Consider the following 41403-nt stretch of genomic DNA (forward strand, 5'->3'; position numbering starts at 1 on the left):
ATAACACTGTGCTGCGCTCAGACATGTCTCTATAACAAGCAGAATCAACACATTTAAATATAATCTGTTGCTCTGTACCGGCAGATTTTTCTTCCAGAAATATACTATGATTAAAATAAAAAGCATCACAGCTGTAGCCATTTCAAAATATGCATTATATATCACCTAAAATTCCTCCTTTCTTTAAGAGGAATTCTCTGATTTTGTCCTCGGGTACAAACTTCATAAGTTCTCTGCCCTGAATATAATCAACATCCATCTTTTTCACCATCTCAAATCCATCCGGATATCTGACACCATCCAGGCACACAATCCATCCCCTCTCCCTAAACATGCGAATTATATATATAAGCTGCGTACTCTTTTCATTACAATACATCGAAACAACCATATTGTTTATTTTAACGCAGTCAAACGGCATTTCCATGAGGTTTTTAAGATTGCATGCATTTGTGCCAAACTGGTCCCAGCAGACATGTAAACCTCTCTTTCTCAGGTATGCTATCCCTCTTGAAAGCACATCTTCCGGAACATCCTCATTGATAAACAGCTCAAAAATGATATTATCAGGATTTATGTTGTACTCGCTGATGTAACTCATATACTCATCACATATTGATTCACTGATAACATGGAACGATGCCATGTTTATCCTTACATGCTTAATTCCTCTCTCAAAAAGTTTTTCCTCACTTGAAAATTGGAGTATTTTTTTTAGGAACATTATATTTGTATCCCTGCTGCATCCTATTTCCCTTGAGACTTCCCACACTTCCTCAATGGAAAGCGTCCTGTCCCCAACTATGACAACAGGATTAATCTCGAGCTCATTTACATCTTTTTCTTTAATATCATATATCGGCATACATTCAAGTTCACACTCGTCAGATTCAATCATTGCCATGATGGTTCTTATATTTTCAAGCTCTCTCTCAATTCTTTCCCTTATATTTCCGCTGTAAGCAACAATCTCCCTGTCAAGAGAATCAGTCATTGCAATTTTTTTCATGCTCAGTATAATTCTCATAAACTCCGACAGTGTATATTCAGCTTCTGAATTACCTGCAATATAGAATTTATAATACATACTTATATTCTTATCATTTATCCTAAGCGTTTTGGGAAGATTTTTTCTGAATGAAACAAATAAGTTATTTGCTTCAGACTCTCTGTCTACCATGATAATATATTCCGAACTGTGTATATGATAGACATTGTGTCTTCCACCATATGCCCTGAGATAATTTCCAATAGCTGCATGTACCTGATTTATCTCGTCTTCCAAACAATAGTTTGACATATTCTCCATATTGCTTATGCAGATTGAAATACAATAATAACTTTTTTTGTATGTAACTTTTTCTTCTATTACTTTTTTAAATCCTGCCATTGAAAAGCATCCGCTGACACTCACAAGGTACATATCTATATTATGTATTATCAGATAATACATTATGACAAGCGCCGCCACACAGTAATATATCAGCATACGCTTTTTCTGTGGAACATAATACAATTCAACAAAACACACCATGACTATATTAGAAATCTGCATAAATATGTATTGTCTTTTTTCGATAATCTTTCTGTTTTTTCCAAGTACAAATGCACCTGCAAATATGTAAAACATTACAACTATTGGAAATATTTTTATCAGTCCACTGTTGTTAAGCATCTCACCGCTTTGTACCAAAAACAGATTGCCATTGTATGCCGAAATAGCAACAAAAACTACCATCGCAGCCGCCGGTATATACATTATAAAAGAATATTTGTTTTTGAGGAAACCAAGCCTTAATGTCTGTGCCAGATAATACATCCAAAACAGCACCGCCGATATAATTACTCCTATGTAAGATGACAATGTAAGAACACCGGCAACGGCATCCGGGAATTCTATAATCCCTAAATTCTCCATTCTGTTCATAATATCAAAGAAAATAACAACCAGAAGTATATGCAGAATACTTGAAAAGAAACTGTTTTTATACATAGGAAGCCAATTTTTATAATGATAAAAAAAGGTAACAAGTCCAATCAAAAATAATGCTACAACTTCATAAGCACATACATAATTCATCATCTCTTCCACAACTCTCCATTAAATAATGTATAACGGTCTTTTCCTGTTTTCTTTGACTGATATAATGCTGAATCCGCTTTTTTATACACAGTTTCAAAGTCAGTTCCGTCTACAGGTGCAACTGAAATCCCTATACTGCTTGTTATATTTACAACATTTGCACCATCCGTATAACTGCGTCTGTTTGCCTCCTTAATCTGCTCTGCTTTCTTTATGATATAATTTTTCAGGCTCTCCTCGTCAAACGCATCATAGCTTGAACAAACAGCAAATTCATCACCGCCAAGTCGTCCTATAAGCGCCTGATTCTTAAATACTTTTGTAAGCTCTGCTCCTGTATCGGCAATCGCCTTATCACCATATATGTGTCCTAATGTATCATTTACATTTTTAAAATTGTCTAAATCAACCATATAAAATATATAATATCTGTCAGCCTTATTTTCAGAAAGAAGATTACTCATCTTTTCTTCCATGGTCTTCTTATTTAATACTCCTGTCAGCATATCGTTTTCCGCACGCTGAACAAGATTTTTTTCCATAGTTATCTGCTTTGACGCATCCGTAAGTTTACCGGCAAAATATTTTGGCGAACCGTTTTCCTCTCTCTCCAAACAACCTGAGACTCTGTACCAGTCATACTCTCCGGTTTTGCCCTTTACTCTGACCTCCGAAGTAAAAAATGTTTCCTTACTCTCAAAGAACTTTCTTAGTTTTCTTCTGATAGACAAATCATCCGGATGTATATATTCATATACGTCATACACTGCCTCTCCCATAAGGGGTTTCATGTCTTTGTCAATGATATTCTCAAATTTATCTTTAAGTGCAAAGCGTTTTGGAGAAAACGTATATTCAAATATCATTGTCTTGTCTATCCTGCTTACAGCGTCATATGTTTCCTGTATCTTTATCAGCCTCTGTCTGCTCCTTGCTGCATATATAAGCATCACCATGATAATGAGCAGTTCAACACATAACATTCTAAGATAATTCATGCATTTGCTTGTAATCACTATGTCAGCTATTTTCTTGTTTCTTCCTTTAGATATATAAGCAAATGACCATCCGTTTACACTTACCGGAATCGTCGTAATCACATAATTCTTTTTGTTGTATCTGTATTGAAAATCTGTCTCAGAATTATCTTTTATCCTGTTTCTCACTTTCTGACTGTCATATCCGTCAAAAATTCTGCTGTCATTTAAATACGAAAAAAAGTTCGTATCAGCTTCAAGACCTATATCGCATATATCTCTCGTCGCCGAAATAATATCACCGCTCTCCGACAATATTAAAACATAGCCTTCTTTCGATAATCCTGAATTGTATAATTTGTTGCTCATGTTTTCAAGAAGCATTGAACCTACAAGCACTGACTGCACTGCTTTTCCTGACTTCACCGGTACAAAAAAGCATATTTCATCATTGCCAATATAGTTCAATGTAACCTCTGTCGCAACATTCGACACCCCTGAAAGTGCCTTCTCGTACCCTTCACTTCCAGCTATCTCCTTATAGACACAGTTGCCATAAAGTCTGACACCGTTTGTGCCCACAAGTGAAACATCATCAAAATATCTTTTAAGATTTTTGCATGCTGATGACATCTCACTTCTGTTACTTACGTCAGTATTTGAAAGCTTTCCTGCAAGCAACTCAAGTCCTGAAATCCTCTCTTTAATAATTTCCTCAAAATATGCTCTTCCCACACATGCACTGCTCTTAACTATTTTCTTGGCATTTTTTACATTATTTTCTTTTAATTCATTTCCGAAGCAATAGCTCATTGAAATACCACCTAAAACTGAGAGAACAAGCATAAGATAACATATTTTTCTAAAATTAAATCTTTTTTTTGTCTTCATAATCACGTGCCTCTTTTTTTTCTCTTATCCAAAATATAAAAAAATTTATTCTTCTCCTTAACACTACTCTTATAATATCACATTATTTGAAATATCGCAATTTAATATAAAACAGCTTACAACTTTTTCCATTTTATATTGACTTATTTTTTTTTCTGATTATTATTATAAGAAGGTTTAGTCAAGCACACCGGCTAAATTTATAAAAAACACAAACTTATGTGTGCAGAAATGAGGATTATTATGAATAAAAGAACCGTAAACATAAGCAGTCTTGTACTACTGCTCAGCCTGCTTTCACTTATCACGACAATGTGCCTTTACTACATTGTACCCATGCACTATGTATCTGTCATATTTGCTGCCGCAGCATCTGTACTTTTGGCGCATTTCTTTTTAGAGTCATCCCTGAATTATGACTACAATTTTTTACATGCAGCAAGCATGACTGTCACAACTCTCATTTTTGCAATAGTAATTTATCTTATACAGCCTAATGAATGGATAACTTTTGATTTTTGGCTTCCATGCCTTGTTCTTATAAACTGGCTTGTACCGTTTTTATATTGTACATTGCGTGACCTTTTTGACAGAGGTCCACGATTTGACGGTTACCATAAATTTTTCAACCGCATGTGCATCTTTTTCACTTTTATATACATTTTTGTGATAGTAAAACAATACTTTATTGCACCTATCGTTCCGCCTTATCACAAACTTGCCTTTGGCGCACACAATTTTGTGCCTTTTATGGCAACGGCAGATTATATAGAACAGACTTTAAAAGCGGGAAAGCCTCTTTATGATTTTATTTTATATGCAGCAGAGCTTATATGTCTCGGTATTCCTTTCGGATATATGATACGTGTTGCTCTCAGAAAATTAAATTTTGTTTTTAGAATAATCATATACATCCTTTTTCCTGCTGCCCTTGAATTTATACAATACTATACAAATCTTGGCCGTGCTGATATTGATGACTGCGTATTTTCAATCATCGGCATACTTATCGGAGTTATACTTTTCCACATTATGAATGCTGCTTTCCAGACAATTGCAGCCCGTGATTTTATGATAAGCAGGGCACAGCAGAAAAAATATCATTTCTAATAATTTCTTTAATATCAAAAACGGAGATTGCACTGACTTCGCAATCTCCATTTTTATTTAAAATTTTCTGTATTGATTTATATCTCTCACAAGAATTTTTATTCCCCGAATCGTATTATCAAAAACTCCGCCCTCGTAAAACGCCTGAAGTACCATTCCTACCGGTATTCCGATTATCAGACCGAGCATTCCTATAAGCCTGTAGAAAATAAACATTGATATGAGCGTAAGAAACGGGCTCATGCCGACACTGTCACCTATAAGTTTAGGCTCTAAAATTCTGTGGACAAACAGTGTTATAAAATATGCTCCGACCAAAATCAATGCAGATGAATAATTACCGGTTATCACACAATATACAGCCCATGGTGTAAGAACTGTTCCGGTACCTACAAAAGGCAGGAAGTCAAGAAACGCCGTGATAAACGCAATAAGTGCTGCATACTTTTGTCCCATAAGCAGGAATATAATAAACAATATGGCAAATATAACTATCATTATCTGAAAACATGCTTTCAAATATCCGCCAATTGCCTTGACAATAATGTCCTTTACCATCTGCCATCCTTTTTTTATTGAGTCCGGAGTATGTTTTTCTACAGCCTCCTTAATACTATCGTGGTCTGCCACAAAAAAATATGTCATCATCAGTGTCAATATCAGAAGCACAAAAAAGTCTATAAGTGAACTTGCCACATTTCCGACTGTTGATACCGGGCTTGATTTTAATGATTTAAGTGCCGTCAGTATATATTCGTTAAGCTGCATATTCCTCTTTCCAAACATACTCTGTATGTCAGCAGGAATTATATTAAATTTATCATGCAGACTGCTCATGGCACTTTGAAGATTATTAACTACCGACTGGTACAATTCCGGAAGTTCTCCTACAAGCGAACTCACCTGAACAACAGTAAAACAAATAATTCCATAAATTGCAGCGCATATAAGTGCAAGCACGACAACTATAACTATAACTGTACCGTGTTTTCGCATTATCTTTATCTTATTTTCCAAAAAACGTACCAGAGGATTTGCAAGCATCGCTATAAGCCACGCAACAATCAACGGCAGAAATAGTTTAAAAAGAGGTGGAACAATAAAAACCACCGCAAGCACCATACATAAGCACACTAAAAGATGAACACATATTTTTTTCCTCAATTTACTGTTATTTTCTTCCAATTTCTATACCCTGTCCTTTCCTGTTTTTAATCCGCAATTTTTTTGCCACAATGGTACTATATCATAAAAACACAATATTTATCAGAGAATATCAGAAGTTTCACAAAATCTTTATACAATATTTATGATATTTCTGTTATCCTATATAAGGATACTTATGCGTATCCAAAAATCTGCTACTGTTTACCCTGTCGTGAACGGCGGCAAAAATTTTATTAATCTATATGAAAGGATAAAGATTATGAAAAACAATCAAATTAACAAAATATTCTGCACGGCTCTTGCAGTCGGTATTGCACTTTCCGGTTTAAGCGACGTATCGCCGGTTTCTGCCAAAGAGAAGACTACCCTCGATAACATGTCTGTAGTATCAAGAGTAGTGTCAGGAAATAACGACGGACTTTTACGCTATTCATATGTTGATGAAAACGGTAATGCAATAGATTTTGATACCTCTTCCGCTTCTACATCTTCAAAAAGAAAAGAAGCAACTTCTGTTCCATCTTCATACGACCTTAGAAATTACAACCAGGTTACATCTGTCAGGGATCAGGGTATCACCGGAAGCTGTTGGGCATTTGCAGCACTTAAAGCTATGGAATCAAACTCCATCCTAAACGGATTGAATACAGTTGATACAGCCGATTACTCTGAAAGCCACCTCGCCTGGTATACATACAATCCAATTACAGATACAAACAGCAGCATGTACGGTGACGGCAACACTCTCACAGGTATAACTCCGCCATCTAACATTTTTTACCCATCAGGTGTTTCACAGACACTTAATGCATATGATGCCGGTGGAAGTGCCCTCTCTGCAATTTTCACACTGGCAACATGGTCAGGTGCAGAAACTGAAAGTGCCGCTCCGTTTACTGCTGATACTCTTTCCGATGAACAGCAGATGATAAACACAATGAAATCAAACGGAGAAAGCCTTAGATATAATTCATATGCACATCTTCAAAACGCAGACTGTCTTGACAACAGCAGCAGAGACACTATTAAAAAAGCTATTATGAATCAGGGTGCTTTAAATGTTTCTCTCTACTACGATTCTGTTGGATTTGAGACAGGAACAAATTCCGGAAAATCATACTATCAGACGAAACTTACAGGAAAGAAAGCTATTCAGGCTGCCAACCACTGCGTAACTCTTATCGGATGGGATGACAGTTATTCCAAAAATAACTTTAATGCAGGAAGCAGACCTTCTTCAAACGGTGCATGGCTTATAGCAAACAGCTATGGTTCAGATTACAATGACAACGGTTACTTCTGGGTTTCTTACGAAGAACCGTCATTATCAGATATTTACACAATGGCTGCTGAATCTACTGCAAACTATGAAAATATCTATCAGTATGACGGCAACGGCTGGTCTAACGGTACAGCTTTCCCAAGCAGTGATATTACCGGCGCAAATGTATTTACAAGCGGCTCATCATTTGAGGAAACTTTAAATGCAGTATCATTCTACACAATGACTGATAATCAGAAATATACTGTAAAAATTTATAAAAACCTTACTGGTGACACTCCTGATACTGGTACACTTGCAAGCTCATGCACAGTATCCGGAACAGCAGATTACAGCGGATACCACACAGTCAAGCTTCCTACAAGCTGCACACTTTCACCGGGAAGCAAGTTTGCCGTAACAATTACATATAAATATGATTCTTCATCAGGACACGAAGCATACATTCCTTATGAGGGAGAATCAGAATCATATGACGGCGTGCTTTATTCATATGGCAGCAAACAGGGACAGAGCTTTATTTATGCAAATGATGACAAAACATGGTATGACTGCACTACTATAGACAACAGAGTTATGAACAATCTGCCAATAAAAGCTTTTACATCAAACGGAATTGCAACCACAAATACAAAAGTTTCATTTTCTAAAAGCTTAGTCAAAATAGGTAAAGGTGAAACTTATACATTAAAAGCAAAACTTTCAAACAAAACAGACAGTTCGACAGTAACTTACAAGAGCAGCAATAATAAAGTTGTTTCAGTAAACCAGACTTCAGGCAAAATAAAAGGCGCTTCAAAGGGAAGTGCTAGAATAACTGCTATTTCTAATGACGGAAATATCGCAACATATACAGTTAATGTATACAATGCTCCAAAACGTATATCAAGCCGTCCTTATAAAAAGGCAACTATGCGCCGTGGTCATTCTCTTAAAATCAAAGTCAGATTTTCAAAAGGATGCTACAGTAGAAAAATAAAATACTACTCATCAAGAAAATCTGTTGCTACAGTAAATTCATCCGGAAAAGTTAAGGCAAAAAAACGTGGAAGAACAACAATTACATTAAAATCATTTAACGGAAAGAAAGCTCGTGTACGCATAACGGTACGCTAAAAGCTTACAATACATTTTATTACATTTGTTAAAATGTTACATATGTTAAAATGTAAATAGACAAAAAAGAATGAATAGATATTTTTTAACATCTATTCATTCTTTTTTATTTCTTCATTTTCTAATGCCTTTGCAAAAAAATCGGGACACATATTAAGAAGTGTCGTGCCGCTTTCATCCTTTCTAAAAAGGTCAAGTATCGGCTTCATGACACGTTCAAACTCATCCGGTTTTTTAGAAAGTTTAAGTATTTCTGCTGTATTCACCGCATCCGCAAGTGCCGTATGTGCAGCTCCCTTAAAATCATAATCAGCCGATGCCACAGCCTGTTTCAGTCTTATTTTCTTGTCTATCCCTAGAAGCCTGCTGTATTCCTCCTGAAAATCTATCCAGTTTTTTTCCATCTTTCTCAGTGTCTCAGAGTCGTATTCTTTAAATGAAGATTCAGTTTGAAACTGTCTTATGTCTGCGAGACTCCATGAATAAAATGTAACAGCTCCGCCGCCTATCCATTTTTCAAAATCACACATAGCTTCTTTAAATCTTGGCGCACCCTCCAATTTATCATCGGTTATACCTGTAAGTTTTATTATGTGCGGATCCATCTTTCCGTAGTCAGGCATTACATAGGTCTGATACCTGTCAACCTCATTAAAATCATCATCCATCTTTACCGCACCTATTTCAATCAGTTCATTTGAGAGCTTTTTATCTTCTCTGTACTGCTTTTTTATTTTATTCATCTCAAGGTCTATCATTATATGTTTCAATACTTCACCTCCTGTTTTTATCTATCTTAAATTTTTAGTCTTTAATTATGTTATATTAACTTTGCCTATATGTCAATGCTGCCAGAAAGTGCTCAAATTGACTTATTCCTAGTTTTATGATATAATTTCTCTTGTAGCATTTTGTTCAGATTGAATTATAAGCAATCTATTTTTGAAAGGTACAGGTGAAACATGAGTCAAGCAGATATTAAAAAAGTAAAATCTTCGGTTGATAAGAATGTCGGAAACAGAGTTAAAATCCGTGCAAACCGCGGAAGACACAAAATTGACATTACAGAGGGTGTTATCAGCGAGACTTATCCAAGCATCTTCCTTGTTGAAGTTGAAAACAAATTAGATGATACAGTTCAAACAGTTTCTTTCAGCTATACTGATGTTCTTACAAAAGATGTTCAGATGCAGCTTCTGTAAACTGTTGATGCACTTAGGATATAAAGGCTGTCCGATAAACGGACAGCTTTTTTGTTCTTGTTCAGTTTATATGCCTATTTATAATCTATATGTTTTATTTATAATCTATAATTTTATACTGTTATTTCTATCTTTGTACCAAATCCCTCTTCTGACGTTATGTTAAGAGTTCCGCCTAATTCTTTTATATTGTGGTTCATAACATCCATTCCGACACCTCTTCCGGAATAATCATTTGGTACATTTGTTGTGCTGACACCATTGATAAGCAGAAGATTCATTATATCCTGTCTTGAATATTCTTTTTTCTCGTCTTTTATAACCCCCGCTTTTCTTGCAGCACTCAACACTTTTTCAGAACTTATACCGGCACCGTCATCCTCTACCGTAATCTTTATATCATCACCTGTCTGCGAAAATTCGAGTTTAATAAGACCCATAGGAGATTTTCCGAATTTTTCCCTTGTTTCCAAATCTTATATCCCATGGTCGGCAGCATTGCGTATCAGGTGAATAAGTGCTGACGATATCTTGTCACGCTTTGTTTTATCTATCATGCATTCCTCTCCTTTTACAGAAAGCCTGATATTTTTATGTAATGTCTCTGCCATTTCATCAACAAGCAGTTCCATTTTTTTCGCAACAACCGAGAAATCTCCTTTTGTTAACTTATCAGTCACACATGATAATTCCTTTTGTACTTCACCAATCTCTTTAATAAAATCCTCATTTACCAAATCTCCGCTGTGCAATTTCTTAACGATTTTATCCAGTTCAGCTACCGCCAAACGCATTTTGGAAACCTCAGATTTTTTTATGACAATTACCCCGTTTTCGCTTTCCGTATCATTTTTATACGGCTCTGTTTTCGATGTTTCTGACGCTTTTTCGTCACCTTTTTTTTCTATAACTGCCGGCGTCGCATTACCCGGAATATAATAAATCTGTCTTGCTTTCTTTTGTGAATCTGATATATTGCTTTCTCTCATAAGATTGCTCTCGGCAAGTTTATACTGTTTTTTAAGTTTAACGATATAATCATCAATATCTTTTGCAATGTGCTCAGGAGGTTCTTTCATCACTTTTCCCGACGGTATCTTTGTAAGTTCCATTTCAACATAATTCATATATTCACAAAGTACATTATCAAATCTCTTTGTATCCTCAATAACCTTCGGACCGTTTCTAAAACAATACAATAAGTTTTCAAATTTCTTGCTTATGTATGCAATTCCGTCATAAAGCAGCATAGCAGCATCTGCTTTCAATGTATGTACGACGCGGAATACTTCCTGAATCAAATCCTGTCCATACTTTTCTTCATCATGATAATTAGAAAAGTCAGTTCTCAATTCACTTATCAGCCTAGAACTCTGCTCATAAAATATTCCCATCATAGAATCCATAACATTTCCTCCTGCCATATATCCCCGCTAATCTCCACATTGCAACTGCTTTTGAATTTTACAAAAGATGTCTATTATTGAAGGGTCAAATCGTTTTCCTGCCTCACTTCTCATAATAGAAAGGCTTTCTTCTCTCGTATATGCTCCTCTGTAGCTTCTGTCACTGTTTAATGCCATATAAGTATCTATCACTGCCACTATACGAGCTGAAAGAGGTATATCCATCCCCGAAAGTCCCTTAGGATATCCTGTTCCATCCCAGTTTTCATGGTGGTATTTAGCAATGTCTATTGCCATTTCAAGATACTCATTTTTATTCTTATCTTTGTTTATCTTTTTGAGGTAGTCTGCACCGGCTATAGTATGTTCCTTTATCTTTTCAAATTCGTCTGCCGTAAGTTCTGTCTTTTTGTTTGTGATTTCTTCACTTACAGACAACATTCCAATATCATAAAGTTTTGATGCTGATTCTATCTCATCGATAAATGCACTTGATATCAATTTATCAAACCTTGGTGAAAATTGTAAACTTATCGCAAGCATTCTGCAGTTTGTTGATATTCTGTCAGTACCTCTTTCATATATATCCGACTGCATATCTAACATATCAGCGATTGTATTTAAAATATTTTTCTGTTCTTCCGCACCTCTTGTCAACTGTTCATTTACTACCTGATGAAGTTTTCTGTTGTACGCTTCCATCTCCTGCTGAAGTTTGTAAATTTTCAAGTGCGTATTCAGTCTGAGCGTAACTTCTTCTTTTTCAAAAGGTTTCGCTATATAATCAACCGCTCCGAGTTTAAATCCTTTTATTTTATCCTCAACCGAATCAAGTGCAGAAATAAATATAATAGGAATGTCCCTCGTTTTTACGTCAGCTTTTAACATGGCACAAAATTCAAAACCATCTGTATCAGGCATTGAGATATCCAATAATATAAGTTGCGGAATCTTTCTTTCAATAGCCGTCTGTGCCTGCTTCACATTTGTAACAGGTCTTGGTATGCACCCCGTCACTTTTACCATTTCAGAAAGAATAACAAGATTAGTAGATACATCATCCACTATCAGTATATTTGGCTGCTCATTCACCTGCATGCTTACTGTCATGCCAAATCACCGCCTTTCTAACTGTAGTTTAAACTCCTCAATAGCTTTTTTTAATACTTCATAATCATCTAATGCCGCCTGATGGTCACCTTTTCTCACCGTCATCTGAAGTCTGAAAGCTTTTCTCTTTAAATTCATCGGATCATCTGCCACAAGCAGCTTTATCGTATCTGCAAAACTGTTTGCCCTGTTCCAATTTTCCATCTCTATACACAAAACAAGCTTCTCGCAATTTTCATCTATGGCTTTTATATTTTCCTCTGAGCCAAGTTTATAAAGATTATTTTCTTCCTCTTCTTCATCGAGCTGAAAACCTCCGCTGTAATTAAATGAATACTCCGTTTTTTCCTCAGCTTTTTCAGTCTTTTCTTCTGTTTTATTGTCTTCTTCTGATACTATCTTTTTAACTTTTATTGAAAATGAAAATGTACTTCCTTTTCCTTTCTCACTTTCAACATTGATGTCTCCACCCATCATTTCAACAAGATTTTTTACAATGCTGAGTCCTAAACCGGTTCCTCCAAACTTTCTTGTAATTGATGCATCTACCTGTGAAAAGCTTTTAAACAGCTTGTCTTTTTCCTCTTCTGAAATGCCTATTCCTGAATCTGTAACCATGAAAAACAGTTCAAGTTCCTCTTCTGTCTCAAAACTCTTTACAACATTCAGTGTGACCTGCCCCATTGAGGTAAATTTAATCGCATTGGATAACAGATTGTTTAATACCTGAGTTACACGAAGTTCATCACCGGTCATAAGTTCAGGAATATCTTCTCCGACATTGCAGATAAGCTTAAGCCCTTTTGACTCTGCCTGTGTCCTGTTTACTTTCACAATTTTGTCCATCATCTGATAAAAGTTAAATTCCGTATACTCTATAGTAAATTTGCCGGCCTGTATTTTAGAAAAGTCCAAAATGTTATTTATAATCTTTATCATATTGTTGCAGCATTGTATTATAAGCTCTATTGTCTCACGCTGCTCAGAATCAAGTCCGGTATCAAGGAGATTTTGTGCCAGTCCCAAAACACCGTTTACAGGTGTTCTAAGTTCATGGGTGACATTTGCAACCATTTCATTTCTCTCTTTGTGCGTCTCCTCAACTTCCATTTTAGCTGTTCTAAGCTCTTTCTTTGTCTCCTTCTGCTGTACAATGTCATGAATCCTGCAGAAACCATAACAGCCTGTGCTCTCCTGAAGCTGTGCAAGATACGCAACAACAGAGAAGCATGTCTCATTTGTTCTGTATGCAACTGTCTCAAAACTAATGCCGTATTTATGACCTATAAGGTCTATCTTACCATCTTTCAAAGACATGCATGTTCTAAAAATATCCTGCATATAAATTTTATCATCCATGGTACATCCGAGGTTTTTGCAGACGGCGTCGTTTTTTTCGCACACAAACCCGTCAGCATCAAAGAATAATATCATATCTTCGGCGTTAGTAAATAATGCCTTATATCTGCTTGTATAACAATTTTTTTCTTCCTTATCTTCTGTCACTTCCGGCACCTCCACCTTGAGCCGGCATCTGTATAAGATAAACCGGCTCGTCAAATAACACTTTTATTTATTTTTACTATTTTTTTGCGCCACAGCAATACTTGTACTTTTTGCCGCTTCCGCATGGACAAGGATCATTCCTTCCTACCTTTTTAGCCTTGACAACTGTTCCTGACTTTTTCTGCTTATGATAAAGTTCCTTACGCTTTTCAACAGAAAGAAGATTATTCCACTGTGGAAGCTCATAAAGCCACTCTGCTTTTGCTTCTACCATGTTGTAATAAAGTTTTTCAAGGTCAATATCAAGCTTTACAACTGTATCTGCAGTCATATCCTCTATAGGGTTTGGCTCTTTAAGGCTGTCATTTATTCCGTCAAGAAATCCAACCATATAATTAAGTTCCATGTTGTATTTGTCTGCAAGTTCTTTAACTGTTCCGCTAACTATATCTGATGGATTTGAAAGAAGGCTTTCATACACTGCTTTCTCTTCTTTGAAATATTTATCCCAAATTGCCTTTCCTGCTTTTGAATTAATCTCTACGCCATATGCGTACTCTCTCCAATCCTGTAATAATCCCATAATATTTCCTTTCCTATTCCTTGTGAATATTTTCACGAAAATTTCTTTTTATTTGAATATCGTCATCAATAACCGCCGGCATTCATCTTATGTTTTTTAGTATACCATAATTATGTATGTATGGTCAACGAAACCACGCTTATTTTTACATAGTAAAAGAGAGACTGCAAATATTGCAATCTCTCTTTTGGAGAAGGTATTTTTGTTACTTATGGGGTGTAGCAAAAACTATATAATGTATTGGGGTTTACAGTTGTAAGTATAGCAAGCCATAACAAATAAGTGTGCACAAACTTACTATTTTTTTTAATGTTTTTTTGTGCATTTTGCTTTTATTTTATCATTCCCCAAAAATTTGACTAAAGTATCAATTTTTTTAGCAATACAATTGTGCAATTTATCAATATATTTACCTTTAAAACTGACCCGGCTCTACATCAACTTCTTCTGAAACTACATTCTCTTTATCAAGTGAAACTGCCTCTCCATCTTTCTCAAATAAAGCTTCAAATTCTGCTCTGTCAATTCTTTCTTTTTCCATAAGAAGTTTTGCACATTTGTGAAGAATATCTATGTGTTCCTCAAGAATTGATTTTGCCTGTGTATATGCATCGTCAATTATTGCCTTAACCTCATTGTCAATTGTCTTAGCCACATCCTCGCTGTAGTCTCTGCTGGTTCTTCCAAAGTCTCTGCCGATGAACACTTCATCTTCGTCAGCATAATTTATCATTCCTAAGTTTTCTGAGAAACCATACTTTGTAACCATTGCTTTTGCTGTGTTTGTAGCCTGTTTTATATCCTGTGACGCTCCCGTTGTGATGTCATCAAATATGATAGACTCAGCAATTCTTCCTCCAAGACTTACAATTATATCCTGTTTCATCTTGCCTTTTGTCATAAATGTTTCATCACGATCTGGAAGAGGCATTGTATATCCTGCCGCACCTGACCCTGTCGGAATGATCGAAACCATGTGGACAGGTCCCACATCAGGAAGTACATGAAAAAGAATGGCATGACCTGCTTCATGGTATGCAGTTATCTTCTTGTCTTTCTCTGAAATAATCTTGCTCTTCTTTTCTTTTCCTATTCCGATTTTAATAAATGATTTGCTGATGTCCTCCTGTTCAATGAACTTTCTGCCCTCTTTTGCACATGCAATTGCAGATTCATTCAAGAGGTTTTCAAGGTCAGCTCCCGTAAATCCAACTGTTGTCTGTGCAATCTTTTTAAGGTCAACATCATCACCGAGAGGTTTGCCCTTTGCATGCACTTCAAGTATCTCCTCACGTCCTCTGACATCAGGACAGCCGACATTTACTTTTCTGTCAAATCTTCCCGGTCTCAAAATAGCCGGGTCAAGTATATCTACACGGTTTGTAGCCGCCATAACTATTATGCCTTCGTTTATACCGAAACCATCCATCTCGACAAGCATCTGGTTTAATGTCTGCTCACGTTCATCATGACCGCCTCCAAGACCTGAACCTCTTTTTCTTGCTACAGCATCTATCTCATCAATAAACACTATACAAGGCGCATTTTTCTTTGCTTCTGCAAACATATCTCTTACTCTCGATGCACCTACACCGACAAACATTTCAACAAAGTCCGAACCTGAAAGGCTGAAAAACGGAACACCTGCTTCACCTGCAACTGCCTTTGCGAGAAGTGTTTTACCTGTTCCCGGAGGGCCTACAAGAAGTATTCCCTTTGGAATACGTGCACCTACATCCGTATATCTTCCCGGATTTGCAAGGAAATCTACAATTTCCTCAAGTTCTTCTTTCTCTTCCTTGAGCCCTGCAACATCTTTAAATTTTTTTGCATGAGGGTCATCAGGGTCAATTCTCCTTGCTCTGCTCTTTCCGAAATTCATCATTTTGGCATTGCCGCCGCCTGAATTTGCAGACTGTGCTGACAGGAAAGAAAACAGGAAAAATATCGCCAAAAATCCAAGACCATATGGAAGTAATGTTGTTATAACCCATGATGTTTTCTTTACATCATTTAATCTGTATGATACATTTGCATCATCGAGTATCTTCTGAGCTTCTTTTACATCTGACACGTAAAAATCAACCACTTTTCCCGACTTCAGCTTTACGGTAACTTCACCTGTCGGTATCTCCTGGTTCTGATCAATTGAAACACTTGTAATATTGTTTTTACCAGCATCATTTTTCAAACTGCTGATACTGTAAGAATCACCGGAATTTCTCTCTATGTTTCCTGAAAAATATACTGCAACAAAAATAACTGCAAGCACAAGAACATAGAAGCCTATTCCACTCATCTTCATCTGTTTCTTCATGAATTGTCTCCTCTACCTTTTATTTTATTCCTCAATGAAATCCAATACACCTATATAAGGAAGATTTCTATATTTCTGAGCATAATCAAGTCCAAATCCAACCACGAATTTATCCGGAATCTCAAATCCCGTATAGTCCACATGAACATCTGTCTCTCGTCTGTCAGGCTTATCAAGCAATGTACAAAGTTTAAGGCTTGCCGGGTTTCTTCCCTCAAGCATTTTCTTTACCATGCTGAGTGTACGTCCTGAGTCAACTATATCTTCAACTATGATGCAATGAAGTCCGTTAATATCCTCATCAAGATCTTTATTTATCTTAAGCTTGCCTGAACTTTTTGTCGCATTGCCATAGCTTGATGCAGACATAAAATCTAATGTGACAGGTACAGTAAGTCTCTTTGCAAGTTCACAGCAAAAAAATATGCTTCCCTTAAGAACACAGATTAAATGAACTGTCTTACCTGCATAATCCCCGTTTATCTGCTCAGCCATCTCTTCGATTTTCTTGTTGAGAGTTTCTTCAGAATACATAACACCAATTTCTTCCTTCATTGTTTCCACCTTTCTCTAATGTATGCTTGCACAAAGCATCTTTTTAGTCTTATCGTTAATATAATAATATGCACTGCATCTCGAAAGTTCAGGTATCCACATAATATGTGCCCCGTCTGCGAGAACCAGTATATTTTTTCTTTCATCAGCCGGTATTTTACTGTCTATAAGAATTCTGCTAAGCTTCTTCTTTGAACCGTCTGTCCTGAGCCAAAGATAGTCACCCTCTTTTGGATATCTTAACTCAGGCATATTCTTTATCTTAGCATAATCAAACCATTTCGTACAGCTATTTTTTTTGATAATGTCTGTCATTATGCCCGTTTCTTCCGTATGAAATGATATTGTATGACTATTGTTATTGGTAAATGTCACATTATATTCCTGTCCTGCCGATATCTTTTCTTCATATACTTCCGTAAAACTCTGCGAACTGTGATACCATCTGTCCTTATGTGACATAAGTATACAGTCATAATATTTTGCTGCAACTATATCGTACGGCAGATTTATTTTTCTCCCTGTCTGGCTTATGGTAAGCCTTGTAAGCGCATCTATATGTCTCGCTGTTATATCTTTTCTTCTGCCCGACATATATTCAATCATTCTCATAAATATCTCACGCTGCAATACAACATGCAGCTTTTTCATTTCACTGAGATATGCCTTTATCTCTTTAGGCCTGCCATCTTTACATTCTATAACACTTTCCCAGACCATATCCGTCTGCAGGTCTATAAACTCCGTAACATCCTGCATATATGAAGCGGTTTTCGCAATATGGCTTACAGTTTCCTTTTGCAGATTTTCCCGTAAATATGGTATAAGATGATTTCTTATCTGATTTCTTGCATACTCGTCCTCATTATTTGTCGAATCCGTACAATAGCTCTGTCCCTTTTTTTCAAGAGTTTCAACTATCTCCTGTTTTTTTACTGCAAGAAGCGGTCTTATGACATCGGCATTTTTTGCCCTCATACCGCCAAGTCCCCTAAATCCGCTGCCCCTCAGAAGCTGGAACAAAACTGTTTCAGCCTGATCATCCTGATGATGTGCTACTGCTATCTTATTGTAACCAAGCTCTTTACGCACATCTTCAAAGCATTCATAACGATATACTCTTCCTGCCTCTTCCTCAGTCATTGACATTTCCTGTGCCATTTTTGGAATATCTTTATAAAAAACTTTATACATGGCACCGTTTTGCTCACACAATTCCTCTACAAACCGTTCATCCCTGTCTGCTTCACTGCCTCGTATTCCATGATTTACATGAACAAAACACAATCTTAAATTATATTCTTTTTGTACCTGTAACAGATACAAAAACAAAAATACGGAATCTGCCCCGCCTGATATTCCGGCAACTATACCGTCATTTTTTTCTATCAGGGCATTATCATCACAAAATGATTTTACCCTTTCGTAAATATATTTATTCATCTTTTTAGTTCTCCCATACTCCGGCAACTATAACACTCATATCATCGGATATGTATCCGGAATTTCTTCTTACAGCCTCGTCTACTATTGCCTGAGCCATATCTCCCGGATTTACTGCATCTATCTGTCCTATGTATTTTTCTAAATTATACTTTTCATCAGAAAACATATCTGCCACCCCATCTGTCATCATTATTATGTAATCTCCCGAATATATATTCATTTTCCCGATATACGGTTCAGCTTCTCCTATAACTCCCATCGGTAATGACTGTCCCTCTATACAATACATTTTTCCCTGATTTAATATATATGTTCCCACCGCTCCGTTTTTCAAAAAGCTGCACTCTCCCTTATACAGATTTATAAGCGAAATGTCAAGTGTTGCATAGCTTTCAAATTCCTGGTCTGACATATAAAGCGAATTTATAAGCCTTATCGCCGAAGTCTGAGAAAATCCTGCTTCCGACATCTGTTCTAAAAGCTCTATGACATTCTTGCTCTCATCCAATGCGCTTGTCCCGCTTCCCATCCCATCTGAAAGCGCCATCAAGAGCTCCCCGCTCTGAAGATTTATCATTGAAAATGTGTCTCCCGAAACATCCTGTTCATCCTTTGTCATCCTCGCAACTCCTGTTATTGCTTTATACTTTGTCTCCTCAACAAAAATATATTCACCAAATTCTGTATCTATTACTTTTCTTGATGCATCGGACGGTTTTAATTTCTTTTGCATTATTCTGCTCATTATCCGCGACAATTCCGTTGCCGTCACAAGCCTTCCCTTAGTGGTTCTGGCATTCATTATTATCTCTATCTGTCCGTCCTGTTTTTCATATGCATATATATTTTTACATATAACTCTTTTTTTCCTGAATTCTTTTTGAAATACTTCCTCCAGTTCATTTGAAAGTCTCTGCATTTTAGGCATACTGTCAAGCATATTTTTTACTGCATCACTTATCTCTTTCATCTGGCTTGCAACAGCTTTTCTGCTCTCCCTGACTCTGTTTCTGTAACCCATTATATTTCTCGCAATATGAAGATTTTGATTTGCCTCATTTAAAAAACGTTCCGGATGGATACAATCTCTTGCAAACTCCATCGGCATCTGTTCAATTTTTATAAAACCATCCCCTGAAACGCTAAGACTTCTGAATTTTTCAGGTCTGCATATAGCTGTCTGTCCCGAACACTCCTCATATTTTTCACATCTTGCACAAACATTTTCGGACATTTCCCTGAAAATTTTTCTTATGTCCCTGCCGCATATCTGTCTGTTTTCAGGCACATCATCCGACATGACCTTTGAAATTCTGTCAAAGACATGCGAAAAATCATTAAGCCTGTTTTCAACCATGTCCTCGTACTCTTTTGTCCTGCTTTTCCTGCCATCTGTCAGATAATTAAATATTTCATTAAACACTTTCGACAATGACAATACAAGACCTGTCCCAAACATAAGAAGCAGTATATCATACTCATTGTACGGAAACATATATAGTTTTATACCGCCGTATATAACAAAAGTTACTGCCGCAATAAGTGCCGAATGTAACGGCTGTATATGTATCTTTTGTCTCTCAAGTGTATCATATATAAGAAGCATTGATAATATTACCATACTTCCACACAAGGACATCTCAATAGAAAGATTTGAAAACATTCCCGCTATAACACAGAGAGCGATTAAAAGTTTTGCATCCATATCCGCAAATATTGCCGCAAAATACGATATACCAAGCACACACATCCCGCAGATTCCGATTCGTCCTATAAAAAAACCTATTATCATCTGTACAAAAAGTTTTTTGCCAATATACTTCATTATATTCTCCCTTTCATGCCCTACGGCTAATCTGATAAGGGAAAGTATATAAAACAAAAATGGTATATTTTGTCAAAACTCAACCTCAAAAAAAGAACTGTTTTTTATGAACTTAAATCATAAATAAACAGTCCTTCACATTTAGTTTTATATGGTCACTGTTCACTTGGCATCATCAGGCTCAAATATAATCTCACCTTTGTATACAAGACCGAGACGCTCTCTCGCAATTTTTTCAACATACTCGTCCGTATCAACATATTTTTCAAATTTCTTTAACTCTTCTGTTTGTTCATCAACGCTCTTTTTCTCTTTTTTGAGTTCCGTAATCTGTGCATTGTACTCCTTGCACTGTGCTTCTAATGCCGATTTACGATAAAGGACAGTGAAACAAAGCACTGCACACAATAAAACAATACCCATAATCGTAAATTTATTCATATGTTTTTTATGACCATAATGTTGGCGTGCCATCTTAACACCATCCTCCCTGCGAACGCCCGTTCTAAAGGCTTTTTCGTCTACGAAATATATTTTTATTATATACCTTTCTTACTATTTTTTCAACGCTTTTCTTTACAGGAACATATATCCCCCTCTCATATAAAACTGCCCCTGAAATAATCATAACAATCCCGTACCATCTTATTATTCCTGAATTTATATTGTAAAAAATATAAAATACCGGGATTGCAATGCCAGTCCAAAATATAATGTCAATTATAATTTTAACAGGCATGCACAGTTTCAGCAAAAGTTCAAACATTCTTATAATACTATATAAAAACATGCAGCCCATACCGCTTAACGCTGATGCTAACAGATACCTGACCTGTCCATATATTATTTCACTCATTGAAAAAGTCTCCCAAAGAACGTCGCTGCTTTTTTAGTATTATCCTCAACATCTGAATATGCAAAACTGTCTATTCTTCCGTCTACATCAACTTCACCTTTTTCAAGAGACAAGCGGTTTACATGCAATTCATCTCCTTTTATCAAAAGCACGCCCTGGTTTGTCTCAAGATAAACCTCTTTTGCATCAAATGAAAGTACATCTTTAACTCCCGACATAACTGCTGATTTTCTTGCATTAAGATATACCTTATGTACTCCCTTTGCTCCCGTATTATTCTGTATACTTTTTTCTTCCACAAAAACACCCTCCTTGCATATATTTATAATCAATATATGCCGGAGGGTATCATTTATATTACAGCATTTTGTAAAGTTCCTTTGCCGCTTCTTTATTGTATGTTTCCTCAATGCTTAACACTTCTACTTTTACCTGTTTGTCTCCGAAGCTTATCTCAATAATATCTCCCGGTTTAATATTAAGAGATGCTTTTGCAACTTTTCCGTTTACCGTAATTCTTCCTGCATCACATGCTTCATTTGCAACAGGACGTCTTTTTATAAGTCTGGAAACCTTTAAATATTTATCTAACCTCATCTTAATCCTCTCTTCCCTGCTATATTCTATGCCCAATACTTTATTATAATGTTCTGATTTCAGAAAAAGGGCCGGTTCAAAGAACCTGCCCTTAAATTAAGTCTGCTTTCAAATTTGCTTTTCTGACTTTAAATCAAAATCAAAAAAATACCTCGCTAAACTTGGTAAACTATTATTTGTTTACAGCATCCTTTAAAGCTTTACCTGCTTTGAACTTAGGAGCCTTAGATGCAGGAATTTTCATTGTTGCACCTGTAGAAGGGTTTCTTCCTTCTCTTGCAGCTCTCTCAGCAACTTCAAATGTACCAAATCCAACTAACTGAATCTTTTCTCCGCTCTTTAACTCTTCTGTAACCACATCGATAAATGCTTTTAAAGCTTTCTCTGAATCTTTCTTTGAAAGTTCTGCTTTCTCAGCCATAGCTGCTACTAACTCTGTCTTGTTCATGGATAAATCCTCCTCGATATTTGTATTCTTGGAATAAAGCGGTATCCTCCGCTTCACTTTCCCATTCCTATTCTTACAATTTTCAATTGCAAAAACTTACAAATCTATTTATACCCTCATTATACATGTTTGTCAAGGTTTTTTCCAGCAAAAATCCCATAAAATCAAGGTTTTTTAGCCTTTTTTCTTATTAAATGTCACCCCTCCATCTGTTTACCCAGAAAACTTGCTGCAACAGTTATCATTTTCTGCTCTGTTTCGCCAAATACTCTCTCTGTATTCTTTGACAAAAACACTATCGTTCCCGCCGCATCGCCGTTACATATAATCGGTGCGACCGCCTCTATATAATCTCCGTCCATATCATCGGTAACTTTGCAAAAATCCGGTTTCGTATTATCCGACAGTATAATCTTTCTCTCCATAGCAGCCTTCTCCAAATCCCTGCTTATGTGTCTTCCCACCATATCTTTTTTGACACCGCTTGAAGCTGCAATTATAATATCCCGGTCTGTCACTATTATAAGATAACCCGTTGTCTGAGCCAGCGCATCTGCATACTGCTTTGCAAACTGCCCTATATCTCCTATCATCGAATATTTTTTAAGGATAACCTCTCCTTCCCGGTCTGTATATATTTCAAGCGGGTCTCCCTCACGGATGCGCAATGTGCGCCTTATCTCCTTAGGAATAACTACTCTTCCTAAATCATCTATTCTTCGTACTATTCCTGTAGCTTTCACATTATTTTCCTCCAATATCTAATTTTCCAAGAGTTCTCTATTTGATTTTTTCAAATAGCTGCTCCTTTGCTGCTATATATTAGCTTTGGAGTTAGTATGTGGAAAATGTGAAAAATTATACTTATAAAAACTTATGAAAACTTTGTTATTCACCTATTGAATTTGATATAACATTATGTTAGAATAAATGGAGTTTTTTAAAAGAAGATTTTAAAAGCGTTGACGGAGAGAGTAGTGTTATTTGACCTTACAGAGAGAACGGTATTTTGCTGTGAGCCGTTTATGGAAAAATCTCATGAAAACCACTCCTAAGCTGTGCGTAGAAGAAATATTTATAAATATTTTGAAGCGTCACCGTATGGCTGCGTTATAAGCTGTTTTGAGTTAAAATCAAGGTGGAATCGTGTGCAGGCACCCTTAGATATGAATTTTTCGTATCCAAGGGTGTTTTTTAATAATATGTTTTACACATCCGCCACAAATTATCTATTCACAAAATAGAACTTCTCATATTTCACTAAAAATTAAAAAGGAGACTTTAAAACAATGGTAAATTTTAAAGAAGATGAACAGTTAAACACATTAAACCATTCCTGTGCACATCTTATGGCTCAGGCTATCAAACACATTTATCCACAGGCAAAATTCTGGGTTGGCCCTGTAGTTGCCGAGGGATTTTATTATGATGTCGATCTTGGCGAAGATGTTATCCGTGATGAGGACATCGCTAAGATTGAAAAAGAAATGAAAAAAATTGCAAAATCAGGAAAGAAAATTTTCCGCAGAGAAGTTTCTAAAGCAGAAGCATTAGAAATGTTTAAGGATGATGAATACAAACTCGACCTTATCTCAGACCTTGAAGACGGAAATATCACTGTTTATGACCAGGGTGATTTTACTGACCTCTGCCGCGGACCTCATGTTGACAACGTGAAACTCTGCCGTAACTTCAAACTTATCCGTCACTCAGGTGCATACTGGAAAGGTGACAGCAGCAATAAAGTGCTTCAGAGAATTTATGGTGTATGTTTCCCTACTCCTGAGGAACTCGAAAACCATCTCACACTTCTTGAAGAGGCAAAAGAAAGAGACCACAGAAAAATCGGTAAAGATATGAATCTCTTTATGGTTGATGACCTTGTAGGACGTGGACTTCCAATGTTCTTACCAAAGGGATACACAATCTGGCAGGAACTTGAAAACTACATTAAAGATAAAGAAAGAGAACTCGGTTATCTCCATGTTATGACTCCTTGTGTCGGAACAGTCAATCTTTATAAAACATCAGGTCACTGGGATCATTATAAAGAGAATATGTTCCCTCCTATGGAAATGGAAGGCGAGTCATTTGTACTTCGTCCTATGAACTGCCCTCATCACATGATGATATATGCGAACAGAAGACATTCATATAAAGACCTCCCTATCCGTATCGGTGAAATCGCTCATGATTTCCGTTATGAATCAAGCGGAACATTAAAGGGAATTGAGCGTGGAAGACATTTCTGCCAGAACGATGCCCACCTCTTTGTAACACCTGAGCAGATTAAAGATGAGTTCACAAAAGTTGTAGATCTTATCTTCAACACATACAAAGATTTTGGTATTGAGAATTACCGCTGCGTACTCTCACTTCGTGATCCCGAAAACAAAGAGAAATACCATGATGATGATGAAATGTGGAACAAGGCAGAAGCTGCACTCCGTGATGTTATGAATGGTCTTGGCATCGAATATACAGAAGAAATCGGAGAAGCTGCTTTCTATGGTCCAAAACTTGACGTAAATGTCCAGCCTGCTGTTGGTAATGAGATTACACTTTCTACATGCCAGCTTGATTTCTGTCTCCCTGCCAAATTCCATCTCTCATACATTGACAGAGATGGTGAAAAGAAAACACCTGTTGTTCTTCACCGTGCAATACTTGGTTCTCTTGACCGCTTTATGGCATATATTCTTGAAGAAACAAAGGGTAATCTTCCAACATGGCTTGCTCCTGTACAGGTTCGCGTAATGCCTGTTAAGACAGATGATGATTCACTTAACACTTACGCAAAAGAAATCTGTGACGCTCTCAAAGCAAACAAAGTACGTGTAGACCTTGATGACCGTTCTGAAAAACTTGGCTATCGTATGCGTGAGGGACAGATTCAGAAAGTTCCTTATCTTCTCGTAGTCGGATTTAATGAAAAAGATGAGAGAACAGTATCATTCCGTCTCCACGGAGAGAAAAAGACAACCGTTCTTCCTCTTGATGAGTTTGTTGAAAAACTTGACGCTGAGATTAAAGGAAAGCTTAGAACCCATATCGGAATGTAATTTTTAGGATTTAGATTATAACCAAAAACAGCCATATTATTATTTAAGTAATTAGAATAACAATATGGCTGTTTTTATAACTTTTACACTGCTTTCATTGATGCACATTTTCTTTATATACTAATTCCACAACACTTCTGTTTTTTGTCTTGCCTGCTCTTCGGATATATTGAACTTATGTTAAACATCTGACAATCATGCAGTCTTTCTAACAGGTGCCGTGATATTTATATATCCGGCAATATGATCCGCAAGTTCATTCAACATTTTTGCGATTATAACCCGAAAAGCTTTACTTTTACTATACTTTTGCGGTTATAACCCGAAAAACTTTCACAAACACCATCATTTAAGAAATTCGTAAGAAATATCTTTGGAAAATATCAGACCTATAGTTTAATATATAATTATACTTAAGCTTAAGCAAAGGAGAAACAAATGGAAACTATAAATGTACTTGTCGTTGATGATGACAAAGAAATCGTAAACGCTATCTGTAAATTGTTAGAAAGCGAAGATTACAAAACCTTAAAGGCTTACGATGGTTTAGAGGCAATAGATATATTAACTCAAAATACAGTTCATCTTATTATTCTTGACATTATGATGCCAAACCAGGATGGACTTACAACTACCCTGAAAATCCGAAATGAAAAAAATATTCCTATCATACTTCTTTCAGCAAAGACACAGGAAAGTGACATTGTTCTCGGATTAAGTATGGGCGCAGACGATTATATATCAAAGCCTTATGCCCCATCAGAACTGTTAGCCAGAGTAAAGTCGCAAACAAGACGATACCTGAAACTCGGTTCATATGGCAATATTTCTTCAAATGAAGAAATAATAAGAAATCTTGGTCTTGAACTAAACGTAACAAAAAAACAGCTTTTTGTAGATGGTGAGGCCGTTAAACTGACGGCAAAAGAATACAAGATTGTCAATTATCTTATGCATAATCTTGGACGTGTATTTTCAGCAGAAGAAATATATGAACATATATGGAACGAAACAGCCTACAGCGTTGAAAATACTGTTATGGTACATATAAGACGAATTCGCGAAAAGATTGAAATAAATCCAAGCGAGCCAAAATATTTAAAGGTGGTGTGGGGAATTGGTTACAAAATTGAAAAATATAATTAAAAAAATACCTATGTTTATATCAATAGCCATTCTTATAATAGCAGGGTTATTGATAATATTGCTCTCAAAAAACGGAATTTACCATGATGCATCAAAAGGAATCGAATATGGACAATCTGCAGCATACGCAAGACATATAAACAGCGACATAAAGAAAATATGTGCATATGAAACCGACATTATCGATGGCACCAAAAAAGAAAAATCAATTGGAAAAGATTTTTCATACCTGTATGCTAAAATGTATATAGGCGAAAGTGCGGAGATATCTATTGATTATGAAGCTCACAACAGCCCATTAAATTCAGTTTTACAAAACATTGCCTATACTGTCAACTCAAACAAAATGATGATGCAGACATACGATGTCCGAAAAAAGACCGCACTTACAAATTGTATTAAAAAGTATTTTAATACATCAACAAAGCGTATAGTTTCAGTTTCAAACTATACTGATCTCATTAACGCTGCAATACTTGATTCAAACGGCTATAAATACAAAAAAATGTTTGATTATGAAGCAGGTGACTCTGCTGTTGTAATCCTTATCTATAAAGTCAGTGTATTTAATAAACTTAAAACAAACTGGAATACTTTTTGCACTTTCATAAAAGTTATAAATACTCTCACTTTTATAGCAATAATTTATTTACTATATGTTCACCTAATAGTTAAAAAACATATTAAAATGTATGTAAAAATCTTAAAACAGGTTTTCGGTACAATAAAATCTTTTTTAATTGGACATGTATACTATCCGCTAAATACTAAAAAAGGCGTAAAAATTTTATTTGCATGCTCAGTCGTATCAGTTGCACTGCTGACTGTCGTCATGCTTATAATAACAGCCAGTGCAGAATACTTTACAAACCTCGTTCCGGTTGGCTATTCACTAAACACCCTTTCCGACTGGGTTCCATCTGAGTGGTATGATTATGCATATTTTGTGACGCATTTAAATTATGAAACATTGTTTGTCACCTGTTTTTTGATATACTTTATAATTTTTGGCACATATCATTATTTTTCATCAAAAATTATATCTTCATGCAGACTTCTTGAAGATAATATAGAAAAATTATACAGTGGTAACTACAAACTTGATACATCAGCCGGAACACATACAGCTTTTTACGATACCTTAACAAGACTCTCAAATATCGGCGAGGGATTTGAAAAAAATCTGAATGAAAAAATCAGGAGTGAACGTATGAAGACCGAACTTATAACAAATGTTTCACATGATTTAAAAACACCGCTGACTTCAATTATAAGCTATGTTGATCTGCTTGAAAGACGAGATGACCTGCCACCTGAAGCAATCGATTATGTCAAAATAATCTCCAAAAAAGCTGTCCGCTTAAAAAATATGGTATATGATGTATTTGAACTTGCAAAAACAGCAAGCGGTGAACTTGTTATAGCAAAAGCAAGTCTCAGCCTTAACAAACTGATAGTACAGACTCTCACTGATATGGAGGACACTGTCAAAAAAAGCGGACTTGACATAAAGTTAAAAATTCCTGAAAAAGATGTTTTGATAATTTCAGATGGAAGCAGGATATATCGTGTAATGCAGAATATTATAGAAAATGCACTTAAATATTCCCTGAAAGGAACACGAATCTATATAACTGAGTCTACCGAAAATAATACTGTAAAACTTACAATAAAAAATACAGCATCATATGAAATGGATTTTAAAGAGGAAGAAATCCTTGAAAGATTTGTTCGCGGCGATAAGTCAAGAAACACTGACGGCAATGGACTTGGACTTTCGATAGCAAAGGAATTTACAGCAGCCTGCGGCGGCACATTTAACATAAAAATCGACGGCGACCAGTTTAATGTTATCATTAGTTTTCCAATTGAAACTGATACAATACCGGAAGCTGAAAGTGTTTCTCCTGAAAATATTTAGTAAATATACTCGTTTATAACAATATATTGTTCAGACAAAAAACACCCCTGAAAAATATGACTTCTCAGGGGTGTTTTATCATTCTTTTAATAAAAAACGTTACTAATCCTAAACTCTTTCATTTAATATTCTTAAAATTTCCTATTTCACAATCCTATAATAAGCCCTTGACGTCACCTTAAATACAAGATAATAGATAACCGCAAATACAATTATCGTGACTGCCAGACATCCTGCAAACAATTTTTCATTATTAAGATTAAGCATCTGAAGAAGTCTGTACACCATTGGAAATGCTGCTGTCACATGAATTGCTGCCGCAAATATCGGAAGAACAAAAACTATTCTTATCTGTGATTTTATTGTATCTTTTACTTCCCTGTTACTCATTCCAACCTTTTCAAGTATCTGATAGCGCTCTCTGTCATCATATCCCTCTGTAATCTGTTTATAAAAGATTATCATTACCGTTACCATCAAAAACATTGTTCCGAGAAAAATTCCCAGAAAGAAAAGTCCACCATATAAAAGATAAAAATTCTTTTCATTTTCCTGTCTGCTTTCAACCCAATACGACGATATTTCCTTTTTATCATTTTTGTTATCTTTAAAATATCTCTTCACAGCATTATCTACCTTTTTATAAGCTGCTATTTTCTGCTTTTTATTACCGGACTTAAAATCAAATCTTATTTCATTTGTATAGTAATTCGCTCCCTTTCCAAGCATTTTTTCCTGCACATCATATAACTCCTGCACACTTTCATTATTGTCAAGAATTATATATCCCAAACCATTAAGCGTACTTAGCACATATAAATTATCATCATATATATGTTCAAAGTTCTTATTAACTTTATAACTCTTACCAAATATTTTTATATCTTTTTTATCATACTTTTTATTTAAAACAACTACTGCCTCACCCTTTGAAATGTTCCCTATTTTATCTTTAAAACTATTATCCCTTTTGATGAAATCATCTTTTGAAAGTATATAAAAGAGATATGAGTTCTGAAATGATAAATGTTCTTTATCAGTTGTAAAATTATCTCCCTTTTGCCCTACAAAAACTGATAAATACGAAAACGCTTTTTTATTTTTTACTTCCGCACTATCAATTTCATCAAATATGGCTTTTTCTATTTCACTGCTTTTGTCAATTACACTGTTATAGTCAACCGTGACACATACATCGTTAGGATACCTTGCCATAAGTTCATCCTGTATTCCGACATACATACTCACCGTTGTTGATATTACTACAAGCACCATTGTTGAAAGAATACATATACTTGCAAGCCCTGCCGCATTCTGCTTCATTCTGTAAAGCATACCTGAAACTGCCATAAAATGTCTCTTATTATAATAAAACTTTTTATTGTTTCTAAGCAATTTCAACAATGCGATACTTCCCGCCGTAAATATTGCAAATGTTCCGATTACGACTAACAACACGGCAACAAAGAATAGTGTAAGTACATTTAGCGGATTTTCGGTTGTTATCGCTATATAATAAGCTGTTGCAAGGCATACTACTCCTATTATTGTCATCAAAATCTTTGTTTTTGGTTCTCTCTCACCTACACTTGTGCCACGCAGGAGTTCAATAGGATTTGCCAGTTTTATCTGCATGAAATTATATAAAAATGTAAGCAGAAATAATATTCCAAATGAAACTATACATAAAATAATCCCGTGTATATTAACAAAAAATTCTACTGTTTCATGTATTCCTATAATTCCATATAAAACCATAAGCATAAATTTTGAAAATGCTATCCCTATGATAATTCCACATACCAGAGAGATTGCTGCAGAATACACTGTCTCGACAAAAAGTACCTTTGATAAATGCCTTTTTTCCATTCCTAAAATATTATAAACACCTATCTCTTTTTTTCTTCTTTTTATTATAAAACTGTTCGTATAAAACAAAAATATATATGAAAATATTACTATAATTCCGACACCAAGTCTGAATATGATTGCCAGACTGTCTGCTCCCATTATCTTATTAAGCCCTTTATTGTCACTTAAAAATGACATCATATAGAGCATTGCAACCGTAATTATACTTGAAATTATATATGGTATATAAAACGGTTTGTTATTAGACAAATTTGTCTTTGCCAGTTTAAAATATAATTTACCCATCTGTGATTACTCCCTTTTCTAATATCTCTAAAATTTTTAATCGTTCACTTTATCTCCCCCTGTTGTAAGCACCGTCAATGTATCGGAAATTTTTGCATAAAGTTCTTCATTTGACAGACCTCCTCTGAATATCTGATGAAATACTTCACCGTCCTTTATAAATAAAACTCTGTTTGCATGGCTTGCCGCTTTTGTACTGTGCGTTACCATAACTATCGTCTGACCGTTTTCATTTATCTCATTGAAAAGTCCCAGAAGGTCATCAGTTGCTTTTGAATCAAGTGCCCCGGTTGGCTCATCCGCAAGTATAAGTTCCGGCTCTGTTATAAGTGCTCTTGCAACTGCTGCTCTCTGTTTCTGACCGCCTGAAACCTCATATGGATATTTCTCAATTATCTGTTCAATACCAAGCATTTTTGCTATCGGACGAAGTTTATCTTCCATCTCACTATGTTTCTTTCCCGCAAGTACGAGCGGAAGATATATATTGTCTTTAAGTGAAAAATTATCTAACAGGTTAAAGTCCTGAAAAACAAAACCAAGATGCTCTCTCCTGAATGCAGATATTTCTTTTTCCCTGACTGTCGAAAGATTTACTCCGTTTAAATGCACATTGCCTGATGTCGGTTTATCAAGTGCCGCAAGAATGTTAAGAAGAGTAGTTTTTCCTGAACCTGACTCTCCCATAACAGCAACATATTCTCCCTTGTCTACGGAAAAGTTGATATTTTTAAGTGCCTGTACCTGACTGCCGCCAAATCTTGTTGTGTAAGTTTTCTTTAAATTTGAAACTGATAATATTGCCATGTCTTCCACCTTTCTTTATACACAATGTTTTCTTTGTTCTGAGATTATCCTAACAAAAAAAAGAAATGTCCGCTATCGAAACAGCTTACATTTCTCTTTTATTTCTTACATTTTTGTAAGATACGGTATTTTTTCCGCATCCTCTCTGCCATATCAGCAGCATTTTAATCAACTATTTTTCCATCTTCAATCCTTATCACTCTGTTACATTGTTCTGCAACTTTCATATCATGTGTAACAATAACAATTGTCCTTCCCTGTTTATTAAGTTCAATAAACAACTTCATGATTTCGCCTGTCGTTTCAGTATCCAAAGCTCCCGTAGGCTCATCTGCCAATATCATTGACGGCTTATTCGCTATTGCTCTTGCTATCGCAACACGCTGTTTTTGTCCGCCTGACAAATTGTTTACAGGTTTATCAGCGTATTCTTTCATTCCTACCATTTCCAGCATTTCCAATGCTTTTTGTCTACGCTCCTTTTTCTTTATGCGCTTATCTTTTCTCTCAAAATCCAACGGAATCAACACATTTTCTAACGCTGTGAATCCCTCAATCAAAGCAAAATCCTGCATAACCATTCCTATCTTTTCATTGCGAACCCGCGCCATCTGCTTTTCCGAAATCCTGCCTACATCCTCGCCGTCAATCGTATACTCCCCTGAATCATATCCGTCAATACATGCAAGAATATGCAGCAGAGTAGACTTTCCCGCACCGGAAGTTCCGATAATTGCTGTAAGTTCGGCATCCTTTACCTCCATTGATATTCCATGAAGTGCCTCATATTCATTGCTTTTTCCCTTATTATAGGTTTTTACAATATTCTTTAAACAAAACATTCTACTCAACCTCCTGCATAATTCTCTTTGCCGATTTCCCATTAACCATAGAAAGACACATAAGTGAAGCCACAAACATCAGCAAAACCATTGTAACAAGACAGCCTGCCACCTGCACGACTCCAACATTAACATTTGTCATATTCCATATCCCCATGGAGTGCACAGCATAAATTGCCACTATCCCAAATATCAACGCTGCAAAAATAATCATAAAAATATATGTAATATGTATTTTAAATATATTATGCCAAGTCAGACCATACATATAATAAACAGAATATTTACGCATATTTTTTTGATACATAAGAGTAGAAAGCGTAATAAACGATATAACTGTAAATATAATCATCCCAATGCCTGCCGGAATAAGTTCCGAAATATTTGCCATAATATTCTGCCATGTATTGTTTTTTATATAATCAAGTTCATGTAAAAAACTAAACTGCGATATCTGCGCAATCCTGTTTTTATTATACCCATATACTGCATCTGAACAATTTTTATCCATTGTAATAAAAACTATTCCTTCCATGCTCGTCATAAAAATTTCTTTCTTTGTTTTTAAAACATTTTCATAATTATCGGACAGATTTTTTTCTGATTCTTTAGCTGCATAATGTTCCTGCACACTGTCAAGATTCTTTTTCGATACAAAGAATGTCTCAGGCAGAAAATTATTTATACCATCCACATAGGAAATTTTTTTCAAATCCTCTGATTCCGCCACCATATTACTGAAAAGTATACGGTAATCTATAAAACTTCTGTTATTAGCTGACTGATAAATAATATCTGAATTTCTGTCAATAATACCGACAATCTTTACAGGTATTTTAGTCTTTAGTTTAGTTACAGAGTTGTTATCAAGATATACCATATCTCCTGTTTTATATTTATCACTGCTTTGCAGCACTACAGCTTCAAGCTGGCTGCCATTTTTATTTTCCTGTTTCAGCCAGTTTCCCGACTGCAACTTTGGCTCAAATCCTTTAATCAATTCATCATCATATGCTCTTAAATTTTGGAAATAAGAACCTTCCTTACGTTTTTCCTCAATTTCCTCATTTTCTTCTCCCACAAATGCATTAACGCTGTATTGACCACAGACTTTCGCATTTTTCAACATCTTTTCATACGCCTCTGAATTCTCTACCATCTTTCCTTCTAAGTCTCCATCTGCTATATGCTGGCTGCCTGTCATATTACAGATAAATCCTTTCTGTTCTACGAGTTTCTGCACAGGCTGATACCCCGAATATCTGCTCATAAAAATTGAAATCATTCCAATAACAATTGCAAACAAAAATACTGCCTGTACAAAACATAAAACAGACATCACAATATGCATTTTACATTCACGCATCGCATATTTCCATGTCATACCGTTTTCCTCCCCATCCTTATATGATTAAGCAATAACAACCATCTTTTTTAAGTTCCATCTAATCATCACATATTGAAGCAAAAAAGAGGATAAATACCAAACCATAAAAAGTATAACATATACCTGCATTTTATAATGAAAATCAAACACATTTACTTTTCCACTCAAAAAAGGCATAAGTACAAATCGGAATAAAACAACGGTTACAAAATATGTCACAACTGATAATATTGAACACTCGCCCAAATAAAGCCACATACTCTTACTATAACTCAATCCGCATATTCTCAATATATTTAGTGTTCTTCGACGTGTCATCAGTATATAATGATACAATGCACAAAAATTAAATGCTGCTACCATTGATACCATAACTATAAGAATTAAAACCGTACTATAAAAAGAACCATTTTCATCCGATTGTACCAGTTTATACTCAGCATCAACGCTGTCTCCAAAAACTTTTTTTGCCGTTCCCAACAACAAATTAACTTCACGCAGAGATATATTATCCTTAAACTGAAAAGTAATTTTATCAAGAAGAACACTTTCCCCTTTTACCGCTGTAATAGGAATATATCCTGTACCGATACCATTTTGAAGTCCTATAATCTTATATTTTTCCCCATCAATAATCACAGTTCCATCATCTGACAATTTTTTTTCCAAATATTCACCACGCAGATTTTTTTGAAAACCATACATTATGCACACCTTTTTTCCGTCGGAATATTCTTCATCACTAAAATATCTTCCATATTGAAATGTATTCGTTGTTTGGTATCCGAAAGTAAAATTATAAAGTGAATCAAATCCATACTCGGCACTGTTTGTAATCTTTCCCTTTGCAATCAAAAAATTTGTCTCAAATCTATACTTTTCCTGTAAAATACCGGTTTGAATATTTAACAGTTTATTTGCTGTTTCAAAATCAAGCTCTTTGGCAAACTTTTTTACATCCTGCACTGTTACATCCCGTACATCGTCGGTCCTATCATATATCTGACTATTCAAATCTCCCATTGTTTCAAACGTACCGCTTGTATCTGACCCAATCCTTTTTGAATAAGAGCTTTTAAGTTTTAAATCTATCCTATTTGTTACACTCTTACTCAATTCACTCCTATCCTTATACTCACGAAACATTCCATAAGACAAATGAATTATCAAAGTTGATGCAGAGATTGTGATAATCAATAACACAAATATTTTTGTATAATCCTTTGCAAAAGATTTAATATTTTTTAATATGTATTTCATAAGAAACTCCTTTGGCAAGCACAACGAATAATGTTGTACTTTTGTACTGTATCACTGACTTTTTCTGCATCTTTTCAACAATACACCTGCTCCGATAATAACAACAATAACTGCAGCAATTCCAATATATTTTAGCTTTTTGTCACTTTTATTATCTGTGCTTTCATCTCCTACATATTCATTCTTTAAATCAAGCTTTAAATTTTCTTCCGACTTTTTAACAACTTTCTTTTCTTTCATATCATCAAGATATTCAAAAATTTCTTTCTTTTTATCGTCAAAACTTTTATTTTTGAATTTATCAATCAAATTATCCAGATTAGCATCCTTATCCCCTATCATTTCCTCTGTACCGACAGTATCAGATTGATTTAGCATCACAATCTTCTTGTTTTTTGTCTGCTCATAGATAACGCTGTCAATTTTATAAATTATGGCACCTTCACTCAGCATTTTCCCGTCCAATTTAGAATACTTGTCTATGACATTATCATAATAAAAAGAAATTTTATTGTTATCTGTAGAAATAGTAATGCAGAATATACACATTTTCTTCCCATTCTTTTCTGCAACAAAATAATATTCATAACTTGTATTTCCCGCAGCGTCTGTAGGGTCATAAATATAAAACGGAGTTTTTATTACAATCTTATCTGATGGCTTAATGTCTTTCACAATCGGAATAAAAATACGATATTCTTCCGGTACATTAGAAAGCAGCGTATATGCATTATTCTTCTTATACTTCTTATAATATTTTCTTGCCTTATCTACGTACTTTTTAAATAAAACAACTGAATTATCTACAACCGGTTTTGGTAATGTTTCCGCATATATTCCATCTTTCTGCAGCTCAACCGAATATGCATCTGCTTTTTTGCCGTCAACGCAGACCAGACAAACAAAAATTCCAATCAAAATCAAAAAATATTTTTTCATACCTGTTCACTCCTTTTAATACAATTTTAAAAATCTCTCACCCTGGGTAGAATTAAAGAGTGAGAGATTATCTTGTCCCCCTATTATAAAAACATTACTGATTTCTTTTGTACTTTAACTTATCTTGTGCTTATTTTTTTCAATACTTTTCCTTAAGTACTACTTGCTTTCCTTTTTAATAATCTGCATAAGTTTCTTTGGCACCTTTGGCTCATAGAAAAATAAACTGCTTGCACTTGTTGCATGCTTTACAGCCACATTTTCCAAAAAATCTTCAACTTTCTTTACAAACATTCTTTTCACCTCCTAAGCATTTTTTGTTTCGAAACACCTATACCTTACCACATTAAAATCCTCTTGTGTAAAATCATGTTTAAATGGTCGATTTTCGTGTCTAAATGGTCGCAAATCAGCCGTATCTATTTTTTTACAGGTATTTTTACTGCCGCAACTACTATATTTTCATGCTGTGCTATGTCAAATGTGCCATGCAATCTTTTTACATTGTTTCTCACGCTGTTTATCCCTATTCCATGTAGCCCTGACTCTGACTTGCTGCTCTTCTCAAAATTGGTTCTTTTAGAGCTTGTACTGTTAGATATTTTTATATTAAGATTTTCAAACACATATACAATATTTATCTCAAAATATTTCTCTTCCGTTAATAGTGAAGCTCTTATTGCATTATCTATAAGATTTCCTAAAATTGAAGCCACAACTTCATCATCAATTTTTAGCCCAGACGGTATCTTAATATTGTATATCGTATGTATGCCTTTTCCCTGTGCATACATAAGTTTTGAATTTATTATCGCATCTATTCCCAAATAGCCGCTTTCTATATATATTGACTGTCTTTTTAATTCTCCAATCTCTTTATCTACAATTTCTGATATTTTTTTATATTGTTGTTTTTCCAATAATTCTCTTATATAAATAAGCTGATTTTTATAATCATGCAGCCTGTTTCTCCACATGTCGAATGTTGTCCGTTCCTCTAAAAGTGACTTATTTAAAATTTCACTGTGTAAAGTGATAAGTGCCAGTTCTTCGCCTTTATTTCTATTGTCATCTAGCATAAATATACTGAATATAACTAAAATATACATTATTGTTAATATAGCAGCCATAAGCATTTGTAAGAAAGATACACCGGCTTTCTTTAAACAGTCATTGCTTAAATATAATGTCAATGCCATAATACCTGATGACAAAAGTGCTATAACTATCATGCTGTTTCTTCTCAGCATCCTTGCATCCTTAAAGCATATTTTTATTCCAAAAGCAAAAATACACTTAAATGTCAATGCCAATATTATTCCAACAACACGGTATCTTGTTCCTTGTAAAATAATTTTCAGTGGAGCTTGAAAAACAAATGCTATGGCATATGCAACAATACTTTCAATAAACACAATTGACACCATATCTATTATGGTTATAAAAAATACTCTGTCATAATTTTTCAAATATATCACCCACAAACCGGTTAAACTAATCAAGTGACAAATTAAAAACTTTAAAATCGAAAATATCGCAACTTTGTCTGCAAACATACAAAAAATAAACTGTATTATTATTGTCAAAGCCGCTATATCTTTCTTTCGTTTATCAAACCTTTCCCCCATAAATGCACTTACAAATACTATCGAAAAAAAAGGTTCCATCAGAGATGAAACCAAATTTAACAAAACACTCAGCACATATATATTCATAACTTATCCCCCCAGTAATCTAACACAATTTTTTCTACTTCAGCCTTTTTCCGCCTTGCTATCTGCAATATTTTATCCGTTTTAACTCCTATGTCACCTTTACTCATAAATTTAATATGTCTGATTCCCACAACACAGCCGCTGTTTATTTGTACAAACGCATCGTCTTTCTGCTCTATCAACTTCCTAATGTCTTTTATTTTATATTTTGTGCTAAACACCACCCCATCTGACATATATATGTTACACCTTCTATTTTCAATTTCATAATACAAAATTTCACTTGTTTTGACATTGTAGTCTCCATTTATTGTTTTTATCCACACATACTCATTTCTTTTAGTATCAACATTTCTGCAGGCTGCCAGCAAAGCATACAACAATTCTTCTTTTATAAATTCTTTTCTTATATACCTCAATGGTGCAAATTCAAAGGAACTGTATACATATTCATCATGCCCCGTCAGAAAAATTATAATAATATCCAATTTATTCTGCCTTATATATTTCGCTATATCAAGCCCTGACATTTTAGGCATATCTACATCCACTATCAATATATCACTTTGCAGCTCACGATTATCAATTCTCTCCATAAGATAATCTGTATCCGCATACTTTACCACATCGACAGGATATGGTAATTTTTCTTTTATTCTTTCTATTTCAGCTTCAGTTCTTTGCAAACTTTCAACTTCATCATCACAAAGCACTATGGTTACCATTATTTTTCCTCTTCCGCATTCCAATTTAAAACTTCCATGAATTTTTGAAATATAAACATAGACAACACAGCTATATTAAATAATACTGCCCATGCCACACATTGCATTTTCAGATAAATCCCTGTAAACACCAACACAACATCAATGCAAATCAGTATATTAACAACTTTTTTATTATAATTCTTGTCCTTCAATGCCGGCATAAACAAACATAATATCGTTAAAATTCCCCATATTAAAAAAATATAGTTCTCATATAACAGAAAGATTTCACCGCCAAAAAATGTGATTATAACATACATACTTATTGACACTGTCATACAGATATATTTATTTTTAAAGTGAAAACCACCCAGATTTCTTCTAAGCATTACAAAGAATATCATAAACATAATAAAGCTCTGAATATTGTTAGTAAATACACTTATCAGAAATGTCACTACAAGCAGCATCATATTGTACAATATAACCTGTATAGCATATTCGTAAACATATCTCTTTTCATAATCCTTGAGCAATTCATTCCTATATGCCCAGATAACCAAATCATCAATCAAATATTCTAACATAAACAATCCTCTCCCTGTGTTTTCTTCATATAACATTTTTTCTAAATCATATCTGACCCGTTGGATTATTATATTACATTTATTTGATAATTTGTTAAATCATGCTTAAATGGTCGATTTTCGTGTCTAAATGGTTATGGTTGATTTTTCCCCTAAACGGAAATTTATGTATAAAAATATATCCTCACCTTTGTTCCCTTTTTCTTCTCTGATTCAATTTCTAATCTATGCCCGAGTTTATCTGCTGCCTGCTTGCAAAGATAAAGTCCGATTCCTGTTGATGACTTATTTTCATGTCCGTTGTAGCCTGTATATCCTTTTTCAAACACTCTCGGTATATCTTCCGCACTTATTCCAATTCCCTCATCGGCAATTTCCAGACAAACTATTTTGTTTGAAGCATTTGGCAGTACATTTATCGTAATACTCCCTGCCTTTGTATATTTAATTGCATTTGAAAGAATTTGTTCTATTATAAAACTGAGCCATTTCTCATCGCTTGCAACTATTATGTCGGTTCCATCATAATGCATTGAAAGTTTCTTTCTTATAAATATCTTTGCATACTTTCTTATGGACTCCCTTATAACTTTGTCGAGTTTTATTTTTCCAAGTACAAAGTCGTTTGATTCTGACTGTACACGCTGATACTCCAATGCCATCTCCGTATACTGCTCTATCTGGAACAGTTCGTTTGACAATTCTTTTTTTAATTCACTGACTCTGAAATATATTTCTTCCGCACTTTCATTATCAGCAGCCATACTTAAATCGGTCTGCAATAAAAGGTGCATTGCCGCTATCGGTGTTTTTATCTGATGCACCCACATTCCGTAATATTGCAGCATTTCACTGTTTGTCTTATCTTTATCAGCCCTCATTTGTTTTCGGCTTATAACCTGATTTTCTACTATATCCTGATACAACTGCTCAATACAGTCCGATGTTTCCGGCATATAAGACTGCTCATCAATATCAAGCAGTTCAATTCTTTGAAGCTTTTTATATTTCTTAAAATACACTGCAAATGCACTACAAAATACTGCTAAAAAAACTATACTTCCAAGAACCAGTCCGTATATACAGTCATCCTGACTAATCCCTGCCAAGTGCATATACACTGTCTGAAACAAAATAAGTGCTATGAAAAAAATAACCCACAATATATTTGTTTTTATATAAGAAATAAATATTTTCATACGTTTTTTCCATTCTTCTATAGATTTGGCATTCTGATTTTCGTGGCATAACACTATCCCAGTTTATAACCAAGTCCCTTTTTCGTTATGATAAAATCATCAAGTCCTATGCCTAAAAGCTTTTTCCTCAATCTGTTTACATTAACTGAAAGCGTATTTTCATCTATGTAATCATCACTTTCCCAGATTTTAGCCATCAAATCATCCCTCGAAACTATTTTTTCCTTATTTTCCATAAGCATCTGCAAGATTTTTAATTCATTTTTTGTCAGTTCAAGTTTTTTATCCTTATAAACAACTGTTGCGTCAGTAAGATTTAACATGGCATCCCTATGAGATATAACACTGTTTCCGACAGAAAAATCATAGCTTCTTCTTATAAGTGCCTGTATCTTCACCGTAAGCACTTCAAGGTCAAATGGTTTTGTCACAAAGTCATCTGCTCCCATATTCATAGCCATAACTATATTCATATTATCTGAAGCTGATGATAAAAACATAATAGGAAGTTTTGAGACTTTGCGTATTTCACTGCACCAATGATACCCATTATAAAACGGAAGTTTTATATCCATAAGAACAATATGCGGCGAATACTCTGTAAACTCTCCTATTACATTTGATAAATCCGATACTATATGAACCGAATACTGCCATTGTTCCAGATGTTTTTTTACTGTCCCCGCTATAATATCATCATCTTCAACAATCATTACTCTATACATCTTTTAAGCCCTTCCAAAACATTTTTATAATGACTCATAAATGCCTCGTGATGCTCTTTTGTGAAATCAACATCACCTTTTTTGACTGACTGCTCAATATCCATTGCTTCCTCATGCAGTTTCTTGGCACCGATTGTGAGACTTGTTCCCTTAACCGCATGAACCTGTATCTGATAATCTTTCCAATTTTCATTTTTATAATTTTCTTCGATAGAAGCTGTCATTTCTCCATCAATAAATTCTCCGACCACTTCCTCAAACAGTTCTTCATCATCACCACAGTACATGAGTCCTGTATCTATGTCTATCTCAGGTAATATATCCTCAATTTTCTCTGTAAAAGTCATATCTTTCTCCTTACGTTATTTTGTATAATTAGGCGTTTGCGAAACGCCACACGCCGCATAAATACGACATTTTTTTGTTACTAAATATAAAAATCTCCTCACGGTTTGTGGTATAATGGAGTTGT

The 41403-nt window shown here is 35.1% G+C and carries 39 protein-coding genes (1 of these 39 cut by a window edge); 6 read left to right on the forward strand and 33 right to left on the reverse strand.

The features are described 5' to 3' along the window. The 3 genes in view from ACZLXV_RS07135 to ACZLXV_RS07145 are tightly spaced (each overlapping or abutting the next) and all read right to left on the reverse strand, a layout consistent with a single transcriptional unit that may run on beyond the window. Window positions 1–165 carry the 5' portion of an EAL domain-containing protein gene (locus tag ACZLXV_RS07135; RefSeq protein WP_482382929.1) on the reverse strand. It extends 1758 nt beyond the left edge of the window, so the window shows 165 of its 1923 coding nt (coding positions 1–165); the start codon lies at window positions 163–165; its stop codon lies off the left edge, out of view. Further along, the gene (locus ACZLXV_RS07140; protein ID WP_482382930.1) at window positions 155–2083 is read right to left on the reverse strand and encodes an EAL domain-containing protein; all 1929 of its coding nucleotides are present in this window, start codon (window positions 2081–2083) and stop codon (window positions 155–157) included. Before ACZLXV_RS07140 ends, ACZLXV_RS07135 begins: the two co-directional genes overlap by 11 nt. Beyond that, window positions 2080–3951 carry a sensor domain-containing diguanylate cyclase gene (locus ACZLXV_RS07145; RefSeq protein ID WP_482382931.1) on the reverse strand — a complete coding sequence of 624 codons (1872 nt, stop codon included), beginning with the start codon at window positions 3949–3951 and terminating at the stop codon, window positions 2080–2082. Before ACZLXV_RS07145 ends, ACZLXV_RS07140 begins: the two co-directional genes overlap by 4 nt. Window positions 3952–4194: 243 nt before the next feature. On the opposite strand from ACZLXV_RS07145, the gene ACZLXV_RS07150 reads away from it, so the two are divergent. Then, on the forward strand, window positions 4195–5061 hold the full coding sequence (locus ACZLXV_RS07150; protein WP_022225168.1) for a VanZ family protein: 867 nt from the start codon (window positions 4195–4197) through the stop codon (window positions 5059–5061). A 57-nt stretch (window positions 5062–5118) separates the two neighbouring features. On the opposite strand, the gene ytvI is transcribed toward ACZLXV_RS07150, so the two are convergent. Next, entirely contained in the window at window positions 5119–6246 is a 1128-nt protein-coding gene (gene ytvI / locus ACZLXV_RS07155) for a sporulation integral membrane protein YtvI (protein WP_482382932.1), read from the reverse strand. 241 nt (window positions 6247–6487) lie between these two features. Between ytvI and ACZLXV_RS07160 the strand changes: the two genes are divergently transcribed. Then, window positions 6488–8626: a lectin like domain-containing protein gene (locus ACZLXV_RS07160; RefSeq protein ID WP_482382933.1), complete on the forward strand. Its 2139-nt coding sequence runs from the start codon at window positions 6488–6490 to the stop codon at window positions 8624–8626. Window positions 8627–8718: 92 nt separating this feature from the next. Here the strand turns inward: ACZLXV_RS07160 and ACZLXV_RS07165 are convergent, their stop codons facing one another. Next, window positions 8719–9396, reverse strand: a complete 678-nt coding sequence (locus tag ACZLXV_RS07165) for a 3'-5' exonuclease (protein ID WP_482382934.1) — start codon at window positions 9394–9396, stop codon at window positions 8719–8721. 192 nt (window positions 9397–9588) lie between these two features. On the opposite strand from ACZLXV_RS07165, the gene ACZLXV_RS07170 reads away from it, so the two are divergent. After that, window positions 9589–9828: a Veg family protein gene (locus ACZLXV_RS07170; protein WP_022225172.1), complete on the forward strand. Its 240-nt coding sequence runs from the start codon at window positions 9589–9591 to the stop codon at window positions 9826–9828. A 113-nt stretch (window positions 9829–9941) separates the two neighbouring features. Here the strand turns inward: ACZLXV_RS07170 and ACZLXV_RS07175 are convergent, their stop codons facing one another. From ACZLXV_RS07175 to ACZLXV_RS07245, 15 genes are all read right to left on the reverse strand, one after another. Next, entirely contained in the window at window positions 9942–10301 is a 360-nt protein-coding gene (locus ACZLXV_RS07175) for an ATP-binding protein (RefSeq protein WP_482382935.1), read from the reverse strand. Window positions 10302–10304: 3 nt separating this feature from the next. Beyond that, window positions 10305–11234, reverse strand: coding sequence for an Hpt domain-containing protein (locus tag ACZLXV_RS07180; protein WP_482382936.1), 930 nt, complete (start codon window positions 11232–11234; stop codon window positions 10305–10307). 27 nt (window positions 11235–11261) lie between these two features. Next, a complete protein-coding gene (locus ACZLXV_RS07185; protein ID WP_482382937.1) occupies window positions 11262–12344 on the reverse strand; it encodes an HD-GYP domain-containing protein in 1083 nt (360 codons plus the stop codon). Window positions 12345–12350: 6 nt separating this feature from the next. Then, the gene (locus ACZLXV_RS07190) at window positions 12351–13850 is read right to left on the reverse strand and encodes a PAS domain-containing sensor histidine kinase (RefSeq protein ID WP_482382938.1); all 1500 of its coding nucleotides are present in this window, start codon (window positions 13848–13850) and stop codon (window positions 12351–12353) included. 76 nt (window positions 13851–13926) lie between these two features. Continuing rightward, on the reverse strand, window positions 13927–14433 hold the full coding sequence (locus ACZLXV_RS07195) for an SEC-C metal-binding domain-containing protein (protein ID WP_482382939.1): 507 nt from the start codon (window positions 14431–14433) through the stop codon (window positions 13927–13929). Between the two features lie 415 nt (window positions 14434–14848). Continuing rightward, window positions 14849–16750 (reverse strand): ATP-dependent zinc metalloprotease FtsH, encoded by a 1902-nt coding sequence (gene ftsH, locus ACZLXV_RS07200; protein ID WP_367335518.1) that lies wholly within the window; start codon window positions 16748–16750, stop codon window positions 14849–14851. Window positions 16751–16774: 24 nt separating this feature from the next. Next, complete coding sequence (gene hpt / locus ACZLXV_RS07205; RefSeq protein ID WP_482382940.1) at window positions 16775–17305, reverse strand: hypoxanthine phosphoribosyltransferase; 531 nt, start codon at window positions 17303–17305, stop codon at window positions 16775–16777. A gap of 15 nt (window positions 17306–17320) precedes the next feature. Next, complete coding sequence (tilS, locus tag ACZLXV_RS07210; protein ID WP_482382941.1) at window positions 17321–18748, reverse strand: tRNA lysidine(34) synthetase TilS; 1428 nt, start codon at window positions 18746–18748, stop codon at window positions 17321–17323. A 4-nt stretch (window positions 18749–18752) separates the two neighbouring features. Continuing rightward, complete coding sequence (locus tag ACZLXV_RS07215) at window positions 18753–20576, reverse strand: SpoIIE family protein phosphatase (RefSeq protein WP_482382942.1); 1824 nt, start codon at window positions 20574–20576, stop codon at window positions 18753–18755. Between the two features lie 162 nt (window positions 20577–20738). Continuing rightward, on the reverse strand, window positions 20739–21050 hold the full coding sequence (locus ACZLXV_RS07220; RefSeq protein ID WP_482382943.1) for an FtsB family cell division protein: 312 nt from the start codon (window positions 21048–21050) through the stop codon (window positions 20739–20741). Window positions 21051–21081: 31 nt separating this feature from the next. Beyond that, window positions 21082–21432, reverse strand: a complete 351-nt coding sequence (yabQ, locus tag ACZLXV_RS07225) for a spore cortex biosynthesis protein YabQ (RefSeq protein ID WP_022225182.1) — start codon at window positions 21430–21432, stop codon at window positions 21082–21084. Beyond that, window positions 21429–21731, reverse strand: coding sequence for a sporulation protein YabP (gene yabP, locus ACZLXV_RS07230; RefSeq protein ID WP_482382944.1), 303 nt, complete (start codon window positions 21729–21731; stop codon window positions 21429–21431). Before yabP ends, yabQ begins: the two co-directional genes overlap by 4 nt. Before the next feature lie 58 nt (window positions 21732–21789). Beyond that, entirely contained in the window at window positions 21790–22029 is a 240-nt protein-coding gene (locus tag ACZLXV_RS07235; RefSeq protein WP_022225184.1) for an RNA-binding S4 domain-containing protein, read from the reverse strand. A 172-nt stretch (window positions 22030–22201) separates the two neighbouring features. Then, a complete protein-coding gene (locus ACZLXV_RS07240; protein WP_482382945.1) occupies window positions 22202–22477 on the reverse strand; it encodes an HU family DNA-binding protein in 276 nt (91 codons plus the stop codon). A gap of 197 nt (window positions 22478–22674) precedes the next feature. After that, window positions 22675–23220 carry a stage V sporulation T C-terminal domain-containing protein gene (locus tag ACZLXV_RS07245; RefSeq protein WP_482382946.1) on the reverse strand — a complete coding sequence of 182 codons (546 nt, stop codon included), beginning with the start codon at window positions 23218–23220 and terminating at the stop codon, window positions 22675–22677. Window positions 23221–23766: 546 nt separating this feature from the next. On the opposite strand from ACZLXV_RS07245, the gene thrS reads away from it, so the two are divergent. The 3 genes from thrS to ACZLXV_RS07260 all read left to right on the forward strand — a co-directional run bounded on the left by thrS (window position 23767) and on the right by ACZLXV_RS07260 (window position 28606). After that, window positions 23767–25539 (forward strand): threonine--tRNA ligase, encoded by a 1773-nt coding sequence (thrS, locus tag ACZLXV_RS07250; protein WP_482382947.1) that lies wholly within the window; start codon window positions 23767–23769, stop codon window positions 25537–25539. Between the two features lie 438 nt (window positions 25540–25977). After that, on the forward strand, window positions 25978–26685 hold the full coding sequence (locus tag ACZLXV_RS07255; RefSeq protein WP_482382948.1) for a response regulator transcription factor: 708 nt from the start codon (window positions 25978–25980) through the stop codon (window positions 26683–26685). Continuing rightward, window positions 26657–28606 (forward strand): sensor histidine kinase, encoded by a 1950-nt coding sequence (locus tag ACZLXV_RS07260; RefSeq protein WP_482382949.1) that lies wholly within the window; start codon window positions 26657–26659, stop codon window positions 28604–28606. The genes ACZLXV_RS07255 and ACZLXV_RS07260 overlap by 29 nt, the downstream gene beginning before the upstream one ends. 141 nt (window positions 28607–28747) lie before the next feature. On the opposite strand, the gene ACZLXV_RS07265 is transcribed toward ACZLXV_RS07260, so the two are convergent. The 13 genes from ACZLXV_RS07265 to ACZLXV_RS07325 form a co-directional block, all read right to left on the reverse strand. Beyond that, on the reverse strand, window positions 28748–30763 hold the full coding sequence (locus ACZLXV_RS07265) for an FtsX-like permease family protein (protein ID WP_482382950.1): 2016 nt from the start codon (window positions 30761–30763) through the stop codon (window positions 28748–28750). 36 nt (window positions 30764–30799) lie between these two features. After that, entirely contained in the window at window positions 30800–31570 is a 771-nt protein-coding gene (locus tag ACZLXV_RS07270) for an ABC transporter ATP-binding protein (protein ID WP_482382951.1), read from the reverse strand. A 164-nt stretch (window positions 31571–31734) separates the two neighbouring features. Next, window positions 31735–32412 carry an ABC transporter ATP-binding protein gene (locus ACZLXV_RS07275; protein ID WP_022225192.1) on the reverse strand — a complete coding sequence of 226 codons (678 nt, stop codon included), beginning with the start codon at window positions 32410–32412 and terminating at the stop codon, window positions 31735–31737. Between the two features lies 1 nt (window position 32413). Beyond that, on the reverse strand, window positions 32414–33796 hold the full coding sequence (locus tag ACZLXV_RS07280) for a hypothetical protein (protein ID WP_482382952.1): 1383 nt from the start codon (window positions 33794–33796) through the stop codon (window positions 32414–32416). Between the two features lie 27 nt (window positions 33797–33823). Continuing rightward, a complete protein-coding gene (locus tag ACZLXV_RS07285; RefSeq protein ID WP_482382953.1) occupies window positions 33824–35059 on the reverse strand; it encodes a hypothetical protein in 1236 nt (411 codons plus the stop codon). A gap of 51 nt (window positions 35060–35110) precedes the next feature. After that, entirely contained in the window at window positions 35111–35998 is an 888-nt protein-coding gene (locus tag ACZLXV_RS07290) for a hypothetical protein (RefSeq protein WP_482382954.1), read from the reverse strand. Between the two features lie 159 nt (window positions 35999–36157). Next, window positions 36158–36292, reverse strand: a complete 135-nt coding sequence (locus ACZLXV_RS07295) for a cyclic lactone autoinducer peptide (protein WP_482382955.1) — start codon at window positions 36290–36292, stop codon at window positions 36158–36160. A gap of 125 nt (window positions 36293–36417) precedes the next feature. Further along, window positions 36418–37713: a GHKL domain-containing protein gene (locus ACZLXV_RS07300; protein WP_482382956.1), complete on the reverse strand. Its 1296-nt coding sequence runs from the start codon at window positions 37711–37713 to the stop codon at window positions 36418–36420. After that, on the reverse strand, window positions 37710–38438 hold the full coding sequence (locus ACZLXV_RS07305; RefSeq protein ID WP_482382957.1) for a LytR/AlgR family response regulator transcription factor: 729 nt from the start codon (window positions 38436–38438) through the stop codon (window positions 37710–37712). Before ACZLXV_RS07305 ends, ACZLXV_RS07300 begins: the two co-directional genes overlap by 4 nt. Next, window positions 38438–39007, reverse strand: coding sequence for an accessory gene regulator B family protein (locus ACZLXV_RS07310; protein ID WP_482382958.1), 570 nt, complete (start codon window positions 39005–39007; stop codon window positions 38438–38440). Before ACZLXV_RS07310 ends, ACZLXV_RS07305 begins: the two co-directional genes overlap by 1 nt. 164 nt (window positions 39008–39171) lie before the next feature. Beyond that, complete coding sequence (locus tag ACZLXV_RS07315) at window positions 39172–40206, reverse strand: sensor histidine kinase (protein ID WP_482382959.1); 1035 nt, start codon at window positions 40204–40206, stop codon at window positions 39172–39174. 53 nt (window positions 40207–40259) lie between these two features. Beyond that, window positions 40260–40931 carry a response regulator transcription factor gene (locus ACZLXV_RS07320; RefSeq protein WP_482382960.1) on the reverse strand — a complete coding sequence of 224 codons (672 nt, stop codon included), beginning with the start codon at window positions 40929–40931 and terminating at the stop codon, window positions 40260–40262. Further along, complete coding sequence (locus ACZLXV_RS07325; protein ID WP_482382961.1) at window positions 40919–41278, reverse strand: Hpt domain-containing protein; 360 nt, start codon at window positions 41276–41278, stop codon at window positions 40919–40921. The genes ACZLXV_RS07320 and ACZLXV_RS07325 overlap by 13 nt, the downstream gene beginning before the upstream one ends. Window positions 41279–41403: the final 125 nt, after the last annotated feature.

Source organism: Butyribacter sp. (assembly GCF_056818865.1).

Coding starts and splice junctions, on each gene's coding strand:
- ACZLXV_RS07140 (WP_482382930.1), bottom strand. CDS start 2,083: ATGATGAATTATGTATGTGCTTATGAAGTTGTAGCATTATTTTTGATT.
- ACZLXV_RS07145 (WP_482382931.1), bottom strand. CDS start 3,951: ATGAAGACAAAAAAAAGATTTAATTTTAGAAAAATATGTTATCTTATG.
- ACZLXV_RS07150 (WP_022225168.1), top strand. CDS start 4,195: ATGAATAAAAGAACCGTAAACATAAGCAGTCTTGTACTACTGCTCAGC.
- ACZLXV_RS07160 (WP_482382933.1), top strand. CDS start 6,488: ATGAAAAACAATCAAATTAACAAAATATTCTGCACGGCTCTTGCAGTC.
- ACZLXV_RS07170 (WP_022225172.1), top strand. CDS start 9,589: ATGAGTCAAGCAGATATTAAAAAAGTAAAATCTTCGGTTGATAAGAAT.
- ACZLXV_RS07180 (WP_482382936.1), bottom strand. CDS start 11,234: ATGGATTCTATGATGGGAATATTTTATGAGCAGAGTTCTAGGCTGATA.
- ACZLXV_RS07185 (WP_482382937.1), bottom strand. CDS start 12,344: ATGACAGTAAGCATGCAGGTGAATGAGCAGCCAAATATACTGATAGTG.
- ACZLXV_RS07195 (WP_482382939.1), bottom strand. CDS start 14,433: ATGGGATTATTACAGGATTGGAGAGAGTACGCATATGGCGTAGAGATT.
- ftsH (WP_367335518.1), bottom strand. CDS start 16,750: ATGAAGAAACAGATGAAGATGAGTGGAATAGGCTTCTATGTTCTTGTG.
- hpt (WP_482382940.1), bottom strand. CDS start 17,305: ATGAAGGAAGAAATTGGTGTTATGTATTCTGAAGAAACTCTCAACAAG.
- tilS (WP_482382941.1), bottom strand. CDS start 18,748: ATGAATAAATATATTTACGAAAGGGTAAAATCATTTTGTGATGATAAT.
- ACZLXV_RS07215 (WP_482382942.1), bottom strand. CDS start 20,576: ATGAAGTATATTGGCAAAAAACTTTTTGTACAGATGATAATAGGTTTT.
- ACZLXV_RS07220 (WP_482382943.1), bottom strand. CDS start 21,050: ATGGCACGCCAACATTATGGTCATAAAAAACATATGAATAAATTTACG.
- yabQ (WP_022225182.1), bottom strand. CDS start 21,432: ATGAGTGAAATAATATATGGACAGGTCAGGTATCTGTTAGCATCAGCG.
- ACZLXV_RS07235 (WP_022225184.1), bottom strand. CDS start 22,029: ATGAGGTTAGATAAATATTTAAAGGTTTCCAGACTTATAAAAAGACGT.
- ACZLXV_RS07240 (WP_482382945.1), bottom strand. CDS start 22,477: ATGAACAAGACAGAGTTAGTAGCAGCTATGGCTGAGAAAGCAGAACTT.
- thrS (WP_482382947.1), top strand. CDS start 23,767: ATGGTAAATTTTAAAGAAGATGAACAGTTAAACACATTAAACCATTCC.
- ACZLXV_RS07255 (WP_482382948.1), top strand. CDS start 25,978: ATGGAAACTATAAATGTACTTGTCGTTGATGATGACAAAGAAATCGTA.
- ACZLXV_RS07265 (WP_482382950.1), bottom strand. CDS start 30,763: ATGGGTAAATTATATTTTAAACTGGCAAAGACAAATTTGTCTAATAAC.
- ACZLXV_RS07270 (WP_482382951.1), bottom strand. CDS start 31,570: ATGGCAATATTATCAGTTTCAAATTTAAAGAAAACTTACACAACAAGA.
- ACZLXV_RS07275 (WP_022225192.1), bottom strand. CDS start 32,412: ATGTTTTGTTTAAAGAATATTGTAAAAACCTATAATAAGGGAAAAAGC.
- ACZLXV_RS07280 (WP_482382952.1), bottom strand. CDS start 33,796: ATGACATGGAAATATGCGATGCGTGAATGTAAAATGCATATTGTGATG.
- ACZLXV_RS07285 (WP_482382953.1), bottom strand. CDS start 35,059: ATGAAATACATATTAAAAAATATTAAATCTTTTGCAAAGGATTATACA.
- ACZLXV_RS07290 (WP_482382954.1), bottom strand. CDS start 35,998: ATGAAAAAATATTTTTTGATTTTGATTGGAATTTTTGTTTGTCTGGTC.
- ACZLXV_RS07295 (WP_482382955.1), bottom strand. CDS start 36,292: ATGTTTGTAAAGAAAGTTGAAGATTTTTTGGAAAATGTGGCTGTAAAG.
- ACZLXV_RS07300 (WP_482382956.1), bottom strand. CDS start 37,713: ATGAATATATATGTGCTGAGTGTTTTGTTAAATTTGGTTTCATCTCTG.
- ACZLXV_RS07305 (WP_482382957.1), bottom strand. CDS start 38,438: ATGGTAACCATAGTGCTTTGTGATGATGAAGTTGAAAGTTTGCAAAGA.
- ACZLXV_RS07310 (WP_482382958.1), bottom strand. CDS start 39,007: ATGTTAGAATATTTGATTGATGATTTGGTTATCTGGGCATATAGGAAT.
- ACZLXV_RS07315 (WP_482382959.1), bottom strand. CDS start 40,206: ATGAAAATATTTATTTCTTATATAAAAACAAATATATTGTGGGTTATT.
- ACZLXV_RS07320 (WP_482382960.1), bottom strand. CDS start 40,931: ATGTATAGAGTAATGATTGTTGAAGATGATGATATTATAGCGGGGACA.
- ACZLXV_RS07325 (WP_482382961.1), bottom strand. CDS start 41,278: ATGACTTTTACAGAGAAAATTGAGGATATATTACCTGAGATAGACATA.